Origin of the sequence: Streptomyces rimosus subsp. rimosus (assembly GCF_000720725.1) — a bacterium.
GTDB classification, from domain to species: domain Bacteria; phylum Actinomycetota; class Actinomycetes; order Streptomycetales; family Streptomycetaceae; genus Streptomyces; species Streptomyces rimosus_A.
The window spans coordinates 1-56,470 of the sequence record NZ_JOCQ01000021.1; the positions used below are offsets into that span (position 1 = coordinate 1).

Genomic DNA, 56,470 nt, shown 5'->3' on the forward strand with positions numbered 1-56,470 from the left:
CTCTACCTCCCCCCTTCCCACCTCCCCCTCCCCTGACCAGCAACAACTCTCCGGAATGATCAACTCCGCCCGGTTTGCGCAAGCGACGCTCCGCGTCACTTTGCATCAGCTCTGCAACAGCGACGGCCCGATCGTGTACCTGGGCTGTATGGGGGAGCAGTAGGACAGGCAGACTTCCCTCATGAACGAGTGGCCTGGGTCCGACAACAGAGACCGGTACGGACGTGGCAGCGGCGCCGAACCGGAGGGCGCGCGCGCCATGCCGCACGTGCGGCGCGGTGGTCCGCACGGCCCCGGCGGGCCCGGTCACGGGCCGGGGCAGCAGCCGCCCGAGCCGCCGCTGCCGCCGCACCTCTCGCCGCGCCGCGGCCCCAACGTCCCCCAGCAGAGCCAGGGCTACGACCAGTACGGCGACGGCCCCGGCCACGGTCCCGGCCACGACGACGGCTACAACACCGGCCAGGTCTACGGCGGCGGCGGAGGGCGCGGCGGGCGCGGCGGCGACCGCGCTCAGCGCCCCGCCCCCAACTGGGGCCGCCGCATCAAGTGGACCGTCCTGACACTCGTCGCCGTGCTCCTCGTCACCTCCGTCGCCACGTACTTCTGGGCCGACGGCAAGCTGCGCCGCGAGGTGGACCTGAGCAAGGTCATCGACCGGCCGGAGGCGGGCGACGGCACGAACTACCTGATCGTCGGCTCGGACAGCCGCGAGGGCATGTCCGACGAGGACAAGAAGAAGCTGCACACCGGCTCCGCCGAGGGCAAGCGCACCGACTCGATGATGATCCTGCACGACGGCAGCAACGGCCCGACGCTGATCTCGCTGCCGCGGGACTCGGACGTCGAGATCCCCTCGTTCGTCGGCTCCAAGTCCGGCAAGAAGTACGCGGCCAAGGGCCGCCACACCAAGCTGAACGCGGCCTACGCCGAGGACGGCCCCGAACTGCTGGTGCGCACCGTCGAGCACAACACCGGCCTGCGCATCGACCACTACGTCGAGATCGGCTTCGCCGGCTTCGCGGGCATCGTGGACGCGATCGGCGGCGTGGAGATGGACATCCCCAAGGCGTTCAAGGACAAGAAGTCCGGCGCCGACTTCCAGGCCGGCAAGCAGACCCTCAACGGCGAGCAGGCCCTGGCCTTCGTCCGCACCCGCTACGCCTTCGCGGGCAGCGACCTGGACCGTACGAAGAACCAGCAGAAGTTCCTCGCCGCCCTCGCCAACCAGACGGCCACCCCCGGCACGATCCTGAACCCCTTCAAGCTCTACCCGACCCTGGGCGCGGGCCTGGACACCCTGGTCGTCGACAAGGACATGGGCCTGTTCGACCTGGGCTCCATGTTCTTCGCGATGAAGGGCGTCACCGGCGGCGACGGCAAGTCGATGAACATGCCCATCGCGGGCACCGTCGGCGGCAACCTCCGCTGGGACAAGGCCAAGGTCGCCAAGCTCGTCGAACAGCTGAAGAAGGACGAGCCGGTGACGGTGAGCGGGAACGAGTAGGCAGGACGGAACGGGCCCCGGTCACGGCGCGGACGTGCTGCCGGCCGCGGCCCTCCCGCACCGCCCGGGCCGAGCCCGCGGGCCTTTCGCCGGCGCCGATCTTTCAGCAACAGAAGCCCCGGCTTCGGGGCACGACCGCGGCGCCTGCCCTCAACTACTACTCGGACAAGAGGATCAGCACGCCCAAGCCCGCCACCAGGACCAGCGCGAACGCAATCACGTACAACGCCTCCAGCATGTCTTCCCGCTCCAGCTTCTCGATCCGCTGCCGCAGTGCCTCGCTGCCCTCCTCCGTGTCCCTGCGCCAAAGAGGCTGGAGTACGGCTGTGCCATCGGCGATCGCGTCGGCGACCCGCTGCGCGTCGCCGGGGTGGAAAACGGGGCAATGATAGGTGCGGCCCCACGTGCCCGACACGGACTCGGTCGCGGTCCGGACCTCGTTGGCTTTGACGACCGCTTCAACGTCCGCGACGACCGGCCAGGCGCGTACGAGCTCTTCCAGACGGAGGTAACCGTCACAGGGGTAGGTGCGCCATTCCTCCCGCTGCGCGATCAACTCCGCGACCGGGACGGGAGCAGGAATGTCCTGGGTCATGAGGCACCTCCGACCAGGCTGCCCGCCCATCACTCTGCCGCGCGACCGCTGCTCCCACAAGGGCCGCCCGGGCCGGCGGACCGGCGTTGCGGCACGCGGATCGGCTTGTGGGCCGACGGCGACGACCAGCGGGTGTGGCTGGACGGCCCACGCAGTGCCGTGGGCCGTCCGCAGTCCGGAGAACGAGAGGCCCCCGTCTCCCGGCGGGGGCCTCCACGGGCAGGCGTTACGGCAGATTCCGAGCCATGACGATCCGCTGCACCTGATTCGTCCCCTCGTAAATCTGGGTGATCTTGGCGTCGCGCATCATGCGCTCCAGCGGGTAGTCGCGGGTGTAGCCGTAGCCGCCGAGGAGCTGGACCGCGTCGGTGGTGATTTCCATGGCGGCGTCGGAGGCGTAGCACTTGGCGGCGGCGCCGAAGAAGGTGAGGTCCTCGGGCTTGCCGCCGGCGGAGATGCGCTCGGACTTGGCGGCCGCTGCGTAGGTGAGCTGGCGGGCGGCCTCCAGCTTCATGGCCATGTCGGCGAGCATGAACTGCACGCCCTGGAAGTCGCCGATCGGCTTGCCGAACTGCTTGCGCTCCTGGACGTAGCCCTTGGCGTAGTCCAGGGCGCCCTGGGCGATGCCGAGGGCCTGGGCCGCGATGGTGATGCGGGTGTGGTCCAGGGTCTTCATGGCCGTGGCGAAGCCGGTGCCCTCGGCTCCGATGAGGCGGTCCGCGGGGATGCGGACGTTGTCGAGGTAGACCTCGCGGGTCGGGGAGCCCTTGATGCCGAGCTTCTTCTCCGGGGCGCCGAAGGAAACGCCCTCGTCGTCCTTCTCCACGACGAAGGCGCTGATGCCCTTGGAGCGCTTCTCGGGGTCGGTGACGGCCATGACCGTGTAGTACTCGCTGACGCCGGCGTTGGTGATCCAGCGCTTGACGCCGTTGAGGACGTAGTGGTCGCCGTCCCGTACGGCCTTGGTCTTCATGCCGGCGGCGTCGGAGCCCGCGTCCGGCTCGCTCAGGCAGTACGAGAACATCGCGTCGCCCTTGGCGAGCGGGCCCAGGTACGTCTTCTTCAGCTCCTCGGAGCCGGAGAGGATGACCGGCAGGGAGCCGAGCTTGTTGACGGCCGGGATCAGGGAGGACGAGGCGCAGACGCGGGCGACCTCCTCGATGACGATGACCGTGGCCAGCGCGTCCGCGCCGGCGCCGCCGTACGCCTCCGGTACGTGCACGGCGTGCAGGTCGTTGAGGGTCAGCGCGTCCCGGGCCTCCTGCGGGAAGCGGGCCTGCTCGTCCACCTCGGCGGCGAACGGGGCGATCTTCGCCTCGGCGAGCGAGCGCACCGACTCGCGGAGCATGTCGTGCTCCTCGGACGTCCGGTACAGATCGAAATCAGCGGTTCCCGCCAAGGTTTCTCACTCCCCTGAGAGCTGACTGGCTGCTAACTACCGTTAAGTAACTCTATGAGTCTCCCGAATTCTAGGGGCGCCGGGAGACGCGGGATACGTGAGTTTGCCGACAGCCGGACGCAAGATCCCGGCCACCGGGCCAAGAGCCCCGGAGACCGGCCGGACTATGCTCGGGCTGCTCAGACCTCCCCGTACGCACCTGGAGCACCCATGGCCCTGAAGATCACCGTGATCGGCACCGGCTACCTCGGCGCGACGCATGCCGCGGCCATGGCGGAGCTGGGATTCGAGGTGATGGGCCTGGACATCGATCCGGCGAAGATCGAGATGCTGGAGCGGGGCGAGACCCCGATGTTCGAGCCGGGCCTGGAGCAGCTGCTGCGGGCGCACGTCGCGGGCATCGAGGGAGCGAGCGGCCGGCTGCGCTTCACGACGTCCTGGGAAGAGCTGGCGGACTTCGGCGACGTGCACTTCCTGTGCGTCAACACCCCGCAGAAGCACGGCGAGTACGCCTGCGACATGTCGTACGTCGAGTCGGCCGTCGAGTCGCTGGCCCCGCTGCTGCGCCGCCCCGCGCTGGTGGTCGGCAAGTCGACGGTCCCGGTGGGCAGCGCGGCACGGCTGGCCAGGCGGGTCGCCGAGCTGGCGCCGGCCGGCGAGGACGTGGAGCTGGCCTGGAACCCGGAGTTCCTGCGCGAGGGCTTCGCCGTACAGGACACCCTGCACCCGGACCGGATCGTGATCGGTGTCGACGGCGGGCGGGCCGAGGAGGTGCTGCGGGAGGTGTACGCCAGGCCCGTGGCCGAGGGCTCGCCGTTCGTCGTGGCCGACTTCCCCACCGCGGAGCTGGTCAAGACCTCCGCCAACTCCTTCCTGGCCACGAAGATCTCGTTCATCAACGCGATGGCGGAGGTGTGCGAGGCGGCCGGCGGCGACGTGGTGAAGCTGGCCGAGGCGATCGGCCACGACGAGCGGATCGGCAAGAAGTTCCTGCGGGCCGGCATCGGCTTCGGCGGCGGCTGCCTGCCCAAGGACATCCGGGCGTTCATGGCGCGCGCCGGTGAGCTGGGCGCCGACCAGGCGCTGACGTTCCTGCGCGAGGTCGACTCGATCAACATGCGGCGCCGCGGCCACATGGTCGAGCTGACCCGGGAGGCGGTCGGCGGCTCCTTCCTCGGCACCCGGGTCGCCGTCCTCGGCGCCACGTTCAAGCCGGATTCGGACGACGTACGGGACTCCCCCGCGCTCAACGTCGCCGGGCAGATCCACCTCCAGGGCGCCCAGGTGACGGTGTACGACCCCAAGGGCATGGCGAACGCCGCGCGCGTGTTCCCGACGCTCGGGTACGCGGACACGGCGCTGGAGGCGGTGCGCGGCGCCGACGTGGTGCTGCATCTGACCGAGTGGCGGGAGTTCCGGGAGCTGGATCCGGCCGCGCTGGCCGAGGTGGTGTCCACCCCACGCATCCTGGACGGGCGCAACGCTCTCGACCCGGACGTATGGCGCAAGGCGGGCTGGACGTACCGGGCGCTGGGCCGTCCGCAGGCGTAACACGTACGAACAGCCACGAGGCCGGAACTCCGCGGAGTTCCGGCCTCGTGGCGCAGCAGTGGCGCCCTGCGCATCCTCAGCCGTCGAGCTGATCGATCGTCGCGTTCGACGGCCCGCGCCCGGCCCGCAGCCCCCGCGCGGCATCCTCCGCCCCGCGCAGCGTACGGACCGCGTTCTGCCAGGTCAGCTTGGCCACGTCGGCCGTGGACCACTTGCGGTCGAGGAGTTCGGCGATCAGGTTCGGATAGCCGGACACATCGGCCAGGTCCGCGGGGGTGAAGGCGGTGCCGTCGAAGTCGCCGCCGATGCCGACGTGGTCGACGCCGGCGACCTCGCGCATGTGGTCGAGATGGTCGGCGACGGTGGCGGCGGTGGCGAGCGGGCGCGGGTGCGCCGCCTCGAAGTCGCGGTGCACGGCCATCGCCTCGGCGGTGGTCTCCAGGTGGTGGAAGCCGTGCGCGCGCAGGTTCTCGTCCGCGCGCAGCGTCCACTCGACGGCCGCGGGCAGGACGAATTTCGGTACGAAGGTGGCCATCGCGACGCTGCCGTTGGCGGGCAGCCGCTCCAGCACGTCGTCCGGGATGTTGCGCGGGTGGTCGCAGACCGCGCGGGCGGAGGAGTGCGAGAAGACGACCGGTGCGGTGCTGGTGTCCAGCGCGTCGCGCATGGTGTCGGCGGAGACGTGCGAGAGGTCGACGAGCATGCCGAGGCGGTTCATCTCGCGGACGACTTCGCGGCCGAAGGCGGTCAGGCCGTGCGCGCGCGGCTCGTCGGTGGCCGAGTCCGCCCAGTCGATGTTGTCGTTGTGGGTGAGCGTCATGTAGCGCACGCCCAGCTCGTACAGCGCGCGCAGGGTGGCCAGCGAGTTGTTGATCGAGTGGCCGCCCTCGGCGCCCATCAGGGACGCGATCCGGCCGTCCGCGCGGGCCGCTTCCATGTCGTCGGCGGTGTAGGCCAGGCGCAGGTCGTCGGGGTAGCGCGCGGCGAGCCGGCGCACCACGTCGATCTGTTCGAGGGTTGCGGTGACCGCCCGGTCCCCGGCGTAGTCGGACTGTACGTACACCGACCAGAACTGCGCGCCGACGCCGCCGGCCCGCAGCCGGGGGATGTCGGTGTGCAGGTGCTCGGTCTGGTCGGCGGCGATGTCGCGCTGGTCCAGGTCGTAGCGGACCTGCTCGCGCAGGGCCCAGGGCAGGTCGTTGTGGCCGTCGACGACGGGGTGCTCGGCGAGCAGCGCGCGGGCCGCTTCCAGGGACGCGCTCACTTGCCGCTCCCGAAGCCGAAGCCGGCCGGGGAGGCGACCTTGTTGCGCAGCCGCTTGCCCTTCTCGGTGGCCTGCTCGTTCAGGTGCTGCTGGAACTCGCGCATCCGGGCCTGCAGCTCCGGGTCGTGGGCGGCGAGCATCCGGGCGGCGAGCAGTCCGGCGTTACGGGCGCCGCCGACCGAGACGGTGGCGACCGGCACGCCGGCCGGCATCTGCACGATGGACAGCAGCGAGTCCATGCCGTCCAGGTACTTCAGCGGTACGGGCACGCCGATGACCGGCAGCGGCGTGACCGACGCGAGCATCCCCGGCAGGTGGGCCGCTCCCCCGGCGCCCGCGATGATCGTCTTCAGGCCCCGCCCGGCGGCCTGCTCGCCGTACGCGATCATCTCGTGCGGCATGCGGTGGGCGGAGACGACGTCGACCTCGTAGGGGATCTCGAATTCGTCCAGGGCCTTGGCCGCGGCCTCCATGACGGGCCAGTCGGAGTCGGAGCCCATGACGATGCCGACCGTGGGGGAAGAGTCAGAGGGGCGCGCGTCAGCACTCGTTGAGGGGCGGTGGTCGGGCGACGGGCGGGCATTCATTCGGTGATGGTTCCTCGCAGATAACCGGCGGCGTGCGCGGCGCGCTCGCGCACGTCGGCCAGGTCGTCGCCGTAGGTGTTGACGTGTCCGACCTTGCGGCCGGGCTTCACGTCCTTTCCGTACATATGGATCTTCAGCTGCGGGTCCCGTGCCATGCAATGGAGGTACGCGGAATACATGTCGGGATAGTCGCCGCCGAGGACGTTGGCCATCACCGTCCACCTGGCGCGCGGGCGCGGGTCGCCGAGCGGGAGGTCGAGGACGGCGCGGACGTGGTTGGCGAACTGCGAGGTGATCGCGCCGTCCTGGGTCCAGTGTCCGGAGTTGTGCGGGCGCATGGCCAGCTCGTTGACCAGGACGCGGCCGTCGGCGGTCTCGAACAGCTCGACCGCGAGGTGGCCCACCACGTCCAGCTCCCGCGCGATGCGCAGCGCCAGCTCCTGCGCCTGTCCGGACAGTTCCTCGGACAGGTCGGGGGCCGGTGCGATCACCGTGTCGCAGACGCCGTCGACCTGGACGGATTCCACGACCGGGTACGCGACGGCCTGGCCGTGCGGCGAGCGGACGATGTTGGCGGCCAGTTCCCGTACGAAGGAGACCTTCTCCTCGGCCAGAACCGGCACTCCGGCACGGAACGGCTCGGCGGCTTCGTTGGAGGATCGTACGACCCACACGCCCTTGCCGTCGTACCCCCCACGGACCGTCTTCAGGACGACCGGGAAGCCCCCAACTTCCTCCGCGAACCGCTCCACATCCGCCGGATCGGCGACGATGCGGTGCCGGGGGCAGGGCGCCCCGATCTCGGTCAGCTTCGCGCGCATCACCCCCTTGTCCTGGGCGTGCACCAGCGCGTCGGGGCCGGGCCGGACGGGGATGCCGTCGGCCTCCAGTGCCCTCAAGTGCTCGGTGGGAACGTGCTCGTGATCGAAAGTGATCACATCACAGCCACGGGCGAAGGCGCGCAGCGTGTCCAGGTCACGGTAATCGCCGATCACGACGTCACCGACCACCTGGGCCGCCGAATCCTGCGGGGTATCGCTGAGGAGCTTGAATCTGATGCCGAGGGGGATGCCCGCCTCGTGGGTCATACGGGCGAGCTGGCCGCCGCCGACCATGCCGACTACCGGGAACGTCACGCCCCCAGGGTATCCGCACGGTCATGAAGCGCCGCAGCCACCCTTGGATGAACGTACGAACGCAAGTGCGCCACCCTTGCCGTTCCCCGTGTGCGGAGATCACCCGGGGAGTAGGCTCGCCGCCGCCGTGGAGGGGGAGGACTCATGGGCGACGGGGACGACGGAGGCATACCCAGGCGCACCAGGACCGCGGGGATCGTCTTCGCCGTGGCGGCCCTGCTCGCCGCCGTCTACGCGGTGGTCACCCAGCTGACGGGGCCGGTCGTCTTCGACGAGGGCGACCGTGAGATCTCGGTCACCTCCGGCACCCGCTTCTCCATCCGCCTCAAGGAGAACCCCGCCAGCGGCTTCCGGTGGGTCCTCGCCGCACCACGGCCGGACCCGGCCGTACTGCAAGGAGCCGTCGGGCACTACGACGCCGACGAGCCGGCCGGCCCGGGTTCGGGCGGCATCCGCTACGCCGATTTCACGGCCCGCGGGACCGGACATACCGAGGTGACTCTCAGGTACTGCTACCGCTGCGGCACCCCGCAGGCCGACGAGCAGGACGAGAACGCCCGGACGCGGCGGTTCCGGGTGACCGTGGACTGACATAACCCGGGCGCCCCTCCGGTCACGGGTGGCAGGCAGCACACAGGCCGCCTGGTTAGCATGAGCGGGCAGGATGCAGGTTGACGACCGCACCGAACGCCCACGAACGCCCACCACCAGGAGCTGAACGATCACTATGAGTGAACGGAGCGCACTGCGGGCCCGACTGGACGCACTGGCCCGCGAACTCATGAAGTTCGGCGCCGTCGGAGGCGCGGGGGTCCTCGTCAACTTCGTGGTGTTCAACCTCGTACGGCACCTGACCGAGCTGCCCGTCGTCCGGGCCAGCATCGTCGCCACCGTGGTGGCCACCGGCACGAACTACCTCGGTTACCGCTACTTCACCTACCGGGACCGGGACAAGAGCGGCCGCACCAAGGAGCTGACGCTCTTCCTGCTGTTCAGCGTCGTCGGCCTGGTGATCGAGAACGGCGTCCTGTACGTGGCGACGTACGGGTTCGGCTGGGACACCTCGCTGCAGAGCAACGTCTTCAAGTTCCTCGGCATCGGCCTGGCCACGCTCTTCCGCTTCTGGTCGTACCGCACCTGGGTGTTCCGGGCGCTGCCCGCGCGCAAGGCCGTGGAGACGGCGGAGGCCTTCCTGGCCGAGGCCGAGGGCGCGCAGGAACGGCGGGCGGCGGGCGCGGCGGCGGCGAAGCGCCCGCGCGACTAGCGCGGGTACGGGCGCGAGGTACGGGCCAAGGTACGGGCGCGAGTACAAGAACGCCCGCCGGCCCTCACTCCCCGGCGCTCACTCCCCCGACGACGGCTCCGCCTCGCGGGCCAGGAACAGGGCGAACACCGGCGGATGCTGCTGGAGCAGTTCCAGCCGGCCGCCGTCCGCCTCCGCCAGGTCGCGGGCCACGGCCAGCCCCAGCCCCGTCGAATTCCGGCCACTGACCGTGCGCTCGAAGACCCGCGAGCCGAGGTCGGGCGGTACGCCCCGGCCGGCGTCGGTCACCTCCACGACCGCCTGGTTGCCGGTGACGCGGGTACGCAGCGCCACCGTCCCGTCCCCGTGCATCAGCGAGTTCTCGATCAGGGTGGCGAGCACCTGCGCCACCGCGCCGGGCGTGCCGACCGCGCGCAGCCCCTTCTTTCCGGAGCGCACGATGGCCCGGCCGGCGCTGCGGTAGGCCGGGCGCCACTCCTCGACCTGCTGCTTGACGACCTCGTCGAGGTCGAAGGCGACGGCGGAGCCGGAGCGCGGGTCGCGGGAGTTGGTCAGCAGCCGCTGGACGACATCGGTCAGCCGCTCGACCTGGCCCAGCGCGATGGTGGCCTCCTCCTTCACCGTGTCCGGGTCGTCGGTGACGGTGATCTCCTCCAGCCGCATGGACAGCGCGGTCAGCGGCGTCCGCAGCTGGTGGGAGGCGTCGGCGGCGAGCCGGCGCTCGGCGGTGAGCATCCGCGCGATGCGCTCGGCGCTGGCGTCCAGCACGTCCGCGACCCGGTCCAGCTCCTGCACGCCGTAGCGGCGGTGGCGCGGGCGGGGATCGCCGGAGCCGAGCCGCTCGGCGGTCTCGGCGAGGTCGGTCAGCGGCGCGGTCAGCCGGCGGGCCTGGCGTACGGCGAGCACCACGGCGGCCAGGATCGCCAGGATGGCGACGGCCAGGATGACCAGCAGCGTACGGCCGATCTCGGCGCTGACCGTGGAGCGCGGCTCCTGGACGGTGACCGTCTCGCCGCGGTCGCCGTGCTGCGTGGACTCGATGACGTCGCCGGCCGGCCGGGAGCCGATCTCGATGCGCGGCCGGCCGGGCACCCCGATCTCGGCGTACCGCTTCGCGGTGATCTGCTCCGAGAGGATCTCGGGCGTCAGTTTCTCGCCGCTGCCCAGCCGGCTCTCGACGATGCCGACGAGCCGTACGGCCTCGGAGGCGACGCTCTCCTGCGCCCCCGACTGGATGGTGCGGGTCTCCACGATGACCAGCGACACGCCGAAGACGGCGATCACGACGAGCACCACGGCGAGGGTGGAGTTGATCAGACGGCGGCGCACGGTGTCCTCCGGGCGGGATGCGTTCGTTCTTCTACTTCTTCCCGCCCGGCGGCGGGCCTTAGAGCCTGTTTCCGGGCCCCGGCCGGGACACCCGGCTCTCAGCTCTTCTCGAAGCGGAAGCCGACGCCGCGGACGGTGGCGATGTAACGCGGGTTGGCCGCGTCGTCGCCGAGCTTCTTGCGCAGCCACGAGATGTGCATGTCCAGCGTCTTCGTGGACGACCACCACGTGGTGTCCCAGACCTCGCGCATCAGCTGGTCGCGGGTGACGACCCGGCCCGCGTCCCGCACCAGCACCCGCAGCAGGTCGAACTCCTTCGCCGTGAGCTGCAGTTCCTCGTCGCCCATCCAGGCGCGGTGCGACTCGACGTCGATGCGCACACCGTGGGTCGCGGGCGGCTGCTGCGGCTCGGCGGACGAACCGCGGCGCAGCAGGGCCCGGACGCGGGCGAGCAGTTCGGCGAGCCGGAAGGGCTTGGTGACGTAGTCGTCGGCACCGGCGTCCAGGCCGACGACGGTGTCCACCTCGTCGGCGCGGGCGGTGAGCACGAGGATGGGGAAGGAGTGGCCTTCGTTACGCAGCCGGCGGGCCACCTCCAGGCCGTCCATGCCGGGCAGGCCCAGGTCGAGGACGACCAGGTCGATGTTGCCCTGCAGACCGGCGTCTAGCGCCGTGGGGCCGTCCTCGCGCACCTCGACTTCGTAACCCTCGCGGCGCAGGGCGCGGGCGAGCGGCTCCGAGATGGACGCGTCATCCTCGGCGAGCAGTACACGGGTCATGGGCCGATGGTAGTCCGATGTCTTACCTCCTCGGGCGGGACCCGGTGCGCCCGCGGGTGGCCGGAAAACGACCTCCGGATGGCGCGCCGGAGGCCGCTCCGGGGCGGGATCGCGACCTGCCGGGGCCGACGGGTGATCTTGGGTTGCGCACCCGCGCGCCGCGCCCGCAACCTCCTTCGCGGTTCCCGGTTGCACATGTGACCGTTGTCTCACTGGCCCCAACGGCGCGGTCCCTGGACGTATGGTGTCCCAACGTCCGTAGCACAGCCTCGGGACCAGTGACGATCAAGAGACGTCATCGGTCCCTGTTGTGTGCGGGGCCGGAACCACCGGTCCCGCCTACACAGTGAATGACCTGTCGACCGGGTCCACCGCGCAACGCAGCACGGGGGCGTGGACCCCGGTGTCACGACTGCTCCGCCGATTCCCCTTCCAGTGGCGTCGGCCCCCGGGGACGTAGGGGGCGGCAAGGTGACGCCGGTGCCGGTCAGCCCGACCCGGGCGCTGCGGGCTCCCCCCACGCGTCCCGAGCACACCTAGGAAGCATCCATGGCGTCCAGCCTGACGAAGGACGCCGCCGCGCAGGGGAACCCTGCCAGCGACGGCAAAACCTTCTTCGGCCACCCCCGCGGACTGGCCACCCTCTTCATGACCGAGATGTGGGAGCGGTTCAGCTTCTACGGGATGCGGGCGCTGCTCGTCCTGTATCTGATCTCGGGCGGTCCTGATGCCAAGGACGGCTCCCAGGGCGGCGGTCTGGGCATACCCCAGGGCAGTGCCCTGTCGATCTACGCCGTCTACATGGCGATGGTCTACCTGCTCGCCATGCCCGGCGGCTGGTTCGGCGACCGCGTCTGGGGCCCCCGTAAGACGGTGATCGTCGGCTCGTCCGTGGTCATCGCCGGTCACATCGTCCTCGCGGTCCCCGGCCAGACGTTCTTCGTCGGCCTGGCGATGGTCGCGCTGGGTTCCGGCCTGCTGAAGTCCAACATCTCCACGATGGTGGGCCACCTCTACAACGGCCCCGCGGACAAGCGCCGGGACGGTGGTTTCACCGTCTTCTACATGAGCATCAACATCGGCTCCACGGCCGCGCCGCTGGTCATCGGCGGTATCGGCCAGAGCGTCAACTGGCACCTGGGCTTCGGCATCGCGGCGGTCGGTATGGCGCTGGGCCTGGTCCAGTTCCTGATCGGCACCAAGCACCTGGACCCCAAGAGCAGCCAGGTCCCGACGCCGCTGTCGGCCGACGAGCGCAAGGGCTGGCTGCGCAAGGGCCTGTTCTGGGCCGGCCTCGCCGTGGTCTTCTACGCCGTCATCGGGTTCTCCGGGATCTTCAACGAGAAGTGGCTGCTGATCCCGCTCGGCGTCATCGGCATCCTCGTGCCCTTCGTGGTGCTGCTCCGTATCAAGCGGGACAAGGACCTGTCGACCGACGAGCAGAGCAAGGTCAGCAGCTACGTCTGGTTCTTCGTGGCGGCCGCCGCGTTCTGGATGATCTTCGACCAGGCCGGCTCGACGCTGAACGTCTTCGCCGAGAAGAACACCGCCGAGTCGATCTTCGGGCTGAGCTTCCCCTCCTCGTGGCTGCAGTCGGTCAACCCGATCTGGGTGCTGGCGCTGGCCCCGGTCTTCGCCTCGGTGTGGCTGGCGCTGGCCAACCGCAGCAAGGAGCCGAAGACCACCGCGAAGTTCACCATCGGCATGGTGATGATCGGTGCCTCCTACTTCATCTTCCTGCTCCCGATCACCCTGTCCTCGGACGGGACGAAGGTCACCCCGCTGTGGCTGATCGGCATCTACTGCATGCAGACCATCGGTGAGCTGTGCATCTCCCCGGTCGGCCTGTCGGTGACCACGAAGCTGGCCCCGCCGAAGTACGCCAGCCAGATGATGGGTGTCTGGTTCCTCGCCAACACCGCCGGCGACAGCGTCGTCAACCTGCTGGGGCAGGCCGGGGCCGACCTCACGGGCAAGGGCGTGCTGGTGGGCGAAGCGGTGCTCGCCACCCTGGCCGGCGTGGTCATCTACTTGAACCGCAAGCGGATCAACGGTCAGATGAACGACGTGAACTAGGGCGGCTCACTGCCTCCCCCCACTCCCCGAGGGCCCCGGTGCGGATTCCGCGCCGGGGCCCTCGGGCGTTCCCGCCGTACGGGAAGTCCTCGGGCGTTCCCGCCGTACGGGCCGGTCAGCGGCCCAGGCGCCGCCACGGGGTGAGGGTGAGGACGGCGCCGCCCAGCAGGATCACCGTGCCCGCGACGAGGGCGAGGGCACGGAGGGTGCCGTGGTCTTCGGCGCCGGTCTCCGCCAGGCCGCCGGAGGCGCCGCCCGCGCTCGCCGGGCCCGCCGCGCTGCCGCCGGTGGTACCGCTGGTGCCGCCTGCTGTGGAGCCGCCGGTGCCGCCCTGCTGGGCCGTGGTGTCCAGGGCGAGGGAGACGCCCGGGTCCTTCTCCGGGGTACAGGTCGTGGTCGTGCCCAGGGCCCGTACGGTCAGTACGCCCGGCGTCAGCGTCGCCTTGCCGGTCGCGCCCGGGGTGTAGGTGCCCTTCAGGTCGGGGACCGTGATCGGCTGCCCGGACTTGACGGGCTCCTTGTTCGCCGGGCCCTCGGCCTTGACCGTGCCCTTGTCGGCGCCGCCGACCCGGACGTCCATGGACGGCTTCACCGCGCCCGCGGGGATGTCCGCCGGGCTGTCCATCACCGACTTGGCGAACTTCACCGTCAGGCCGTAGCCGCCGCCCTTCCTGACGGCGTTGATCTGCACCGGCGAGGTGGCCTTCTTGTCGCCGATGGGGGTTTTGCAGGCGTACGGGACCTGGACGACCTTGCCCTCGTAGGACGCGCCGTCGGAGGAGCCACCGCCGGTCGTACCGCTGCTCGTACCGCCACCGCTCGTACCGCCGCCGGCCGTGGAGCCGCCGGAAGAGCCGGAAGAGCCGCCCGTATCGCTGCCGCCCGTGCCACCGCCGGTCGTAGCGCCGCCGCTCGTGCCCCCACCGGTCGTGCCCCCACCGGTCGTACCGCCCGAGCCGCCTCCCCCGTCGGTCACCTTGATCGTGGCGGCGGGCCGGACCTCCTCCTTGGGGGCGCACTTCGTGTCCGTGGAGATCGGCTTGCTGACGTTGATGGTGTAGGCGCCGGGCGTCAGCGTGACCTCGCCGGGCTTCTCCAGCTTCAGGGTGCCCTTCATGTCCGAGAGCTTCATCGGGCTGTTCTTGGGGATCGCCGGGTTCTGCCGCGGTCCCTGGACCTTCAGCTCGCCGCTCTGCGCTCCGCCGACCTTGATCGTTCCGGTGGGCCGCACGGTGTCCTTGTCCAGGTCGAGCACGTCGGGGTTCTTGGACGCGGCCTCGACCGTGCGCCACACGATCTCCACCTCGTCGCCGGCCTTCGCCGTCGCGGGCGCGGTCACCGCCACCTTGGTGGTGCCCTGGACCGCGGGCAGGCCCGAGATCGGCGGTGGTACGCACTCGGTCCGGTACGCCGTCTCCGCGGCCCCGGCCGGGCCCGCGGCCGCCAGGATTCCCGCACCGGCGAGCAGCAGGGCGACCCCGCCCGCGCTCGCTCTCCTGCGTTGCCTCATCACGTGGAACCTCTCGCTCTCGGGGGGTCGGTCGGATCGGACGTGGTGGCGGACGGTGCGGTGTCCGGGGTGAACCACGGCAGGGTGGCGGCGGGGTCCGCCGGGGGCGGCTGCGCGGCGTCGGGTGCGGGGGCGCGCCTTCGCATACGTAACGGCTTACGAGGGGCTCTGTGCGGCGTATGGAGGGCCCGCCCCGGCGCGCTCCCCGGCGTACGGGCGGACCCCTCGCGCGGGCGCACGCGGTCGACGACCGCCATGCCGGTTCGGAAGACCGCGGCCGGTACGACGACGCACAGCAGGATCCAGAACAGCGTCACGCCCCACGGCCGCCCGACGCCCCACGGCTGCTCGGCGAGCACCCTGCCGCCGTACTTGAGCGAGACGAGGTAGTCGCCGTGCGCCCCGGCGGGCAACTCCACCGGCAGCTCGATCCGCTGCCTGCGCCCGGCGGGCACGGTGCCCTGCCACTGCCGCTCCTCCCACTGCGGCGCGTAGACCCCGTGCGAGGCGCCCACCTCGAAGACCGGGTCCTTGGCCGGGCCGGACCCGAGGTTGCCCACGGTGATCACCAGCCGACGCTGCGGCGGCGCGCCGAACCAGGTCAGCAGCCCGCTGGAACCCTCCAGGCGCGGCGGCGCCAGCACGCTCAGCCGTCCGCCGTCGTCCTCCTGCGGCAGCGGCGCGACGGGGTGCCCGGCCACCGTGAACGGGGCATCGGCGGTGGCGGGAGCACCGGTCACCGTGGCGGCGTGCACGACGCACGGGCACGGCTTGGGCGGCTCGGCGACCGGGATGTCCCTGCGGAACGCCCCGTCCGGTCCGGTGGTCACGGCCCGGCCGTCACCGTTGGCACAGGCGTTGGTGCCGCCGATCATGTTCTGCCCGCAGATGAGCAGCGTGAGCAGCGTCCTGGGCCGCCAGCCACGGCCGGTGACGGTGAGAGTGCCGCCTTTGCCCGCTTGCCGGGTGGAGAGGCGGAGGGTGGGGCTGGAGCCGGGAGTGAGGTCGGTTGCGGATACGGGCGTGGCGGAGGCCGGGGGCGCGGCCTGTACGGGCAGCAGGGCGAAGCACAGGAGGGCGAGGAGGGCGAGGCCGGCGGCTCTCATGCGTCCGCCTCTACCCGGGAGGCCACCGCCTGAGGGGCGGCCGCCTGAGAGGCAGCCGTCCGGGAGCCCCCTACCCGCCCCCGCCGCCGTACGCGCCACACGGCCGCGCCCGCCACCAGCCCGGCGGGCAGCAGCGCCGCGGCTCCCCACGGCACCGCCGTGTACGTCGCCCCGGCCGTCCCGCGCGCGCCGCCCCCGGCCGTGACCGTCAGCCGTACGTCCACCGAGTCCAGCGCGGGCGGATCCGGCCACGGCTCGGTCAGGGGCATCCGGCGGCCCGGTGGCAGCGTGACGGTCAGCGCGCGTGCGGCGCGGCGCAGGGCCGGGCCGAAGAGCCCGTCGGCGTGGACGGCGAGACGCGGCGTGAGCGTGGTGTTGCCACGGTTGACCAGCACGTACCGGATGACCGCCGCGCTCCCCCGGCGCTCCACCGCCACGTCCTCGACGCTCAGCGCGGCCAGCGCGGGCCCGGTCACCCTCAGGTGGACCCGGACCGCGGCCTTCCTGCCGTCCCCCTCGGCGACGAGGACGGCCGGGTGGTCGCCCGGAGCCGCGTCCCCGGGGACGGTCACGGTGAAGGGCACGTCCGCCCGGGTCCGCGGCGGCACCCGTACCTCCTTCGACGCCGTCGCGATCCAGCGCCCCGGCCCGGCCGGCACGCCGCCCACCCGGAACGTCACCGCGCTGCCGGTCGGATTGGTGAGCGCGAGGCGGTCCTTCAGGACCGTGCCGGGGGCGCCCTCCAGGTAGAAGTACGGGCGGTCCCGGGCACTCGGCGGAGCGCTGCCGCCCGGCGCGGGCGCGGGCGCGGCGGCCCACCGCGCGCCGTCCGGGGACACGGCATATGCCCCGGCGCTCTGGCTGAGCAACGTGCCGGTGATCGCCAGGGCAGCCCCCGTGATCACCGCGTGGGTACGGAACGGCATCGGCGGCTCCCGGTGCTGGTGCGCTGGCAGTTCCTACGCGCTGTTGTGGTGGCGCCGCGTCAGCCAGAGCACGCCCGCCGCACCGGCGAGGAGCACCGTGCCGCCGAGGGTTCCGAGGGCGACGGCGGAGTCGGCCGGGCCGGTCTGCGGCAGTTGCCCGCCGCCGGAGCCGCCGCCCGTGGCCGACCCTCCGGTGCCACTCCCGGAACCGCTCCCCCCGGAGCCGCCGGTCGTTCCGCCGGCGTCGCTGCCCGCACTGCTGCCAGCCGTGCTGCTGCCAGCCGTACCGCTGCCACTCGTACTGCTGCCGCTACCGCCCGTATCGCCGGAGCCGCCCGTTCCGCCCGTGCCCTTGACGTCCAGGGAGAGCGACGGCTTCGGGCTGTTGGCCGGGGTGCAGGTGGTGGTCGTACCGAGGGCCTTGATGGTGAGCGTGGAAGCGGTGAACGTGACCTTGCCGCTCTGCTTGGGCGTGTACGTTCCGCTCAGGTCGCTGATCTTGATGGGCGTGTTGGCGGGGATCGCCTTGTCGTTGGGCGGCCCGGACACGGGCACGGTGCCGCTCTCCGCGCCGCCCAGCTTGATGAGGGCGCTCGGCTTCATGGCGCCCGCGCCCAGTTCGACGGGGCTGGAGGACACGCCCTTGCGGAAGGACATCACGAGCTTGTACGCGCTGCCGCTGCGGGTGCTTCTGATGTCGATGGGCGAGACCGCGCCCTTGTTCCCGATCGGCGTCCTGCACTGGTAGTTGACGTCCACGACGTCGGCCCGCGCGTCCGGCGCGGCGAGCAGGACCGCGGACCCCGCCACCAGCGCCACGGCCGCGGCCGGTCCGGCCGTGCGGCGGGGGCGGGCGGCGTGCTGTTCGTAGAAGCGGGCCACCTTGAGTTCCCCTTCTCACGGTTGAGCGCCGCCCGATGTTACTGACGGCACATCAGATCGGTGGCTCAAGGTACGCCGGGGACCTTGCAGAGGGAAGTCACAGAACAGGCCGGATTCATACGGCGCGACGGGAACAGCAGCCACGTGGACACCACCACGTAACGCGCTCAACCCCTTACACAGGGCCATGGAGAGGGGGCGCGGCCACCCGAGGCCGGGCCCGTACCGTCCGCGCAGAAGCACCCCAGGGCCACCGCGCACCGCCTTCCAGGCGCGAACGAGGGCCCCGACCAGGGGCCCTTAGGAAGGAGCTGCGAGTTCCGCCCACACGGTCTTGCCCGTGCCGTCGGGGTTCCGGACGACCCCCCAGTCCAGACACAGGCGCTGCACGATGAACATGCCGTGCCCGCCGGGCCGCCCCGCCCGGTGCGGGGTGCGCGGCGCGGGCGAGCCCGCGCCCAGGTCGGTCACTTCGAGGCGCAGCACCTTGGCGTTGCTGCGCAGCCGCAGCTCCTCCGGCCCCTCGGCGTGCAGGCAGGCGTTGGTGACCAGCTCGGACACCACGAGCAGGACGTCCTCGGCGGCGGCCCGCTGGTCAGCGCTGGCGGCCGGGAGCCAGCCCCAGTCGTGGAGTGCCTGCCGGGCGAAGTCACGGGCACGGGCAACGGCTCCCTGCACACCCGCCAGGCGCAGCCTGCGGATCTGGCCGGCCGGGACGGCCGGGGAGGCGGAGGGAGCGCCGGCGTTGCCCGGCTCCGGGCCGAGGTCGCCCGGCGGGTACGGCCGGGTGGTGCTCATCAGCGCTTCACCTCACCGATTCGCCATTTCACGGATAGCGGTTACCTGACAGATTCAACAGATTCAGATGTCTCCTGCCCGACGGGACCGTGAGAACACCCACTTCTTGGGTACGGAAGTTGTGACGCGGGCAACGCGCACGGGGGGAACCCCCGTGATCGCACCGCCGGCGCCGCTTCCGTCAGTCGGCGAGAGCCTTGTCGAGGGAGTCGTGCACGGTGAACACCGCGTCCGCGCCTGTGATCTCGAAGACCCGCGCCACCACCGGTTGCATTCCGGCCAGATGTACCCCGCCGCCCTCGGCCTCCGCCTTCAGGCGGGCGCCGAGCAGTACGTTCAGGCCGGTGGAGTCCATGAACTCCAGCTGTGAGCAGTCGACGACCAGTCGTGTGAAGCCGTCGGTGACGCACCCTTCGAGTGATTCACGCAACAGCTCCGCGGTGTGGTGGTCCAGCTCACCCGCGACGGTCACGATCGCGCTGGCACCTTGATGCCGGATAGCGACATTGAGCCGTCCCCGACTGGCACTGCCGACCGTCCCGCGGTCCATGCGCGTGCACCCCTCTTGCTGTCTCGGCGTCCGATTGCTTACGACTGCGCTGACCGAAGACTACGCCTTCGATACGCGCGGCTGGTAGCCGAACAATACGCAATTACTGTCGAAACCGGACAACACGCACTTGCCATCTTCCGGCAAAGCCAGGTAGGCGTAGTAAGGACACGTTCGAAACGGCCGGCTTTGGAGGCGCCGCACACCGCAGCTTCACGTAGAGGCATCGGCAGCCATATGCCGAGAACGATGGAGGACAACATGTCACCCCGGCTCGACGAATTGCGCACCGAAGACACCACGGAGACCGCGTCGTCGACTCCCTTGTCAGAGACCACCCTCGCCAAGGCCGCTCTCACCGGCGCCGACCTGACCGAGGCCGCCCTGCCCGACCAGTCCCATACTTCTCATTCCCCGCATCTCACAGCTGAATCGTCCGAACCGGACGCGGCGGGAATTCCCGAGATCGACGGACTGCCCGAGATCCCCCCGTACGACGAGGTGGGGCCGCTGGACGCGCGGGCCCTGTCCAAGACCCTCTTCGAGCGCCTGGAATCGCTGGAAGAAGGCACCCACGAATTCGCGTACGTCCGCAACACCCTGGTCGAACTGAACCTCGCGCTCGTGAAGTTCGCGGCCTCCCGGTTCCGCTCCCGCAGCGAGCCCATGGAGGACATCGTCCAGGTCGGCACCATCGGCCTGATCAAGGCGATAGACCGCTTCGAGCTCAGCCGGGGCGTGGAGTTCCCGACGTTCGCCATGCCGACCATCGTCGGCGAGATCAAGCGCTTCTTCCGCGACACCAGCTGGTCCGTGCGGGTGCCCAGGCGCCTGCAGGAACTGCGGCTGGACCTGGCCAAGGCCGGCGACGAGCTCGCGCAGCAGCTGGACCGCTCCCCCACCGTGAGCGAGCTGGCCGAACGCCTCGGCATCACCAATGACGAGGTCGTCGAGGGCATGGCGGCGAGCAACGCGTACACCGCCAGCTCGCTGGACGCCCAGCCGGAGGAGGACGACAACGAGGGCGCGCTGGCCGACCGCATCGGCTACGAGGACCACGGACTCGAAGGCATCGAGTACGTCGAGTCCCTCAAGCCGCTGATCGCCGAGCTGCCGCCGCGCGACCGCAAGATCCTCTCGCTCCGCTTCGTCGCGAACATGACGCAGTCGGAGATCGGCGAGGAACTGAACATCTCCCAGATGCACGTCTCGCGCCTGCTGTCCCGCACGCTGGTGCGGCTCCGCAAGGGGCTGATGGTCGAGGAGTGACGGTCGGGGAGCGACATCCCACGACCACCCCGCGGTCGCGGTCGGCCTGACGGTCCGGCTGACGCCCGCGCAGAGGAGGGCCTGCCCCGGAATCTCGGGACGGGCCCTCCTCTGCTGTGTGGCTGCGCTCGGCTGCGTGGATGCGGCCGCCTCCGCTGTACGGGGGCGTTCGCCTCTGCTGTACGGGTTCTGCTGTACGGGGGCGTTCGCCCCGGCCGTGCGGATGCGCTCGGCTTCTACGGGGCGCGCAGGTGGTGCACGTACGCCGGTGGCAGATTGCGCCATACCGTGCTGCGCCCCTGCCCGTACCGCTGGCCGTACTCGGCCAGCACACCGGCCACGGCGCGGTGCCGGGCCGCCTCGGACCGGCCGGCCAGCAGCGCGCGGGCGGGGGCGGTGCCGAGGTAGGCGAAGTACGTGAGGTGCCCGCCCGGCCGGAGCACGGACAGGTAGCGGTCCAGGATCGTACGGACCTCGCCGGGCTCGAAGTTGGTGAAGGGGAGGCCGGAGACGACCGCGTCGTACCGGCGGTCCAGGGGGACCTCGGTGATCGAGCCGGGGAGGATCCGTATCCGGTCGGCCGCCGCGGCCAGGGTGACGTCCGTGCGCAGCGCGCCCTCCAGGGCCGCCACGAAGCGGGGATTGATCTCGACCACGTCCAGGTGGTCGGCGGGCCGCAGCAGTCCGGCCAGCGCGCGGGTGACGGGGCCGGTGCCCGCGCCCACTTCCAGGACGGCCGCCGGGCGGCCGGAGCGCCGCACTTCCCGGGCGAGCGGCGCGGTCAGCCGGGCGGCCAGCCACGGACTGCTGGCCGCCACGGCACCGGTGGTGTGCGGGGTGCGGGCCGCCTCGCGCAGGAAGCGCACGGGGCCGGTGGCGGTGGAGGTTGCGGGGGCTGCGGGAGGCGCGGGGGTCGGCGTGACGTTCATGCTGGTGACGCTAGGAAGCAGCGGGGCACGGTCCATCGGCCGTTGTGCGAGGGGCACCCCGTACGAAAGTAGGGGGCAGATGCCGCCGCAGGTCGAATGTGCGTGCCCTGCCGCGGCCATATGCTCGTCGCGTGCTGAAGGTGACGAAACGGGCCAGGCCGAAACCGGGGATGACAAACCCGGGCAGGCCGGGCCTGGCGCGGACGGAGCGCGGCTGGCCCTGGTGGGCCGAGGCGCTGCTGCTGGCCGCCGTCGCCCAGGAGGCCGGGCAGGAGGCGTACATCAGCGCGGGCGGGGCCGTGCTGAGCCCGGAGGTCGCCCTGGCCGTCGCCGGGGCCCTGTCGGTGGCGCTGCGATACCGCCGCCCGGCGCTCGCCCTGCTCTGTACGGTCGCGCTGGCCGCCGGGCTGGGCATGGTGCTGCCGCTGCTGGTCGTGCTCTTCCACCTGGTCGCCCACGGGCGCCTGGTCGTCCCCTTCGTGGCCGCAGCCGTGGCCCTGGCGGGGAACGCGCTGGTGCAGCCACCGCAGAGCCTGTGGATGAGCCGTTCGTACGGTCCGCTGATGCCGCTGGGCATCGTGCTCGCGCTGGGGCTCTGGGCGAGCAGCCGGCGCCGTCTGGAGGCCGCCCTCGCCGCGCGCGTCGAGCAGTTGCGGGTGGAGCGCGAACTGCGCTCGGAACAGGCCCGGCTCACCGAACGCGCCCGTATCGCCGCCGAGATGCACGACGTCCTCGCCCACCGGCTGACGGTCCTCGCGCTGCACACCGGCGCCCTGCAAAGGCGCGCCGACAGCCTGCCCGCACCGGTCGCGGACCGGCTCGCGCTGCTGCGCACCACCTCGACCGAGGCGCTCGGCGACCTGCGGGACGTACTGGGCGCGCTGCGCGACACCGAAGGGCGGCCGGAGCAGGCCGCGGCGGACGCCTCCCGGGTGCCGGGGCTGCGGGAACTCCCGGCGCTGCTGGACGAGGCACGCGCCGCCGGCCAGAAGATCGAGGCCGATATCGAGGGCGACGGCCGGAGCCTGCCCGCCGGGCGGCGCCTGGCCGTTCACCGGCTCGTCCAGGAGGCCCTGACCAATGCCCGTAAGCACGCGCCGGACGCCCAGGTACGGGTGACGGTGCGTTACGGGCCGTACGAGACCGCCGTCGAGGTGCGCAACGCACCGGCCCGGGCGGGCGCGGAGCCTCCTGCGCCCGGTCCGGCCAGCGGCTACGGCCTGCTCGGCCTGACGGAACGGATGTCGGCACTGGGCGGCACCCTGGAGTACGGACCGACTGGGGACCGCGGTTGGCGTATCGCCGCCACCCTCCCGGCACACTCCGGTCCGGACGCACCGACGACGGGAGCGACATGATCCGCATGCTGGTCGCCGACGACGACAGTCTGGTCCGGCTCGCGCTGACGGACATCCTCGGCGACGCGCCCGGCATCACCGTCGTGGCCGAGGCGGCGGACGGCGCCGAAGCCGTCGAACTGGCCCGTGCCCACCGGATCGACGTGGCGCTGATGGACATCCGCATGCCCCGCCTGGACGGCATCGCCGCCACCGAGCGGCTGCGCGGGCTGCCGGAGCCGCCGGAGGTCGTGGTGCTGACCACCTTCGACCTCGACCAGTACGTGTACGACGCGCTCACCGCGGGCGCCTCGGGCTTCTTGCTCAAGGACAGCGACCCGGCGGAGATCATCCGCGCCGTACGGGTCGTGGCCGACGGCCAGGCCATGCTGCACCCCACGGCCGCCCGCCGCCTGATCGACCGCTACCACCACACGACCGCCCGCGGCACGCCGGACGCCCGCTCCCGCATCGCACGCCTCACGCCCCGCGAGACCGAGGTGCTGGCCCTCCTCGCCGACGGCGCCTCGAACGCGCAGATCGCGGGCGCGCTGGCGATGCGCGAGAGCACGGTCAAGGCCCATGTCAGCCGCATCCTGGCGACGTTGGAGGTGGGCAACCGGGTGCAGGCGGCGTTGTGTGCCCGGGATGCGGGGGTGGTGGGGTGAGGGGAACGGGAAGGGCCGTGCCCCGGAACCGGTGTGGTTCCGGGGCACGGCCCTGCCATTCAGCGTGTGATCACAGCTTGGTGGAGATCACCGCGATCGGGCGCTCGTCGTCCTTCTCGCCCGGCGCCACGTAGTTGGCGGTGACCTTCACCTGGTCGCCCTTCACGAAGTGCGAGCCCTTGGTCGGCCGCAGCTTCACCGTGAGGACACGGTCGTTGTAGTCGCAGATAATCTTGTCGGCCGCGACGGCACCGGTCGCCACCGACTTGGTGTCCTTGCCCTTCTCCAGCTTGGTCATCTTGGTGACCAGCTGCCACTGGAGGCCGGTGTCGCAGGAGTACTTGACGGTCACGGACAGCGCGCCGCCGCGCAGCTGCGCCCGCTCGATCGAGATCAGGTTGGCCTTCGCCGCCGCGCCCGGCGCCATGGCCAGGGAGGCGCCGCCGAGGACGGCGACGGCGGCCGCGGTGCCCGCGATGCGGGTCTTCAGACGGGTCGACTTCATATGGGTTCCTTCCCCCCGTGCGGTCGCCCTGGTCGTGCACGGGAGGAACATGGAGGAACGCGAGGTTCCTCCAACCGTGCGGGCGACTGCGACAGTTGTTCGTATTGAGGTCTGGAGATTACGTGATCTACGCAATGTCCGGTACCGGAATACGACCACGCCGCTGTGTGATCAGGCGCACACCCCTCGCCGCCAGACCCGGGAGACGAGCGGGACGCCCGGGCGGTAGGCGAGGTGGACGTGGGAGGGGGCGTCGAGGAGGGTGAGATCGGCGCGGGTGCCTGGGGTGAGGCGGCCGATGTCGGTGCGGCGCAGGGCCGCCGCGCCGCCCGCCGTGGCGGACCAGACGGCTTCGTCCGGGGTCATCTTCATGTCCCGTACGGCGAGCGCGATGCAGAACGGCATCGAGCTGGTGAAGGACGAGCCGGGGTTGCAGTCGGTGGACAGCGCGACGGTGGCGCCCGCGTCGAGGAGGGGGCGCGCGTCGGGCCACCGGGCGCGGGTGGAGAACTCGGCGCCGGGCAGCAGCGTGGCGACGGTCGAGCTGTTGGCCAGCGCGTCGATGTCGGCGGCGTCCAGGTGGGTGCAGTGGTCGGCGGAGGCGGCGTCGAGTTCGACGGCGATCTGGACGCCGGGGCCGTGGTGGAGCTGGTTGGCGTGCACGCGCGGGTGCAGGCCCCTGGCCTTGCCCGCGGTGAGGATGGCGCGGGCCTGGTCCCCGTCGAAGGCGCCCTGTTCGCAGAACACGTCGATCCAGCGGGCGTGCGGGGCGCACGCGTCCAGCATGGGGCCGGTGACGAGGTCGACGTAGCCCGCGGGGTCGTCGGCGTAGTCGGGGGAGACGATGTGCGCGCCGAGGAAGGTGACTTCGTCGGTGTGGGCGGCGGCGATGCGCAGGGCGCGGGCCTCGTCCTCGACGTTCAGGCCGTAGCCGGACTTGGTCTCCATCGTCGTGGTGCCCTGGCGCAGCGCCTCGGCCAGGTACTTGGCGACGTTGGCGTGCAGGTCCTCGTCGCTGGCGGCGCGGGTGGCGGCGACGGTGGTGCGGATGCCGCCGGCCGAGTACGCGCGGCCGGACATCCGGGCGTTGAACTCGGCGGTGCGGTCGCCGCCGAAGACCAGGTGGGAGTGGGAGTCGACGAAGCCGGGGAGCCCCGCGCGGCCCTCGGCGTCGACGCGATTGTCAGTGGCGGGTGCTTTGCTTGTCGGACCGACCCAGGCAACGCGGTCGCCGTCGAAGACGACCGCCGCGTCCTGGAGCAGACCGAGGGGGCCTTCACCGAGGGAGGGGTCGTTGGTGACGAGACTGGCGATGTTGGTGATGACGGTGGTGCGGCCGGTGGCGGCGGGCTCCGCGGCCGCGCTGCTGGGGTGGTTCATCGTGGGAGTGCTCTCCTTCGGCCGCGGACTCAGCCGCGTACGGCCGCGATGGCCTCGGCCAGCGCGGCGGGGACATCGGGCACGAGCGTATGGACTCCGTCGCGTACGACCTGGCGGCCGCCCACGACCGTATGGCGCACGTCCGCCCCGGAGGCGGCGAATACCGCCGTCTCGGCGCCCAGCCTGGGCAGCGGGCCCGCGGTGCGTACGGAGTCCAGCGCGATCGTGGTGAGGTCGGCGAGCGCGCCGCGCTCGATGGCGCCGGCCTCGTCCCAGCCCAGCGCGGCGTGGCCGTCGGCGGTGGCGGCGCGCAGCAGGGCGGCGGCCGTCCAGTGGCCGCGGGTGCGGGTGCGCAGCCGTTCGTCCAGCTCCATCGCGCGGGCCTCTTCGAAGAGGTCGATGACGGCGTGGCTGTCGCTGCCGAGCGACAAGGGGCTGCCGGCGGCCTGCAGCTGGACGGCGGGGCCGATGCCGTCGGCGAGGTCGCGCTCGGTGGTGGGGCACATGCACACGCCGGTGGTGGCGGCGCCCAGCAGCCGTACGTCCTCGCCGGTGAGGTGGGTGGCGTGCACGGCCGTGGTGCGGCGGCCCAGGACGCCGTGTTCGGCGAGCAGCTGGGTGGGCGTGCGGCCGTGCGCCTCGCGGCAGGCGTCGTTCTCGGCGGTCTGCTCGGAGAGGTGGACGTGCAGCGGGGCCTGCCGCTGCCCGACCCACTCCGCGACGGTGCTCAGCTGGTCGGCGGGCACCGCGCGTACGGAGTGCACGGCCGCTCCGATGCGGGCGTGCGGCCTGCCCTCCTTCAGGCCGGACGCGCGCTCGGCCCAGGCGTCGGCCGTGCCGTCGGAGAAGCGCAGCTGGTGGTGGTTGGGCGGGGCGCCGAAGCCGGCGGAGAGGTAGGCGGTGTCCAGCAGGGTGATGCGGATGCCGGCCTCGTCGGCGGCGGCGATCAGCGCCTCGCCCATCGCGTTGGGGTCGGCGTAGCGGGTGCCGCCCGGCCCGTGGTGGAGGTAGTGGAATTCGCCGACGCAGGTGATGCCGGTCAGCGCCATCTCCGCGTAGACGGCCCGCGCGAGCGCGTGATAGCTGTCCGGCGTGAGCTGGGAGGCGACCTGGTACATCACCTCGCGCCAGGTCCAGAAGGTGCCGGAGCCGACCTGGACGGTGCCGCGCAGCGCCCGGTGGAAGGCGTGCGAGTGGGCGTTGGCCAGTCCCGGGAGCGTCAGGCCGCGCAGGGCGACGGCGCCGGGCGGCGGGGCCGGGACCTCGGTCCGTACGGCGGTGATCCGCCCCTCGGCCGCATCCACGTCCACGGCCACGCCCGGCTCGACGTGCGTGCCGAGCCAGGCGTGTTCCAGCCAGTACGTCTTCGGGGCGGCCGGCCGCGGCCCGTCGCCGGGTCGCGGGGTCGGCTCGGCTTCCTGCGGCGTCACCTGCACGCCAGGCCCTCCAGTACGTCGGCGAGTGCGGTCACCCCGGCGACGCAGTCGTTCTCGGCCGCGTGTTCGGCGGGCGAGTGCGAGACGCCGGTGGGGTTGCGTACGAACAGCATGGCGGTGGGGACGGTTGCGGACAAAATACCCGCATCGTGTCCGGCGCCGGTGCCGAGGACCGGCACCTCGCGGGCGCCGCCGGTCCGGCCGCCGGCTGCGGGCCTGCTGTCCGCCGCCCGCATGAGGATCTTGGCCAGCTCGTCCCGCAGGGCGTGTCCGAACTCGACGACGGGGGTGAAGGATTCCCGGGTGACGCGGACGTCGACGCCGTCCTGCGCGGCGCGCTCGACGGCTGCCCGTTCGATGGCCGCGACGACGGTGTCCAGCGTCTCCTGGTCGGCGGCGCGGGAGTCCAGCCAGCCGCGGACCAGCGACGGGATGGCGTTCACGCCGTTCGGCTCGACGCTGGTCTTGCCGAAGGTCGCCAGCGCCCCGGCCTGTTCGGCGCGCTCGCGGGCGGCGAGCACGGTCGCCGCGTAGGTGAGCATCGGGTCGCGCCGGTCCGCCAGCCGGGTGGTGCCGGCGTGGTTGGCCTCGCCGTGGAAGTCGAACCGCCAGCGGCCGTGCGGCCAGATGGCGGAGGCGATGCCCACGGGGTCGCCGGACAGGTCGAGCGCCCGGCCCTGCTCGACGTGCAGTTCGACGAACGCGCCGATGCGGGAGAGCCGGTCGGGGTCCGGGCCGATGGCGTCCGGGTCGTATCCGGCCCGCTCCATCGCCCGGGGCAGCGTCGTGCCGTCGGCGTCCCGCAGTTCGCGGGCGCGCTCCACGGTGAGCTGTCCGGCGCTGAGCCGGGAGCCGACGCAGGCCAGACCGAAGCGGGCGCCTTCTTCGTCGCCGAAGTTGACGACGGCCAGCGGCTTGGCGGGCGTGGCGCCCCGGCGGCGGAGTTCGTCGAGCGCGGCGAAGGAGGACACGACGCCGAGCGGCCCGTCGAAGGCGCCGCCGTCCGGGACGGAGTCCAGGTGGGAGCCGGTGACCACGGCATCGCCCGCGGCCACGTCGGCGGCGGACGCCGCGCCGAGCCAGGCCCACTGGTTGCCGTTGCGGTCCACCTCGTAGGCCAGCCCCCGTGCACGGGCCTGGTCCGCGAACCAGGCCCGGCAGTCGGCGTCCGCGCCGGTCCAGGCGTAGCGGCGGTAGCCGCCGGTGCCGGAGTGGCGGCCGATGGCGGCGAGGTCGCGCCACATCTCGTGGAAGGAGGCGCCGCCCGTACCGACGCCACCCGCCGGGCTCCCCGCCTTCGCCGATCCCTCGGCCTCCGCCGAGCCGCCCGTCTCCGCCGAGGTCACTCGCCCTCCCGCATCGGGATGCGCACGCCGCGTTCGGCCGCGACCTCGTCGGCGCGCTCGTAGCCGGCGTCGACGTGGCGGATGACGCCCATGCCCGGGTCGTTGGTCAGCACGCGGCGGATCTTCTCGCCCGCCAGCGGTGTGCCGTCGGCGACCGTGACCTGACCGGCGTGGATGGAGCGACCCATGCCGACGCCGCCGCCGTGGTGCAGCGAGACCCACGAGGCGCCGGAGGCGACGTTGACCATGGCGTTCAGCAGCGGCCAGTCGGCGATCGCGTCGGAGCCGTCGAGCATCGCCTCGGTCTCCCGGTACGGGGACGCCACCGAGCCGCAGTCCAGGTGGTCGCGGCCGATGGCCAGCGGGGCCTGGAGGGTGCCGTCGGCGACCATGTCGTTGAAGCGCTCGCCCGCCTTGTCGCGCTCGCCGTAGCCGAGCCAGCAGATCCGGGCCGGCAGGCCCTGGAAGTGCACCCGCTCGCCCGCCAGCTTGATCCACCGGGCGAGCGACTCGTTCTCCGGGAAGAGGTCGAGGATCGCCCGGTCGGTGGCGGCGATGTCCTTCGGGTCGCCGGACAGCGCGGCCCAGCGGAACGGGCCCTTGCCCTCGGCGAACAGCGGCCGGATGTAGGCGGGCACGAAGCCGGGGAAGGCGAACGCACGCTTGTAACCGGCGAGTTCCGCCTCGCCGCGGATGGAGTTGCCGTAGTCGAAGACCTCGGCCCCGGCGTCCATGAAGCCGACCATGGCCTCCACGTGCCGGGCCATCGACTCGCGGGCCCGGCGGGTGAAGTCGGCGGGCTGCTCGGCCGCGTAGGTGGCCATGTCCGCGAAGTCGATGCCGACCGGGAGGTACGACAGCGGGTCGTGGGCGGAGGTCTGGTCGGTGACGATGTCGATCGGCGCGCCGTCGGCGAGCATCCGCGGCAGCAGGTCCGCGGCGTTGCCGAGCAGACCGATGGACAGCGGTTTGCGCTGGTCGCGGGCCTCGACGGCGAGCTGGAGGGCGTGCTGGAGGCTGTCAGCCTTCACGTCCAGGTAGCGGTGTTCGATGCGCCGCTCGATGGCGCGCGGGTCGCAGTCGATGCAGATCGCGACACCGTCGTTCATCGTGACGGCGAGCGGCTGGGCGCCGCCCATGCCGCCGAGCCCGGCGGTGAGCGTGATCGTCCCGGCGAGCGAGCCGTTGAACTTCTTCGCGGCGACGGCGGCGAACGTCTCGTAGGTGCCCTGGAGGATGCCCTGCGTGCCGATGTAGATCCACGAACCGGCCGTCATCTGGCCGTACATGGTCAGGCCCAGCGCCTCCAGGCGCCGGAACTCCTCCCAGTTGGCCCAGTCGCCCACCAGGTTGGAGTTGGCGATCAGCACCCGCGGCGCCCACTCATGGGTCTGCATGACGCCGACCGGCCGGCCCGACTGGACGAGCATCGTCTCGTCCTGCTTGAGCGTCGTCAGCGTGCGCACCATCGCGTCGAAGGAGCGCCAGTCGCGGGCGGCCTTGCCGGTGCCGCCGTAGACGACGAGCTTGTCCGGGTGCTCGGCGACCTCCGGGTCGAGGTTGTTCTGCAGCATGCGCAGCGCGGCTTCCTGCTGCCATCCTCGCGCGCTCAGTTCCGTACCGCGCGGTGCCCGCACGGGTCGCGGTCCTGACATGGGCCGTGCCTCCCTGACGTCGATGCGAATGGATCGAGCTATTCACATCTTGAGGTGTTGAATATGGCTAGTCAACAGGTCGGGGCGGGGCGCGCGCCGCCCCGCCCCGTCGGCCAGGGCCTCAGCGCACCGTCTGATCACCGTCCGGTACGTCCGTCACCGACACCTTCGCCCGCGGCTGCCCCAGGCCGTCCGCCACCGCCGCCGCCAGACCGTCCGGATCGGGACGCGTCGGGTACGGCACGGCCTCCCCGTCCCCGTAACTCTCCACGGCCTTCGTGAAGTAGCCGGGATGCCAGGCGCCGACCGCGCCCCTGACCTCGACGGCGGTCACGGGCCGGTCGCCGACCCGTGACCGCAGGGCGCCGAGGATGCGGTCGGAGCGGTACTCCCCCGGCACCTGGAACAAACTGGCGTGCGCGCCCACCAGACCGCCGTCCGCGAGGCGGACCGTCACGGTCAGGCAGCTGGTCACGCTCGGGTAGAGCAGCGCGCCGCCGGGGCCGGCCTCCCGGACCTGGCCCTCGGTGATGCGGACGGCCGGAGCGGCAGCCGGGGCCGTGGTGCTGGCTGCCGGGCTTCCGTCGAGGCGGGACTGCGCCACGGCCGGCCCCGTACCGGCGTACAACGCCAGAACCGCGGCCGGTACGGCCAGCAGCCGCAGGCCGCGTTTCCGGTGCCCGTGCCGCAGGCCGCGAACACGGAGCCCGCGCCGCAGACCACGATCCCGAAGCCCGCGTCCCCGCCCCCAACCCCGACCTGCTATTTCCCTGATGAACAACGCGTTCCGCTTTCTCTTCTCGGTATGTGACCTCCCACCTCTACAGCACGAACCCCTGCGGAAACGGATCGGACGGATCGAGCACATACCGGGCCGTGCCCGTGATCCAGGCCCGGCCGGTCACCGTGGGGACGACGGCCGGCCGTCCGCCGACCCGGTCCGTGCCCACCAGGCGGCCCGTGAAGCAGGTGCCGATCAGGGACTCGTTGACGAAGGGCCGGTCGAGGGGGAGTTCGCCGCGCGCGTGCAGCTGGGCCATGCGGGCGCTGGTGCCGGTGCCGCAGGGCGAGCGGTCGAGCCAGCCGGGGTGGATGACCATGGCGTTACGGGAATCCGAGCCGTCCGGGCCCGGCGTGCCGGCAGCCGTGAACTGGACGTGGTGGCAGCCGGAGATGGCCGGGTCGGCGGGGTGGACGGGCCGGTCCCGTTCGTCGACCGCGGCCATCACGGCCAGGCCCGCCGCGATGATCTCGTCCAGGTGGGCGGAGTCGAACGGGATGCCCAGCGCGGCGAGCGGCGTGATCGCGTAGAAGTTGCCGCCGTACGCCAGGTCGTAGCGGACCTCGCCGAAGCCGGGCACCTTCACCACGGCGTCCAGTTCGTGCGCGTACGAGGGCACGTTGCGGATCGTGACGTGCTCGGCCCGCCCGTCGCGCACCGCGACCCGGGCCGCGACCAGCCCGGCCGGGGTGTCCAGCCGTACGGTGGTGACCGGCTCGGTGACCTCCACCAGGCCCGTCTCCACCAGCACCGTCGCGACGCCGATGGTGCCGTGCCCGCACATCGGCAGGCAGCCGGACACCTCGATGTAGACGACGCCCCAGTCGGCGTCCGGCCGGGTCGGCGGTTGCAGGATCGCCCCGCTCATCGCGGCGTGCCCGCGCGGTTCGTTCACCAGCAGCCGGCGGATGGAGTCCAGGTGCTCGACGAAGTACCGGCGGCGTTCGGCCATGGTCGCGCCGGGGATGGTGCCGACGCCGTCCGTGATGACGCGCGTCGGCATGCCCTCGGTGTGCGAGTCCACGGCGCTGAAGGTGCGCACGCTGCGCGCGGCGAAAGCGGCCTTCGTGCCGTCGGCCGTCACCGCCCCTCCGCTTTCGCCCAGATCTCCAGCGCCTGGACGGCGCCGCGCATGTCCGCGTCCAGTTGCCGCCGTTGTTCCGGGAGCAGCGGCCCGCGCGGCGGCCGGCAGGGCCCGCCGTAGCGCCCCACGAGGTCCATCCCGCGCTTGATGGCCTGGACGAACTCGGTGCGCGAGTCCCACCGGAACGCGGCGACCAGCGGCTCGTACAGCTCCCGCGCCTCGCTGACGCGCCCCTCCAGGGCCAGCTCGTAGAGGCGTACGGACTCGGCGGGGAAGACGTTGGGAAAGCCGGCGAACCAGCCGGTGGCGCCCATGAGCAGCGCCTCCAGCACCAGGTCGTCCGCGCCCGCGACCACCTCCAGGCCGGGGGCCTGCTCCTTGATGTGCAGCACCCGGCGGATGTCGCCGGAGAACTCCTTGACGGCCACCACACCGTCGATCGCGGCGACCTCCCGCAGCACCTCCGGCGTGAGGTCGATCTTGGTGTCGAGCGGGTTGTTGTACGCCATGACCGGCAGCCCGACGGCCGCGACCTCCTCGAAGTGCCGCACGATCTCAGCGGTGTTGGCCCGGTAGAGGGTGGGCGGCAGGCACAGCACGCCGTCCGCGCCGTCCTCGGCCGCCAGCTCCGCCCAGTACCGCGCCTGGTGCGCACCGGCCCCGTGCACCCCGACCACGACCAGCGCGTCGCGCCCCACCGCCGAGACGGCCGTACGGGCCACGGCGCGCCGTTCGCCGTCGGTGAGGGAGGAGTACTCGCCGAGCGAACCGTTCGGTCCGACACCGTGACAGCCGTTGTCGACGAGCCAGCGGCAGTGGTCGGCGTACCGGTCGAGGTCGGGCCGCAGCCCGGCGGGCGCGGCCCGGTCCTCGGCGTACGGGAGGGCGGTGGCGACGATGACGCCGGTCAGGGACGTACGGGAGGCGGCATGGGGCGTACGGGACTGCGGCGTGGCGTGGTCCGTCATGGCGGGTCCTCTCGTTACGGCGGGTGGTGCGGGAGTTCAGGATTCGGTCGGTGTGCGGCCGGAAGGGGATTCGTGAACGGGGTCGGGTACGGGCTCGGGTTCAGGTCCGGGCCCGGACGCGTCCGTACTCCCGGATACCGGCCCATCCGTACTCCCCGATATGGGCGCGCCCGTCCCCGCAGCGGCCAGATCCGCGAGCCGTACCGGCTGGGCGATCGGGCGCCGGTCGGCCGTCTGCGGGTCGGGCAGGGCGTCCGGGCCGCAGAGGCCGGCCGCGTTGCGGGCGCAGATCCGGCCCTGGCAGGGGCCCAGTCCGACGCGCGTGGCGAGCTTGAACGTGCGCATGCCGTCGGCAGACGAGGCCTCTGAACGCACCTGCCCGTACGGCACCTCCTCGCAGCGGCAGACGAGCGTGTCCTCGTCGGGCCAGGTGCGCCAGCCGGGGCGTACGGGGTGGGTCGCGGCGAGCAGCCGGGCGAAGCGGCGGCCCGCGAGCACCCGCCGCCGGACGGCCGGGGCGCGTCGCACCGTCTCGGACAGCGCACCGGCCCACCGCGCCGCCGCCAGCCCCGCCAGCTCGCCTTCGGCCGCCGCGAGCGCCGCGCCGCCGATGCCGGTGGGCTCGCCCGCCGCGTACACGCCGGGTACGGAGGTCTGCTGCGCGGGTCCGACGGCGACCCAGGTGCCGTCGCGCAGCGTGCATCCGGCGGCGAGGGCGAGTTCGAGCTGCGGCGTGAAGCCGTAGCCGACGCAGAGGGCGTCCACGTCCTCGATGCGGTGTTCGGTACCGGGCACGACGCTCCAGTCCGGTGCGAGGCGGGCCACCGTCACCGCCTCGACGCGGTCCCGTCCGTGTGCGGCGACGACCGCCCGGCGGGGCCGGTAGGGGACGCGGTGCCGCGCCATCGCCGTGGCGTACGCGAGGAGTTCGGGGACCTTGCCGCCGCCGTCCCGGAGCGCGGCCACGGGGGCGCGCAGCCAGGCGGCGGGCGTACCCGCCTCGTACACGCCCAGGACGCGCGCCCCCACGGTGAGCAGCGACGAGGTGACCGGCAGCAGGAACGGGCCGGTGCCGGAGACCACCACCCGGCGGCCGATCGCCGTCCGCTGCCCCTTGGCGAGCGCCTGCGCCGCGCCTGCCGTGACGACACCCGGCAGGTCCCAGCCGGGGAACGGCAGCGCCCGGTCGTACGCGCCGGTGCACAGGACGAGCGCGTCGGCGTGCAGGGTGTACGGGGTACGGGCGGGGGCGTCGGCGGGGCCTTGCAGGACGTGGACGGTCCAGTTGGAGACAGCCGGGCGAGAACCGTGAGCGGCCCCGGTTTCATCCCCGCTCCCTGTCACGCCGCCTTCTCCCCCACCCCCGCGCTCCCCGGCCTCCACTCCCCACACCGTCGCCCCCGCCAGCCACTCGACCCGCGGATGCTCCCGTACGGCCCGCACCGCCGCGCCCCGCGCCGGGCCGTCCGCGGCCTGCCGGTGGTACTGCCCGCCCGGCCGCTCCCCGTCGTCCACCAGCACCACCCGCACCCCGGTCCCGGCCGCCGCCAGCGCCGCCGCCATGCCCGCGGGCCCGGCCCCGACGACGACCACCGGCACCGACACGGCCTTCGCCACCACGGGAAGCCCACCCTGGGTGCCAGGCTCCGGCGCGGGCTCCGGCAACCGCGCCCCCACCTGCGTCTCGATGCGGTCCCCCGCCACCACCACCCGCCGGCAGGCCCGTACATCAGGTACGCCGTTCACCACCACCAGGCAGTCGTGGCAGACGCCGATCCCGCAGAACACGCCACGCGGACGGCCGCCGCGCGTGGTCCGCCAGGAGAGGCGCCCCGCGGCCAGCAGCACCGAGGCGGCCGTCTGCCCGGGCCGCGCCCACTGTTCGTCACCGTCCACCGTCACGCGGAACACCGCGCCGCCCCCCTTCCCGGCCCCGGCCGTCACGCGGTCCACCGCGCTTCCTCCCCCAGCCCCGGCCGCCCCACCCGGTAGGGCTCCGGATCGATCCGGGTGCGCTCGCCCGCGTACAGCTGTGCGAGGAGTTCGCCGGTGGCCGGGGCGAGTCCGATGCCCGCGCCCTCGTGCCCGGTCGCGTGCCACAGGCCGGGCAGCCGCGGGTCGGGGCCGATGACCGGGAGGTGGTCGGGGGTGTACGGGCGGAAGCCGCCGTACGCGCGGATCACCGGGACCCGGCCCAGCACCGGGAACAATGCGGTGGCCTTGCGGGCGAGTTCGGCGAGGACGACGGCGCGGAAACGTTCCTGGAAACCGGTCCGCTCCCGGCTCGACCCGATCAGCACCGTCCCGCCCCGCGTCGCCTCGACGACCGTCGAGGTCCGCAGGTCGGCGTCGCCGCTGCCGACGGCGCCCACGTAGTCGGCGTCGTACACCTTGTGCCGGACCGTGCCCGGCGGCAGCGGCGCGGTGACCAGCACCAGGCCCCGGCGCGGCTGTACGGGCAGCGGCGCGCCCGCCGCCCGCGCGAAGCGGCCCGCCCAGGGGCCGCAGGCGTTGACGACCGCGCCGCACGGCAGCGTCCCGGCCGAGGTGCGCAGCGCCGTCACCCGCCCGTCCGCACCGCGCTCCACGCCGAGCGCCCGCACCCCGGAACGCAGCGTCCCGCCGCGCCCGCGGACGGCGGCGAGCAGCGCGGTGGCCGCCGCGACCGGCTGGATCTGGGCGTCCTGCGGGTAGTGGACGGCGGCGCGGACGCCGGGGGCGAGGTGGGGTTCGCGGGCGCGCGCCTCGTCGGGGCCGAGGTCGTACGCGGTGACGCCGGCGGCCCGTTGCGCTGCGGCGAAACCGGCCAGGGCTCGGGCACCCGGTTCCCCGAGGGCTACGACCAGCCCGCCCTTCGCCTCGTACTCGCACCGCTCCGCGAGAGCGGGCCCGCCGGGATCGCGCCCCTCGGCGTCCAGTTCCTCCAGCAACCGCGGCCAGCGCTCCGACGAGTCCAGCGCCAGGTCGAGTTCGGGTCCCGGCGGCTTGTCGGAGACCAGGAGGTTGCCCTCGCCGCGGGCCGTGGTGCCGGAGGTGAGCGGCGCGTGGTCCAGGACGGTGACCCGGACGCCGCGCCGGGTGAGCGCCTCGGCGCAGGCGGCGCCGACGATGCCGCTGCCGATCACCACCACGTCGGGGTGCGGGGGCCGGAACGGGAGCGGGGGCCGGGGCGGCTGCGGGAGGTCCCGCCGCGCCGCCGGTCTCGCCTGGACGTGCCGGTATCGCATGTACCGCACCACCGTTCCGGGAAAGGGGGCCCTGGTAAGAGCGCCGCGACGTTATTGCCGTGTGCCGAAGAGGTCAACACCGCGCGCGGGCGGGCCGGCCGATGGCGGCCACGGCGGACAGGTGGTGGAGTGGTGCCATGAGCGCTGCTCCCGCCGAACCCCCCACCGGTCCGCCCGCCGAATCCCCCACCGGTCAGCCCTTCGATCCCCCCGCCGGTCAGCCCTTCGCCCCGCCCGCCGGTCAGCCCTCCGACCCGACCACCGGTCCACCCTTCGATCCGCCCTTGGGCCCGCCCTTCGACCCGCCCGCCCTGCGCCACCGCGCCGTCGCCGCGGCCGTCGCCCGGGGCCTGGTCAGCCCCGGCTCCCCCGTCGCCGGCCTGCTGGACATCGCCGGAATCCGCCGTTCCGCCGCCGAACTGCGGGCCGGGTTCGAGGAGTTCACCGAGCCGGGTACGCCGGTCCTGCACGCCTTCGCCGTCAAGGCCGCCTCGCTCGTGCCCGTACTGCGCCTGCTCTCGCAGGAGGGGCTGGGCTGCGAGGTCGCCAGTCCCGGGGAGCTGGCCCTGGCGCGCGCGGCCGGGGTGCCGCCGTCCCGCACGGTGCTGGACTCGCCCGCCAAGACACCCGCCGAGCTGCGCGAGGCGCTCGCCCTCGGCATCGCCGTCAACGCCGACAGCTTCGCCGAACTCGCCCGGCTGGACGCCCTGACCGGCTCCGCGCCGACCGGCTCGCCACTGGGCCTGCGGGTCAATCCGCAGCTCGGCGGCGGCAGCATCGGCGCGATGAGCACCGCGACCGACAGCTCGAAGTTCGGGGTGCCGCTACGCGACGAGGACGCCCGCGACCAGGTCGTGAAAGCCTTTCTGGACCGCCCGTGGCTGACGCGCCTGCACGTCCACGTCGGCTCCCAGGGCATGCCGCTGGAGCTGATGGCGGTCGGTGTGCGGGTGCTGTACGAGCTGGCCGAGGAGATCAACGAGAAGGCCGGGCGTGCCCGGGTCACCACCCTGGACATCGGCGGCGGGCTGCCGGTGAACTTCACGTCCGACGAGGTCTCGCCGACGTACCGCGGATACGCCCGGCTGCTGCACGCCACCGTGCCGGGGATGTTCGACGGCCGCTACGGGCTGGTCACCGAGTTCGGCCGGTCGCTGCTCGCCAAGCACGGCGTCGTGCTGGCGCGCGTCGAGTACACCAAGTCGGCCGGCGGGCGGCGGATCGCGGTGACTCACGCGGGCGCCCAGGTGGCCACCCGTACGGTGTTCGCGCCGGACTCCTGGCCGGTACGGGTCGCCGCCTACGACGCGCAGGGCCGCCCCAAGACCGGCGATCCCATCGCCCAGGACGTGGCCGGACCGTGCTGCTTCGCGGGCGACCTGGTCGCGCGGGACCGGCCGCTGCCGCTCCTGGAGCCGGGCGACCACGTGGCCCTCCTGGACACCGGCGCGTACTACTTCTCCACCCACTTCGCGTACAACTCGCTCCCCCGGCCCGGGGTGTACGGGTACGCGCCGGGCCCGGACGGCGAGCCCCGCTGGGCCACCGTGCGCGCCGCGCAGGAGATGGACGAACTGGTCGCGGAGAGCGGCGGCGCCCACGCGGACGCACTCACCCGGCTCCGGGACCCCGGCGGCCGCGAGCGCTAAAAATCTTGCGGTCCGGGCATGTCCCGCTCATGCGGACCCCCTCCACGGACCCGGACACCGCCGGACGCACCGGCGAAACCACCTCACTGCGCCGCGCCATCGGTCCCAAACTGCTGGTTCTGCTGGTGGTCGGGGACATCCTCGGCACCGGCGTCTACGCCGTCACCGGCAAGGTCGCGGGCAAGGTGGGCGGCGCCCTGTGGCTGCCCTTCGTGATCGGCTTCGGCATCGCCGTGCTGACCGCCGCCTCGTACGTGGAGCTCGTCGGCAAGTACCCGAAGGCGGCGGGCGCCGCGCTCTACACCCAGAAGGCGTTCCGGGTCCCCTTCCTGACCTTCCTCGTCGCCTTCATGGTGGTGTGCTCGGGCCTGTCCTCGGCGAGCGCCGCGGCCCGCGCCTTCAGCGGCGACTACCTGCGCACCTTCGCCGATCTGCCGCCGACCGCGGTGGCGGTGGTGTTCGTGCTGGCGCTGGCCGCGCTGAACCTGCGGGGCGTGGCGGAGTCGGTGAAGGCGAACGTGGTGCTGACCCTGGTCGAGGTGTCCGGGCTGCTGATCATCATCGGGCTGGGGGTGTACGCGGTCCTGACGGGCGGCGGGGAACCGGCGCGGCTGGCCGCCCTCGACACCGGCGGTTCCGGCTTCGCCGTGCTCACCGGCGTGCTGGGCGCCACCGGCCTGGCGTTCTTCGCCTTCGTCGGGTTCGAGGACTCGGTGAACATGGCGGAGGAGGCCCGGGACCCCGGCCGGAACTTCCCGCGCGCGATCTTCCTCGGCGTGGGGATCACCGGCACGGTCTACGTCCTGGTGGCCCTGGTCTCGTCGCTGCTGGTCGATCACCGGCGGCTCCAGGGGTCGTCGGCGCCGCTGCTGGAGGTGGTGCACGCGGGCGGGGCGACGTTCCCGCCCACGGTGTTCGCGCTGATGGCGCTGTGCGCGGTCACCAACTCCGCGCTGATCAACATGATGATGGCCTCGCGGCTGTGCTACGGGATGGCCAACGAGCGCATCCTGCCGCGCGCCGTCGGCCGCGTCCTGCCGGGCCGCCGTACGCCCGTCGTCGGCATCGCCCTGACCACGCTGCTGGCCCTGGGCCTGGTCCTGACCGGCGAGATCGAGGGCCTCGGCGACACCACGGCCTTCCTGCTGCTGTGCGTCTTCGCGGTGGTCAACGTGGCGGTGCTGGTGCTGCGCCGCGACCGCGTGCCGCACCGCCACTTCCGTACGCCGACGGTCTTCCCGGTCCTGGGCGCCGCCGGTGCCCTCGTCCTGGCCAGTCCGCTGGCCGACCGGTCGGCGGAGGTGTACGTACGGGCCGCCGTGCTCATCGCGATCGGCGTCGTCCTGTGGGGCGTGAACCGGCTGGTGCTGCGGGCGCGGGGCGAGTAGGCCCGCGCCGGGGCCGTGGGTCCGGGCCAGGGCGCGCCCTTCAGGCTTTCGCGGCCTTCGGCCGGCCCGCCTTCGCCCCTCCCGGGCGCGCGTCCTTCGCCGCCACGCCGGTCGTCAGGTAGCCGCGTACGTCCCGGCCCGCCGGTCCGCCCCGTACAGCCGCTTCCGTACGGACCCACAGCAGTACGTCGTGGTCGTGCTCCCAGCGGCCCAGCCACAGCGCCTTGGCCCACAGCCCGAGCCCGGCCCCGGCCAGCAGCAGCCCACCGGCCGCGGGCAGCACGAACGAGGAACCGACCGCCGCCAGGAAGGCGAGCAGCAGCCACCAGCGGTGCGCCCGCCGCCAGACCCGCAGCGTCACGGCGCGGTCCTGGAGGATCGCCGACTTCCCGGCCCGGGACGCGGCCTTCGCCAGGTGCGCGTACCGCTTGCGGCGCACCGCGAAGACCGTGCAGGCCGCGACGAGGAACAGCGCCGCCCCGGCGTACACCCCGATCCGCCGCCCGGTCAGCCCGGGCACCAGTACGCCGGTCCCGGCGGCCAGCACGCCCGGCCACCACAGCCAACCGGCCGGCGCCCGTACCAGCACCGCCACCCGCGCCAGCGCAACAGCCCCGCGACCCACGACAACCTCCTCGCTCCACGATCCGGCTACGGATCCACGTCACGGCGGCGGATCGTAGCCAGCCCGTCTGAGAATTCCGTGAAGCCGCGGAAGGCAGGGCGGGGCCGGGCGGGCCCGGCCGCTCACTCCACGAACAGTCCCCGTTCCGCAGCCTTCGCGTCGAACTCCTCCAGCCGCGCCTGCGCGTCCGGCAGCGCGTCGCACATCGCCTCCAGCAGGACGCGGCCGAGCAGCATCGGCGCGCAGGCCGTGTCGAAGGCGAGACCGGTGCCGACCGCGGCGGGCAGCAGCAGGTCCGTGTGGCGGGCGACCGGCGCGAAGGCGCTGTCGGCGACGGTGACGACGGTCAGCCCGGCCTCGTGCGCGTACTCCAGGGCGTCCACGACCTCGCGCGGGTGGCGCGGCAGCGCAAAGCACAGCAGGGTGCTCGCGCCCGCCTGCACCGCCGCGTCGATGCGGTCGGTGAGCATCGTGCCGCCCTCGTCGAGCAGCCGGACGTCCGGGTGGACCTTGCGGGCGAAGTACGCGAATCCGGCGGCCTGCGCGGTCGCCGCGCGCAGCCCGAGGACCGGCAGGGGCCGGGAGGCCGCGAAGAGCCGCCCGGCCCGGACCACCGGCCCCGGATCGGCCAGCACCGCCGCGAGGTGGCGCAGGTTGTCGATCTCCGCCTGTACGGCCTGCTGGTACTCGTTGTACGTGCCGGTGCCGCGCGCGGACGCGGCGGGCGCCACCTCGCGCAGGTGCTTGCGCAGCGCCGGGTAGCCGTCGAAGCCGAGCGCGACCGCGAAGCGGGTCACGGACGGCTGGCTGACCCCGGCCAGTTCGGCGAGCTCGACGCTGGAGAGGAACGGCGCGTCGGCGGCCCGGCGCACCATGCAGTGGGCGATGCGCCGCTGGGTCGGGGTCAGGCGGTGCCCCTCGAAGAGTTTCTGGAGGCGGGCCGCGGTGCCGGTGGCCTCGGCGGGGCCGGGCGGGGGCGCGCCCGTGTCCGCCGCGGCCCGTGCGTCCGCCGCTTTCCTGCCGCGGTCCTCGCCGCCGTCCCCGATCATCGCTGCCTCCCGGCCGTGTCCGCGGCCGTGCTCCCGGCCTTCGTGTCGTTGCTGGTCGTGCGGGGCGGCGCGCCGTGCGCCCGCCGTCCCGCCGCCCGACTGTACGTAATCCGGGCCCCCGCCCGGCGGCTTCCGGCCCCGGATCACAGCGCGGCCAGCCCGTCCAGCAGGGTTTCCGCCACCGCCACGTCCGCCGTCAGCGGCCGGTCGGCCATCCGCGCGTCCAGCGCCCCGGCGGCCAGGGCGAACGCGCGCGCCGCCGGTACGTCCGGCTCGGGCTCCAGCGAGCGCATCCGCAACGCCCGTACCGCGGCGACGAGTTCGCAGGCGAGCACCCGCCGGTACGCGACGGCGGCGCGCAGCGCCTGGCGCGCGCCGAGCGACGCGAAGCTGGCCTGTTCCTCGACGCCGCGGGAGAGGACCGCGTGCCCCAAGGAGGCGGGCTGCGAGGCGGCCCGCAGTTCGCCGAGGGCGGCCCCGGCCGCGTATTCGAGGATCATCACGCCGGAGCTGGCCGGCGCGTGGTCCCCGAGGAACGGGCGCAGCCGGGTGAAGTCCGGCTCGGAGAGCGCGGCGAGGCGGGCCGTGGACAGCAGCGCGGTCTGGAGCACGGCGAGCCGGAAGCCGTCCAGGGCGAGGGCCGGGTGCGCGGCGTAGAAGTTGCCGTGGTGGTACGCCGCCTGGTCCGCCACGCTGATGAGCGGGTTCTCGGCCGCCGCGTTGACCTCGACGGCGAGGACCCGTTCGAGGGCGTCGGCGGCGTCCAGCGCGGGCCCGTGGATCTGCGGGACGCAGCGGAAGCCGTACGGGTCCTGGATGCGGCCCAGCGGCGGCGCGGGCCGGGCCGGTGCCCCGGTCAGCTCCCGCATCCGGGCCGCGACGGCGGCCGTTCCGGGGTGCGGGCGGGCCTGGACGACCGGCTCGGCGAAGGGTTCGTACGAGCCGCCGACCGCCAGCAGGGAGAGCGCGGCCACCGGCAGCGCCGCGTCCAGCAGGCGCCGTGTCCCGTCCAGCGCGAGCGCGGCCTGGCCGAGGGTGAGGGCGTTGCTGCTGATGAGGGCGAGCGCGTCATTGCCGTCCAGGGCGAGCGGGGCGGGCGCCGGGCCACCGGCCCAGGGGTGTTCGCCCACGAGGGCCAGCCCGGTCTGGGCGAGCGCTGCGAGGTCCCCGGTGCCGACCGCGCCGTACTCGTTCACGACCGGATACGCGCCGCTCTCCAGCGCCCCGGCCAGCGCCGTGATCACCTCGGGCCGCAGCCCGGCGCCGCCCGCCAGCAGCTGGTTGGCGCGGACGGCCAGCATGGCGCGCACCTCCCGCGCGGGCAGCGGGTCCCCGATCGCCCCGGCGTGACTGCGCAGCAGCCGCAGCCCGTGCCCGTCGTCGGCGGCGACCACGTCCTCCGTACGGTTGGCGCCGACGCCGGTGCTGCGCCCGTAGACCCGGCCGGTGGCGGCGAGCCGGCGGGCGGTCTCCCAGGACTCCCGCGCGTACGCCAGGCCCTTGGGGTCGAGCACCGCGGGCCGGGCCGTACGTTCGGCGAGGCCGACGATCCCGCCCACGCCGAGACTGCGCCCGTCCAGCACCACCGTGGACAGGGGCGGCGACGGGACGACGCCCGCGCCCCCGGACGTACGACCGCCCCGCCTGCCCTGATCCAGAGACCGGGACTCCATGGCGCCGCCCCCTCTCGGCATCTATTCACTCACCCTGACTCTGCATGACGATATACAGGACGGACAAGAGGCAGGCCGCCGCCAACCGGCAGATCACCCTCCGGTACGGCGGGGGGGTGGGGCACACCCCCGCCCCGATCCTGGTGCTGCCCCGCTGGGCGTCCGGCGCCCGCCCGGACAGGCTGTTCCCATGCGAAACTCCAAACGCCGCCGCCCCGTTGGGGCCCCCGTTCTGGCCGCCGCCGCGGCTCTCGCCACGGTCCTGCCGTTCCTCGCGCCACCCGACGCCGCCGCTTCGGCGCCCCCGGCCCGGCCCCGGACCTCACTCGACTGGCAGCCGTGCCGCTCGGCGACTGCCGGGGCCGCGCAGCAGTGCGCGACGCTGAAGGTCCCCCTGGACTACAAGGACCCGGGCGGCAGACAGATAGATCTCGCGGTCTCCCGCATCCCGGCCAAGGACCCGGCCGCGCGCCGCGGGGCACTGCTGCTGATCCCCGGCGGGCCGGGCAATACGGGGCTGGACCGGCCCACCACCGCGAAGCTCTCGGAACGCCTGCGCGCCGCCTACGACATCATCGGCTTCGATCCGCGCGGCGTGGGCCACAGCTCGCCCGTGAGCTGCGGACTTCCGTACGCCGACCTGTCCGTGACCACCCTGCGCCCGTGGCCCGCGCCGGACGGCTCCATCACCGGCAACATCGCCACCGCCCGCCGGCTGGCCACCGCCTGTGCCCGTAACGGCGGGCCGGTGCTGCGCAGCATCAGCACCGCCAACGAGGCCCGGGACATCGACCGCATCCGGCAGGCCCTGGGCGAGCGCCGACTGTCCGGCCTGGGCCTCTCGTACGGGGCGTACGCCGGCGCGGTGTACGCGCAGCTCTTTCCGGACCGTACGGCCCACTGGGTGCTGGACAGCAACGGCGACCCCGACCCGGCCCGGGTGGAGCGCGGCTGGGCGGCGAACGCCGCCGTCGGCGCCGAGGACCGCTTCCCCGACTTCGCGGCGCGGGCCGCCGACCCGGCACGCGCCGACCGGCTCGCCGACCGCCCGGAGGACGTCCGTCCGCTGTTCCTGGACCTCGCGGCCCGCCTCGACCGCACCCCGCTGCCCTGGCCGAACGCCAACCCCGCCGAGCTGAACGGCAACGTCCTGCGCCAGCACCTGCTGGCGAGCCTCTACTCCGACGGCCGGATGGACGGCCTGATCACGCTGATGCGCGCCGCCCGCGCCAAGCTGGACGACCCGAACGCCGCGGACCTGCCCGCGCAGCCGGTGCCGTCCTCGCCGGACATCGAGACCCAGCAGCACACCGCCGCCGCCTCGGTCGCCACCCTCTGCAACGACGTGGCCTGGCCCCGTTCCCCGGAGGCGTACGCCCGTGACGTGGCCGCCGACCGTGTCCGCCACCCGCTGACGGCCGGCATGCCGGTCAACATCATGCCCTGTTCCTTCTGGCCGTCGCCGCCCGCCGAGCAGCCGGTACGCATCACTTCGCACGGCCCGTCGAACGTCCTGCTCATCCAGAACCGCCGCGACCCGGCCACCCCGCTCGCCGGTGCCCGCGCCATGCGCCGGGCCTTCGGCGACCGCGCCCGGATGATCACCGTCGAGGCCGGTGGCCACGGCGCCTACCAGGGCGACGACCGCACCTGCGGGGACGCGCGGACCACTGCGTTCCTGCTCACCGGCGCCCGCCCGGCCACCGACATCACCTGTCCCGGCGCAGCACCGTCGAGTCACCGGGACGGGCCCGTCCGTGCCGCGCGCTAGTGCCGGATGACCGAACGGATCCAGGCCAGTTGCTGGGAGATCTCTCCCGCCTGGGCGACCGTCTCCCGGTCCGAGCCGTTGAAGACGCCGAGGAGGGTTTCGGCGCCGTGCGGGGCGACGCTCATCACCGGGCCGCCGGAGTCGCCGCCGGCCGGAATGCCGGACACCTTCTCCATGCAGAAGTCCGGGCCGCCCGGTGCGGTGTAGCCCTTGCACCGGGGGTCGTCCGGCCGTACGACCCGCAGGTTCGACTGCTTGAGCACCGGGGACTGGCAGGCGTTCTCGTCCTCGGTGCAGGTGGCGCCCCATCCGTACTGCCGCACGGTCTGGCCGACGTGGACCGGGGCGGTGGCCAGGCGCGCCGTGGGGATCTTCATCGGCGGGACCTTGATGAGCATCATGTCGGCCGTGCTGCCCACGCGCTTGCCGGGCAGCGGGCGGACCGTGGTGCCCTTGCGCATGTCGAGGTTGCCGATCCGGAAGGAGATCCGCTTGTCGGCGATCGGCTCCGCCTGCTCGTAGAAGCAGTGCGAGGCGCTGAGTATCCACTGGGGCGCGACCGCGGTGCCCGTGCACGCCGGTTTGCCGTCGACGAGCATGCGCACCGCCCACGGGCCGTAGGTGCTCTTCGACCCGCCGATGACGGCGGAGGCGGGCGCGGACCACACCACCGAACCCGTCACCAGCAGTAAAGCGGTCAGCAAGAGCACACGAACGCGACGCACCATCCGGAACAACTCCTTTGTCGGGTTTGGGCCGTACCGATGGTGAGACAGCCCGCCGGGCCGAAAGGTTCCGGATTATCCGAACAACGGCCCTTTCGCATACGCGTGGGCGTGCGGGTTCCGGTGGAGCCCCGGGCGGCGGGCCCGCCGCCCGCCATGACATTTGTCCCGCCCAGCCAGGGACGCTTGATGCTGCCGCGCAGCCCGGCGGCTCAGCAGGATGGAGACATCACAGAGCAGCGGTACTTCACCACCAAGGGGCGGACATGAAGATCTTCACGAAGGCGCGGAAGAACGCGGGGCGGCAGGTTTCCGCGGAGGAGCTGGCGAACGTGAAGCCGCTGCCGGTGTGGTTCTTCGCGTTCGAGGGGGTGCTGGGGGCCGCTTACGACCTGTGCCACGCGTGGTCCGGCGCCTGGACGGTGATCCTCGCCTTCGCGGCGGTCAACATCGTCGTCGGGCTGACCGTGCTGCGCCGCCGGATCAAGCTGGTGAAGGCGCTGCTGAAGAACTCCCGCACGCGGTTCATCGCCTTCGGCCTGATCGCCTTCCGGATGGGTGCGCACGCGCTGCTGGGGGCGGTCGGCGCCCAGGTCGCGTCCGCGGCCGGGCACCTGCTGTTCGCGGTGGTCATGGGCGGCACGACGGTCGCGCTGCTGTGGTTCGACCAGCGCGTCACCTTCCGCGCCCTGGGGCTGGCTCCCGGCACCGCCCGGACCCCGCAGACCGCCCTCCCCGCCTGACGCACCCGGCCCGGGGACTTCAGACCCGTACGGCCGACCCCCGCTCGCTCAGCCGTGGCGCGCACAGCATGCGCTTGCGCCGTACCCGCCGCCCCTCGATCGCCGCGACGGCCAGCCGCGCCGCCTCCTCGGCGATACCGGTGAGGCCCCAGTCCAGCGTCGTCAGGGGCGGGGTGAGCACCTGGGAGACGGGGTGGTCGTCGAAGCCGACCACCGAGATGTCCCGGCCGACCTTCAGCGACGCCTCGGCCGCCGCCGCGTAGACCCCGTACGCGATCGAGTCGGAGAAGCAGAACACCGCCGTCGAACGGGCCCCGTCCGCGCCGCCGTCGCGCAGCACGCGCCGCGCCACCGCCGTCGCCTCGCCCAGTTCCTGGGCGCACGGGAGCACTTCGGCCGCGATGCCGAGCCGCCCGGCGGCTTCCCGTACGTACACGTCGGCGGGCCGGTCCGGGGTGGAGGGGCCGGTCGGGGTCAGGACCGTGATCCGCCGGTGGCCCAGTCCGGTCAGGTATTCCAGTACGGCGTCGATCCCCGCGCGGTTGTCGAACAGCACTTCTCCCGCCGTACGGGCGCGGCGCAGCGAGTCGCCGATGGACACCACCGGCACCGCCTCGGCGATCTGCGCCCAGCCCGCCGCCGAGGGATCGACCGGGGACACCAGCAGGCCGTCCACCCGCTGGTCACGGAGCTGTTTGGCCAGGGCGAGCTCGCGTTGCGGGTCGCCGCCCGCGTCCAGGATGAGGGCGTAGCGGTCGCCCGCGAGGAGTTCCCGCCCTATCGCCGCCATCAGGTGCTGCTGCCACAGGTCCTGGAGGTCGCCGGCCAGCACACCGACCATGCTCGTCCGGCCGCTGGCCAGGGCGCGGGCGATCGGGTCGGCCTCGTAACCGAGTTCGGCGGCGGCCTTGCGCACCCGTTCCTCGGTCTCCTTGGAGACGTGCGTGCCGCGCAGCGCGTAGGAGACGGCGGCGGTGGAGAGCCCGGTGGCCTCGGCCACCTCGCGGAGAGTGGTGCGCTTACGGGGCCTGGCCATGCCGGAAGCCTACCCAAGGGGCCGCCCCGTCCCGCGTGTTGCACCGCGCGGACGCCGTGCCGTGCGCGTGCCCGCCCCCGCCGTTCCCTTGACACGGATTCGGGTTAATCGCTTCACTTAATCGCGTAACTGAAGCGGTTAACTTCCCTGGTTCCGGACCGCTTCGAGGCGCACCACCCGACCGGTCCCCCTCCCGGAGGGAGCCCGTGCCCACCGATGTCCACCAGCACCTCTGGCCGCCGCGGTTCCGCGCGCTGCTGCGTGCGCGCACCACGCCGCCCCGCCTCGACGGCCGGACGCTGCACCTGCCCGGCGAGCCCCCGTACGCCGTCGACCCCGCCGAACACGACCCCGCCGCCCGTACGGAACGCGCCCGCGCCGACGGCCTCGACCGGGCCCTGCTCTCGCTCTCCAGCCCCCTCGGCATCGAATTCCTGCAGCCCGCCGAAGCAGCCCCGCTCCTCGACGCCTTCCACGACGAAGCCCTCGCCCTGCCCGCCCCGTTCGGCGTCTGGGCCTCCCCCTGCCTGTCCGTTCCCGTCCCCGACCCCGGACCCGTCGTACGCCTGCTGCGCCGCGGCTGCGCCGGCCTCCAGCTCCCCGCCACGGCCTTGACGGACGCCGCCGGGTGGAGGCGCTGCGGGCCGCTGCTCGACGGCGTGGCCCGTCTCGGGCGGCCGCTGTTCGTCCACCCCGGAGCCGCGCCGCCGGCCCCGCCCGGCAGCCCGCCGTGGTGGCCCGCCCTCGTCCCCTACCTCCAGCAGCTGCACGCCGCCTGGTTCGCCTTCCGCGCCTTCGGCCGTCCCCACCACCCGCACCTGCGCGTCTGCTTCGCCGCCCTCGCGGGCCTCGCCCCGCTGCACGGCGAGCGGCTGGCGGCACGCGGCGGCCGGGACCGCGGGCGCGTCGACCCCGGCGTCTTCTACGAGACCTCCTCGTACGGCACGCGTGCCGTGGACACGGTCGTCCGCGCCGTCGGCATCGACGCCGTGGTCTTCGGCAGCGACCGCCCGTACGCCGTGCCGGACGTGCCCGACCTCGGCGCCGCCGCCGTACACGCCCTGTACACCGCCAACCCGGCCCGCCTCCTCGGCCCGGCGAAGGGAGCCCGCCCGTAATGCCCGAGCCCCGTACGCACCACTGCCCGGACCCGCCCGCCGCCTCTCCCCGCACCCCCGGCCTCTTCACCGCCCTTCCCGCCCGCAATCTCGACAAGCGGGAACTGCGCTCCCTCGTCGAGCGGCTGGCCGGCCTGCCCGGCCTGTGGCGCGGCGAGGTCGCCTTCTCCGACACCGAGCGGCACTACGCCTCCCTGCACCGCGACACGTACGTCGACGTCTGGCTGCTGTGCTGGACCCGGCGCAGCGACACCGGCTGGCACGACCACGACCTCTCGTCCGGCGCGGTGCGCGTGGTGCAGGGCGTGCTGACCGAGTCCAATCCGCGCATCGGCGGCGCCCATCTGGCCACCGCCGTCGGCTCAGGCGCCTCCTTCTGCTTCGGCCCGGACCACATCCACCGCCTCACCGGCGCCACCGACGACACGGTCTCGCTGCACGCCTACTCGCCGCCGCTGTGGCGGCTCGGCCAGTACGCCATCACCGAGGACGGCCTGATGCGCCGCCTCTCCGTCTCGTACGCGGACGAACTCCGCCCCCTGTAGGCCCGCGGCCGCCCGGAGCCCCCGTACGGCCGGGCCGGCGTCCGTAGGGCCCCGCGCGCCATCTTTTCCTGTCCGGGGTATTGATTTATTCATTCACCCGCATCGATCCTGCATGAACTCATACAGCCGGGACGAGGAGGCGGCCGATGGCGGCAGTGGTGGAACGGCATTCGATCGACGTCGTACCGGACGCCGAACGCCACGGCTCGCCGGTCAGCCAGTTCACCCTGTGGCTCGGCGCCAACCTCCAGATCACCGCCGTGGTCACCGGCGCGCTGGCCGTCGTCTTCGGCGCCCGGGCGTTCTGGGCCGTGCTCGGGCTGCTGCTCGGCAACGTCCTCGGCGGCGCGGTCATGGCCCTGCACTCCGCGCAGGGGCCACGGCTGGGCCTGCCGCAGATGATCTCCTCACGGGCCCAGTTCGGGGTGCGCGGCGCGGTGGTGCCGCTGGCGCTCGTGATCGTCATGTACATCGGCTTCTTCGCCAGCGGCACGGTGCTGGCCGGGCAGGCGGTCGGCGAGCTGACGCATCTCGGCGACACCCCCGGCATCCTCGTCTTCGCCGCGGTCACCGCCGTCGCCGCGGCGGTCGGCTACCGGCTCATCCACCTGCTGGGCCGGGTCGCGAGCGTGGTCTGCGCGCTGGCCTTCCTCTACCTCGGCGCCCGACTGCTGGAGCGCGCCGACCTGGCCACGCTGCTGCACGACCGGTCCTTCTCCTTCCCGCTGTTCCTGCTCGCCGTCTCACTGTCCGCGTCCTGGCAGCTGGCCTTCGGCCCGTACGTCGCCGACTACTCCCGCTACCTGCCCCGGCACACCTCCACCCGCGCCACCTTCTGGTGGACGCTGTCCGGCTCGGTCCTCGGATCGCAGTGGTCGATGACCTTCGGGGCGCTGGCCGCCGCCGCGGCGCCCACCGCCTTCACCGGCCACGAGGTCTCCTACGTGGTCTCCCTCGGCGGCACCGGCCTGGCGGCCTCGGCGCTGTACTTCGTCATCGCCCTCGGCAAGCTGACCATCAACGTCCTGAACACCTACGGCGGCTTCATGTCGCTGGTCACCAGCGTCAGCGGCTTCCGCGGCCGCGCCACCCTGTCACCGCGCGGCCGCACCGCCTACATCACCGGCATCATGCTCGCGGGCACCGCCGTCGCCCTCCTCGGCAAGGACTCCTTCCTCACCTCGTTCAAGGACTTCCTGCTGTTCCTGCTGACCTTCTTCACCCCGTGGTCGGCGATCAACCTGGTCGACTACTACCTGATCTCCAAGGAGCGCTACGACATCCCGGCGCTCAGCGACCCGTCCGGCCGCTACGGCGCCTGGAACGGCGGGGCGCTGGCGGTGTACGGCGCCGGCGTACTGGCCCAGCTCCCGTTCCTGTCCACGCACTTCTACACCGGCCCGCTGGTCGCCCCGCTCGGCGGCGCCGACGTGTCCTGGCTCGTCGGGCTGGCCGTACCCGCCGTCCTGTACTGGGCGGTCGCCCGCCGCGACACCGGCCGCGTGCCGTCCGCCGCGCCGGACGATCCGGCCGCCACCCCCACGGATACGGGGGACAGCCCTACCGCGCCGTCCCCCTCCCGCCCGTAATCTCAGCAGCATGGCTACCCATGACCCCGAGCTGAGGAAAGAACTCGACGCGACCCTGCAGACGCGCAAGGAGCTGGGGCCGGAGTACGAGTCCGAGCTGGTCGAGTCGTTCCTGGAGAAGCTCGACACGACGGTCGACCAGCGGGTGCGCCGGCAGTTCGCCGAGCAGCAGATGCAGGTCGCGCGCGGTGCGCAGCCGCCCCGGCCGCGCGCTTCCGGCGGTGGCGGCAGCGGCTACGCGGAGCGCTTCGGCTTCGCCACGGTCTCGCTGGTCCTCGCGATCCCGCTGTCCGCGATCGGCGCCGCCCACGCGGACCTGGTGGGGCTGCTCGTCAGCTGGGCCGGCATCGTCGGCGTGAACGCGGTGCACGCGTCCGGCTTCTTCAAGCGCTCCCGCCAGGACCACAAGCAGGACGAGGACGGCTGGGAGTAGACCGGCAGCCGCTCGTACGGGCCTGGTGGTGGCGCGGGGACCGCCGCACCCCGGCCGGAGCCGGGGGCGGGACGACGGCGGTCCCCGCGGGGGACGCGGGCCGGGTCAGGGCCGGCCGTGCGCGTCCGGGCGATCTGCGGAAGGTCCGGGAGCCGCTCCGGAAGTCCGTATCGCCACCGTCACCACTGTGCCGGGCCAGTGTTAAGCCCGTGCTGCGGGCGCGTGACGCATACGTACACCTTGCGGTGCCCGCACGTTTCCTGACGGTCGCTTGACACCGGCTGTCCTCGGTGCAGAGCAACCTCGGAAACGAACCCCAACCCCATCCGAATCACTACCCCTGCTTCGCCTCCCGCGCCAGGAACGCCAGCAGGTCCTGCCGGCTGACCACGCCCTTCGGCTTGCCCTCCACGAGCACGATCGCCGCGTCCGCCTTCTCCAGGACCGTCATCAGGTCACCGACCGGCTCGCCCGAGCCGACCTGCGGCAGCGGCGGGCACATGTGCTTCTCCAGCGGGTCGGCGAGCGACGCGCGCTGCGCGAACAGCGCGTCCAGCAGCTCCCGCTCCACCACCGAGCCGACGACCTCCGCCGCCATCACGTCCGGGTGCCCGGCGCCCGGCTTGACGATCGGCATCTGCGAGACGCCGTACTCGCGCAGCACGTCGATGGCCTCGCCGACCGTCTCCTCCGGGTGCATGTGCACCAGCGAGGGCAGCGCCCCCTCCTTGTGCCGCAGCACGTCGCCGACCCGGGCCGCGGGACCGGCGTCCTCCAGGAAGCCGTAGTCCGCCATCCACTCGTCGTTGAAGATCTTGCTGAGGTAGCCGCGGCCGCTGTCCGGCAGCAGGACGACGACCACGTCGTCCGGGCCGAGCCGCTCGGCGACCTCCAGGCCCGCCACGACCGCCATGCCGCAGGAGCCGCCGACCAGCAGGCCCTCCTCCTTGGCCAGCCGCCGGGTCATCTGGAAGGCGTCCTTGTCCGAGACCGCCACGATCTCGTCCGCGACCGTACGGTCGTAGGCGCTCGGCCAGAAGTCCTCACCGACGCCCTCGATCAGGTACGGGCGGCCCGAGCCGCCGCTGTAGACGGAGCCCTCCGGGTCGGCGCCGACGACCTTGACCCGGCCCTCGCTGGCCTCCTTCAGGTACCGGCCGGTGCCGCTGATGGTGCCGCCGGTGCCGACGCCCGCGACGAAGTGAGTGATTTTCCCCTCGGTCTGTTCCCACAGCTCGGGACCGGTCGTCTCGTAGTGCGAACGCGGGTTGTTCGGGTTGCTGTACTGGTCCGGCTTCCAGGCGCCCGGCGTCTCGCGGACCAGCCGGTCCGAGACGTTGTAGTACGAGTCCGGGTGCTCCGGGTCCACCGCGGTCGGGCAGACCACGACCTCGGCGCCGTACGCCCGCAGCACATTGATCTTGTCGGTGGACACCTTGTCCGGGCACACGAAGATGCACTTGTAGCCCTTCTGCTGGGCCACGATCGCCAGGCCCACCCCGGTGTTCCCCGAGGTCGGCTCGACAATGGTGCCGCCCGGCTTCAGCTCGCCGGACTGCTCGGCGGCCTCGATCATCCGCACCGCGATCCGGTCCTTCACGGACCCGCCCGGGTTGAAGTACTCGACCTTCACCAGGACGGTGGCCTGGATTCCTCGGGTGACGTTGTTGAGCTTCACCAGCGGTGTGTCGCCGACGAGCTCGATCATGGATTCGTAAAACTGCACGGTGGTCTCCGCTGTCGGGGGCGCGCTGTCCTGCGCCCATCCGACCAGCCTATTGCCCGCTCCCGGGACGGCGCCGTGCGTTGCGCGGCCCGCCCGACGGGGCACCACCTTGATGTACCGCTTCTCGTTCCGGCCGCTTCGGCATCCCGAACCGGGTCCCTCGGCCGGCTCCGACCGTCCACCGCCACACCCATTCACCGCCACACCCATCCACCAGCCACCACATGTTCCGAACGCACTGCACGGGGAGGTGCCCGGCCTTATGCCGATGACGATGTCCAGGGCGAGGGTGGCACGGCGGATCGCCGCCGCCGCCGCGGTGGGCGGCGGCGGGATCGGTCTGCTCGGCGTGGCCGGTGTCGGCCTGCTGCTGACCGAGGTCCGCCTCGCCCGCCGTACGGTCGGCGGCTCCAGCGCCGTTCCGCCCAGCGCCGACGGCCGCTACGGATCCGCCTTCGCCCACCGCACCGACCGGCCGCCGCTGCGGCTGGCCTTCCTCGGCGACTCCACGGCCGCGGGCCAGGGCGTGCACCGCCCCCGCCAGACGCCGGGCGCCCTGCTCGCCTCCGGCCTCGCCGCGGTCGCCGAGCTCCCGGTCGACCTGCGCAACGTGGCACTGCCCGGCGCCCAGTCCGACGACCTCGACCGGCAGGTCACGCTCGTCCTGGCGGAGCCGGGGCCCGCGCCCGACGTCGCCGTCATCATGATCGGCGCCAACGACGTCACCCACCGCATGCCGCTCGCCCGCTCCGTGCGCCTGCTGTCCGAGGCGGTGCGCCGGCTGCGCGAGGCCGGCTGCGCCGTGATCGTCGGCACCTGTCCCGACCTGGGCACCATCGAGCCGGTCTACCAGCCGCTGCGCTGGGTCGCGCGCCGCCTGTCCCGGCAGCTCGCCGCCGCGCAGACCATCGGCGTGGTGGCGCACGGCGCCCGTACGGTCTCCCTCGGCGACCTGCTGGGCCCCGAGTTCGAGGCCCACCCGCGCGAGCTGTTCGGCCCCGACAACTACCACCCGTCCGCCGAGGGCTACGCCACCGCCGCGATGGCCGTGCTGCCCACCCTCTGCGCCGCGCTCGGCCTGTGGCCCGAAGAGGAGCGCGTCGAGCCGTACCGCCGCGAGGGCATCCTCCCGGTCGCCGAGGCCGCCGCCCAGGCCGCCGACGAGGGCGGTACGGAGGTCACCCCGACCCGCACGCCGTGGGCCCTGCTCAAGCACCGGCGCCGGCGGCAGATCCCCACGCCGGAGCCGACGGAGGAGGCGGACGCGGCGGGCCGGGCGCGAGGGGCCGACTGATCCGGGCCGTTGCGAGATACGGCGGCGACGGCGCCCCCGGAGTACGGCGGCGGCCGGCGGGCCCGTACCGCGATAAGCATGCGCTTAGAAAAGAGCCCGACATCACAACGCCGACTGCGTGACCTCCGCCTTACGGGCGGGTAACTTCCCCCACAGTTCTGCCCGTCCGCCGTCTTCCTCCTGGAGCCGTCATGCCCGAAGCCGTGATCGTGTCCGCCGCCCGTTCCCCGATCGGCCGCGCCTTCAAGGGCTCCCTGAAGGACGTGCGCCCGGACGACCTGACCGCCGAGATCATCAAGGCGGCGCTCGCCAAGGTCCCCGCGCTGGACCCGAAGGACATCGACGACCTGATGCTCGGCTGCGGTCTGCCGGGCGGCGAACAGGGCCACAACCTGGGCCGCATCGTCGCCGTGCAGATGGGCATGGACCACCTGCCGGGCTGTACGGTCACCCGCTACTGCTCGTCCTCCCTCCAGACGACCCGGATGGCGCTGCACGCCATCAAGGCCGGCGAGGGCGACGTGTTCATCTCGGCCGGCGTCGAGACCGTCTCGCGCTCCGTGAAGGGCACCTCGGACGGGCTGCCCGAGACCCACAACCCGCTGTTCGCCGACGCGGAGGCGCGCACCGCCGCCCGCGCCGAGCAGGAGGGCGCCGACTGGCACGACCCTCGCGAGGACGGCCTGCTGCCCGACCCGTACATCGCGATGGGACAGACCGCCGAGAACCTGGCCCGCGCCAAGGGCGTCACCCGCCAGGACATGGACGAGTTCGGCGTACGGTCCCAGAACCTCGCCGAGCAGGCGATCAAGAACGGGTTCTGGGAGCGCGAGATCACGCCGGTGACCACCCCGGACGGCACGGTCGTCAGCAAGGACGACGGTCCGCGCGCGGGCGTCACCCTCGAAGGCGTGCAGGGCCTCAAGCCGGTCTTCCGCCCCGACGGCCTGGTGACGGCCGGCAACTGCTGCCCGCTCAACGACGGCGCCGCCGCCCTCGTCATCATGTCCGACACCAAGGCCCGCGAGCTGGGCCTGACCCCGCTCGCCCGGATCGTCTCCACCGGCGTCAGCGGCCTGTCGCCGGAGATCATGGGGCTCGGCCCGGTCGAGGCGTCCAAGCAGGCCCTGAAGCGCGCGGGCCTGGGGATCTCCGACATCGACCTGGTGGAGATCAACGAGGCGTTCGCCGCCCAGGTGATCCCCTCGTACCGGGACCTCGGCATCGACCTGGACCGGCTGAACGTCAACGGCGGCGCGATCGCCGTCGGCCACCCCTTCGGCATGACCGGCGCCCGCATCACCACCACGCTGATCAACTCCCTCCAGTGGCACGACAAGCAGTTCGGCCTGGAGACGATGTGCGTGGGCGGCGGCCAGGGCATGGCGATGGTCATCGAGCGCCTGAGCTGACCTTTGCCGCCCGTCGGCGTACGGGACGGGTGCCGCCCCGCGCGGCACCCGTCCCGCCCCGCCCGCCGCACCCGCCCCTCCGGTGCGCCTCACCCGCACCCTGCGTCCCAACTGACGTACCCAGAGCGACCATCGGTGATCTGGCTCACCGGTTGATGAGATCGCGATCAAATCCCCCCATGGATTGTGACCAAACCCCCCAAGGCGGGGTGTCCCCGCAGGTCAGCGCGGTGTCACTCGAACGCACCAGGTCCAAATCCCCGTCCGACCCGGGTCCTCGGCCACTGGGAACGGTCGCCGACGACCGGCAGCCTGATGTAGGAAGTCGGGGGACATTCTGCTAATGGGAGTACGTCAGTGAGCGCCATCACTCTTGCCCTGCTGCTGGCCGCGGCCGTCGCCGTGGCCCTGGGAGCGGCCGCCCTGCACACCGCCCACGCGCTGCGCCGCCAGGTCGCCGGGCTGCGCGCCGAACTGCTCGCCGCGCACGCCGAGACCCGCGCCGAGGCCCGGGCGCAGGCCGCCGCCGCGAGCATCCCCGCCGCCCGCCCGGCCCCGGCCGCCGAGTACGCGCTCGCCGACATACGGGCCGCCGTCGCCGACGCGCTGGCCGAGGAGCGGGAGCGCGAACTGGCCGAGGCCCGCGCCTTCTGGGCCGCCCAGGAGGCCCGGGACGCCGCCGACGCCCCGTCCCTGCTGGGCCCGCTGGACGGCAGCACCGACCACCTCGACCCGCACGAGCGGCTGGACGACCCGTTCTTCCTGCCCCGGCAGGCGGACCTGGCCGGGCTGGAGCCGCTGCTCGGCCCGGACGCGCTGCACACCGCGGACGGCCCGGGCGCCCTGGAGCCGGTGGACGCGCTGGAGAACGAGGCGGTCGAGGAGGCCGAGTCCGCCGAGCTGGCCGCCGCGCGCCGGCGCCACCCCTCGCACCCGGACTTCACCCCGTCCCCCGCCATCGGCGACCACGAGCGCACCGTCAACCGCCTGGAGGAGCTGGCCCGCGACCGCACCCCGCTCGCGGACGTCCGCCCCGGCCCGCTGGGCACCCTCGACGTGTACGTCTTCGCCGACGGCACCACGGTCTGCATGACGCCCGGCCACCGGGAGACCGCCGAGCGCGTCGCCGACGCCCTGCGCGAGGGCAGCACCCCGGTCCTGCTGGGCGGCTCCGGTGTCTCCGGCGCCTACGCCCTGACCTTCTCCTGGGGCCCCGCCACCACCGACAGCGTCTACATCCTCGCGGACCGCGTCATCGCGTCCCTCTGAGATCCCTCTGAGAGCCGCCGCGGGCTCGCGGGAATCCTCGCCTCCCGCCGGGAATCCGGCCGGAAGCGGCCCTTGCCCGGGGCCTTCAGCAGCGCACCGCGGCCTCCCGCACCAGCTCCACCGCCGACGACAGCGCCCGCTCGTCCCCCGCGGCGCGCACCGCCTCCACCAAGTCGTGTCCGGCCACCGCCACTTGGTCGCCGACCGCGAACATGCCCGCGTCCGGGAGCTCGTACGGTTCCCGCCGGGGGTTTTCCAGGCGCTGCGCCCGGTCCGCCAACTCGCGGGCGAGGGCGAGCGCTTCGGCTGCCGCACCCCGCGCCAAGGTGCTCTGCGGCAGCGCCCGCAGGCGGTCGGCGAGGGCGTCCACAGCGGTCTGCAAAGGCGTCACGTCAAGCACAGCCCGAGCTTATGCGCCACTCCCGGGTGGTTGCCAACACCCGAACGGTCAGGCACGGTGGGCTGAAGGACCAGCATCGAACGCGTCCGGAGGCGCCGATGTCTCAACTCTTCTCCGAAGAGACCCACCGGAACCTGCTCTCCCGCATCCCCCACTGCACCGGCCGCGAAGTCTCCGACTGGCT

The 56,470-nt window shown here is 73.0% G+C and carries 51 protein-coding genes (1 of these 51 cut by a window edge); 20 read left to right on the top strand and 31 right to left on the bottom strand.

Features of this window, described 5'->3' with window-relative positions; translation table 11 throughout:
* Positions 1–181 precede the first annotated feature (181 nt).
* A complete protein-coding gene (locus tag IH45_RS0113425) occupies positions 182–1,504 on the top strand; it encodes an LCP family protein (protein WP_030666535.1) in 1,323 nt (440 codons plus the stop codon).
* A gap of 157 nt (positions 1,505–1,661) precedes the next feature.
* Here the strand turns inward: IH45_RS0113425 and IH45_RS0113430 are convergent, their stop codons facing one another.
* Positions 1,662–2,099: a hypothetical protein gene (locus IH45_RS0113430; RefSeq protein ID WP_030666537.1), complete on the bottom strand. Its 438-nt coding sequence runs from the start codon at positions 2,097–2,099 to the stop codon at positions 1,662–1,664.
* Between the two features lie 226 nt (positions 2,100–2,325).
* On the bottom strand, positions 2,326–3,498 hold the full coding sequence (locus IH45_RS0113435; RefSeq protein WP_030666540.1) for an acyl-CoA dehydrogenase family protein: 1,173 nt from the start codon (positions 3,496–3,498) through the stop codon (positions 2,326–2,328).
* Positions 3,499–3,708: 210 nt separating this feature from the next.
* On the opposite strand from IH45_RS0113435, the gene IH45_RS0113440 reads away from it, so the two are divergent.
* The gene (locus tag IH45_RS0113440; protein ID WP_030666541.1) at positions 3,709–5,049 is read left to right on the top strand and encodes a UDP-glucose dehydrogenase family protein; all 1,341 of its coding nucleotides are present in this window, start codon (positions 3,709–3,711) and stop codon (positions 5,047–5,049) included.
* Positions 5,050–5,125: 76 nt separating this feature from the next.
* Here IH45_RS0113440 and IH45_RS0113445 read toward each other — a convergent pair whose 3' ends face one another.
* The 3 genes from IH45_RS0113445 to IH45_RS0113455 form a co-directional block, all read right to left on the bottom strand.
* Positions 5,126–6,313 (bottom strand): dipeptidase, encoded by a 1,188-nt coding sequence (locus IH45_RS0113445; protein WP_030666544.1) that lies wholly within the window; start codon positions 6,311–6,313, stop codon positions 5,126–5,128.
* Complete coding sequence (gene purE / locus IH45_RS0113450) at positions 6,310–6,813, bottom strand: 5-(carboxyamino)imidazole ribonucleotide mutase (protein ID WP_050514806.1); 504 nt, start codon at positions 6,811–6,813, stop codon at positions 6,310–6,312. The genes IH45_RS0113445 and purE overlap by 4 nt, the downstream gene beginning before the upstream one ends.
* 83 nt (positions 6,814–6,896) lie before the next feature.
* Complete coding sequence (locus IH45_RS0113455; protein ID WP_078897508.1) at positions 6,897–8,036, bottom strand: 5-(carboxyamino)imidazole ribonucleotide synthase; 1,140 nt, start codon at positions 8,034–8,036, stop codon at positions 6,897–6,899.
* 144 nt (positions 8,037–8,180) lie between these two features.
* Between IH45_RS0113455 and IH45_RS0113460 the strand changes: the two genes are divergently transcribed.
* Both IH45_RS0113460 and IH45_RS0113465 read left to right on the top strand, forming a co-directional pair.
* Entirely contained in the window at positions 8,181–8,627 is a 447-nt protein-coding gene (locus IH45_RS0113460; protein WP_050514807.1) for a protease inhibitor I42 family protein, read from the top strand.
* 136 nt (positions 8,628–8,763) lie between these two features.
* Positions 8,764–9,300, top strand: coding sequence for a GtrA family protein (locus IH45_RS0113465; RefSeq protein ID WP_030666554.1), 537 nt, complete (start codon positions 8,764–8,766; stop codon positions 9,298–9,300).
* Between the two features lie 78 nt (positions 9,301–9,378).
* On the opposite strand, the gene IH45_RS0113470 is transcribed toward IH45_RS0113465, so the two are convergent.
* On the bottom strand, positions 9,379–10,629 hold the full coding sequence (locus tag IH45_RS0113470) for an ATP-binding protein (RefSeq protein WP_030666556.1): 1,251 nt from the start codon (positions 10,627–10,629) through the stop codon (positions 9,379–9,381).
* Between the two features lie 98 nt (positions 10,630–10,727).
* Positions 10,728–11,408, bottom strand: coding sequence for a response regulator transcription factor (locus tag IH45_RS0113475; RefSeq protein WP_003984832.1), 681 nt, complete (start codon positions 11,406–11,408; stop codon positions 10,728–10,730).
* A 549-nt stretch (positions 11,409–11,957) separates the two neighbouring features.
* On the opposite strand from IH45_RS0113475, the gene IH45_RS0113480 reads away from it, so the two are divergent.
* Positions 11,958–13,484, top strand: coding sequence for a peptide MFS transporter (locus IH45_RS0113480; RefSeq protein ID WP_030666557.1), 1,527 nt, complete (start codon positions 11,958–11,960; stop codon positions 13,482–13,484).
* A 115-nt stretch (positions 13,485–13,599) separates the two neighbouring features.
* Here the strand turns inward: IH45_RS0113480 and IH45_RS0113485 are convergent, their stop codons facing one another.
* The 6 genes from IH45_RS0113485 to IH45_RS0113510 form a co-directional block, all read right to left on the bottom strand.
* On the bottom strand, positions 13,600–14,994 hold the full coding sequence (locus tag IH45_RS0113485) for a hypothetical protein (RefSeq protein ID WP_030666559.1): 1,395 nt from the start codon (positions 14,992–14,994) through the stop codon (positions 13,600–13,602).
* A complete protein-coding gene (locus IH45_RS0113490) occupies positions 14,994–16,100 on the bottom strand; it encodes a hypothetical protein (protein WP_032917388.1) in 1,107 nt (368 codons plus the stop codon). The genes IH45_RS0113485 and IH45_RS0113490 overlap by 1 nt, the downstream gene beginning before the upstream one ends.
* The gene (locus IH45_RS0113495) at positions 16,097–17,026 is read right to left on the bottom strand and encodes a COG1470 family protein (RefSeq protein ID WP_030666561.1); all 930 of its coding nucleotides are present in this window, start codon (positions 17,024–17,026) and stop codon (positions 16,097–16,099) included. The genes IH45_RS0113490 and IH45_RS0113495 overlap by 4 nt, the downstream gene beginning before the upstream one ends.
* 33 nt (positions 17,027–17,059) lie before the next feature.
* Complete coding sequence (locus IH45_RS0113500; protein WP_030666562.1) at positions 17,060–17,908, bottom strand: LPXTG cell wall anchor domain-containing protein; 849 nt, start codon at positions 17,906–17,908, stop codon at positions 17,060–17,062.
* A 300-nt stretch (positions 17,909–18,208) separates the two neighbouring features.
* Positions 18,209–18,706 (bottom strand): ATP-binding protein, encoded by a 498-nt coding sequence (locus IH45_RS0113505; RefSeq protein WP_030594971.1) that lies wholly within the window; start codon positions 18,704–18,706, stop codon positions 18,209–18,211.
* A 181-nt stretch (positions 18,707–18,887) separates the two neighbouring features.
* Positions 18,888–19,256, bottom strand: coding sequence for an STAS domain-containing protein (locus tag IH45_RS0113510; protein ID WP_030666564.1), 369 nt, complete (start codon positions 19,254–19,256; stop codon positions 18,888–18,890).
* A gap of 261 nt (positions 19,257–19,517) precedes the next feature.
* On the opposite strand from IH45_RS0113510, the gene IH45_RS0113515 reads away from it, so the two are divergent.
* Complete coding sequence (locus tag IH45_RS0113515; RefSeq protein ID WP_030666567.1) at positions 19,518–20,525, top strand: RNA polymerase sigma factor SigF; 1,008 nt, start codon at positions 19,518–19,520, stop codon at positions 20,523–20,525.
* 236 nt (positions 20,526–20,761) lie between these two features.
* Here the strand turns inward: IH45_RS0113515 and IH45_RS0113520 are convergent, their stop codons facing one another.
* Positions 20,762–21,454 carry a class I SAM-dependent methyltransferase gene (locus tag IH45_RS0113520; RefSeq protein WP_030666569.1) on the bottom strand — a complete coding sequence of 231 codons (693 nt, stop codon included), beginning with the start codon at positions 21,452–21,454 and terminating at the stop codon, positions 20,762–20,764.
* Positions 21,455–21,624: 170 nt separating this feature from the next.
* On the opposite strand from IH45_RS0113520, the gene IH45_RS0113525 reads away from it, so the two are divergent.
* Together IH45_RS0113525 and IH45_RS0113530 are read left to right on the top strand one after the other, a co-directional pair.
* Positions 21,625–22,812, top strand: coding sequence for a sensor histidine kinase (locus IH45_RS0113525; protein WP_030666571.1), 1,188 nt, complete (start codon positions 21,625–21,627; stop codon positions 22,810–22,812).
* Positions 22,809–23,459, top strand: a complete 651-nt coding sequence (locus IH45_RS0113530; protein ID WP_030666573.1) for a response regulator transcription factor — start codon at positions 22,809–22,811, stop codon at positions 23,457–23,459. Before IH45_RS0113525 ends, IH45_RS0113530 begins: the two co-directional genes overlap by 4 nt.
* 70 nt (positions 23,460–23,529) lie before the next feature.
* Here IH45_RS0113530 and IH45_RS0113535 read toward each other — a convergent pair whose 3' ends face one another.
* The 10 genes from IH45_RS0113535 to IH45_RS0113580 all read right to left on the bottom strand — a co-directional run bounded on the left by IH45_RS0113535 (position 23,530) and on the right by IH45_RS0113580 (position 35,841).
* Positions 23,530–23,964: a hypothetical protein gene (locus tag IH45_RS0113535; protein WP_030666574.1), complete on the bottom strand. Its 435-nt coding sequence runs from the start codon at positions 23,962–23,964 to the stop codon at positions 23,530–23,532.
* 171 nt (positions 23,965–24,135) lie between these two features.
* The gene (gene hutI, locus IH45_RS0113540) at positions 24,136–25,344 is read right to left on the bottom strand and encodes an imidazolonepropionase (protein ID WP_050514808.1); all 1,209 of its coding nucleotides are present in this window, start codon (positions 25,342–25,344) and stop codon (positions 24,136–24,138) included.
* Positions 25,345–25,373: 29 nt separating this feature from the next.
* Complete coding sequence (locus IH45_RS0113545) at positions 25,374–26,774, bottom strand: formimidoylglutamate deiminase (RefSeq protein ID WP_394298676.1); 1,401 nt, start codon at positions 26,772–26,774, stop codon at positions 25,374–25,376.
* Positions 26,771–28,024 (bottom strand): allantoate amidohydrolase, encoded by a 1,254-nt coding sequence (locus IH45_RS0113550; RefSeq protein WP_030666582.1) that lies wholly within the window; start codon positions 28,022–28,024, stop codon positions 26,771–26,773. Before IH45_RS0113550 ends, IH45_RS0113545 begins: the two co-directional genes overlap by 4 nt.
* 98 nt (positions 28,025–28,122) lie before the next feature.
* Positions 28,123–29,781, bottom strand: a complete 1,659-nt coding sequence (gene hutU / locus IH45_RS0113555; RefSeq protein ID WP_030666584.1) for a urocanate hydratase — start codon at positions 29,779–29,781, stop codon at positions 28,123–28,125.
* A gap of 121 nt (positions 29,782–29,902) precedes the next feature.
* Positions 29,903–30,385, bottom strand: a complete 483-nt coding sequence (locus IH45_RS0113560) for a hypothetical protein (RefSeq protein ID WP_234440531.1) — start codon at positions 30,383–30,385, stop codon at positions 29,903–29,905.
* Positions 30,386–30,602: 217 nt separating this feature from the next.
* A complete protein-coding gene (locus IH45_RS0113565; RefSeq protein ID WP_078897512.1) occupies positions 30,603–31,646 on the bottom strand; it encodes a proline racemase family protein in 1,044 nt (347 codons plus the stop codon).
* On the bottom strand, positions 31,643–32,614 hold the full coding sequence (locus IH45_RS0113570) for a dihydrodipicolinate synthase family protein (protein WP_050514809.1): 972 nt from the start codon (positions 32,612–32,614) through the stop codon (positions 31,643–31,645). Before IH45_RS0113570 ends, IH45_RS0113565 begins: the two co-directional genes overlap by 4 nt.
* Before the next feature lie 36 nt (positions 32,615–32,650).
* Positions 32,651–34,567: an FAD-dependent oxidoreductase gene (locus IH45_RS0113575; protein WP_063762987.1), complete on the bottom strand. Its 1,917-nt coding sequence runs from the start codon at positions 34,565–34,567 to the stop codon at positions 32,651–32,653.
* Complete coding sequence (locus IH45_RS0113580; RefSeq protein WP_078897520.1) at positions 34,555–35,841, bottom strand: NAD(P)/FAD-dependent oxidoreductase; 1,287 nt, start codon at positions 35,839–35,841, stop codon at positions 34,555–34,557. The genes IH45_RS0113575 and IH45_RS0113580 overlap by 13 nt, the downstream gene beginning before the upstream one ends.
* A 137-nt stretch (positions 35,842–35,978) precedes the next feature.
* Between IH45_RS0113580 and IH45_RS0113585 the strand changes: the two genes are divergently transcribed.
* The gene (locus IH45_RS0113585) at positions 35,979–37,490 is read left to right on the top strand and encodes a diaminopimelate decarboxylase (RefSeq protein ID WP_234440532.1); all 1,512 of its coding nucleotides are present in this window, start codon (positions 35,979–35,981) and stop codon (positions 37,488–37,490) included.
* Between the two features lie 29 nt (positions 37,491–37,519).
* Positions 37,520–38,878, top strand: a complete 1,359-nt coding sequence (locus IH45_RS0113590; RefSeq protein ID WP_030666600.1) for an APC family permease — start codon at positions 37,520–37,522, stop codon at positions 38,876–38,878.
* A gap of 40 nt (positions 38,879–38,918) precedes the next feature.
* Here IH45_RS0113590 and IH45_RS0113595 read toward each other — a convergent pair whose 3' ends face one another.
* The 3 genes from IH45_RS0113595 to IH45_RS0113605 all read right to left on the bottom strand — a co-directional run bounded on the left by IH45_RS0113595 (position 38,919) and on the right by IH45_RS0113605 (position 42,225).
* Positions 38,919–39,503, bottom strand: coding sequence for a hypothetical protein (locus IH45_RS0113595; RefSeq protein ID WP_030666603.1), 585 nt, complete (start codon positions 39,501–39,503; stop codon positions 38,919–38,921).
* A 122-nt stretch (positions 39,504–39,625) separates the two neighbouring features.
* Complete coding sequence (locus IH45_RS0113600; protein ID WP_030666605.1) at positions 39,626–40,552, bottom strand: MurR/RpiR family transcriptional regulator; 927 nt, start codon at positions 40,550–40,552, stop codon at positions 39,626–39,628.
* 143 nt (positions 40,553–40,695) lie between these two features.
* Positions 40,696–42,225 (bottom strand): aromatic amino acid ammonia-lyase, encoded by a 1,530-nt coding sequence (locus IH45_RS0113605; RefSeq protein ID WP_030666608.1) that lies wholly within the window; start codon positions 42,223–42,225, stop codon positions 40,696–40,698.
* A gap of 190 nt (positions 42,226–42,415) precedes the next feature.
* Here IH45_RS0113605 and IH45_RS0113615 point away from each other — a divergent pair, with 190 nt between their 5' ends.
* Positions 42,416–43,996, top strand: coding sequence for an alpha/beta hydrolase (locus IH45_RS0113615; protein WP_050514810.1), 1,581 nt, complete (start codon positions 42,416–42,418; stop codon positions 43,994–43,996).
* Here the strand turns inward: IH45_RS0113615 and IH45_RS0113620 are convergent.
* The gene (locus IH45_RS0113620) at positions 43,993–44,724 is read right to left on the bottom strand and encodes a S1 family peptidase (protein ID WP_030666612.1); all 732 of its coding nucleotides are present in this window, start codon (positions 44,722–44,724) and stop codon (positions 43,993–43,995) included. The genes IH45_RS0113615 and IH45_RS0113620 overlap by 4 nt on opposite strands.
* Positions 44,725–44,987: 263 nt before the next feature.
* Here IH45_RS0113620 and IH45_RS0113625 point away from each other — a divergent pair, with 263 nt between their 5' ends.
* Complete coding sequence (locus IH45_RS0113625) at positions 44,988–45,464, top strand: hypothetical protein (protein WP_078897514.1); 477 nt, start codon at positions 44,988–44,990, stop codon at positions 45,462–45,464.
* 19 nt (positions 45,465–45,483) lie between these two features.
* Here IH45_RS0113625 and IH45_RS0113630 read toward each other — a convergent pair whose 3' ends face one another.
* A complete protein-coding gene (locus tag IH45_RS0113630) occupies positions 45,484–46,500 on the bottom strand; it encodes a LacI family DNA-binding transcriptional regulator (protein ID WP_030666624.1) in 1,017 nt (338 codons plus the stop codon).
* Positions 46,501–46,706: 206 nt separating this feature from the next.
* Here IH45_RS0113630 and IH45_RS0113635 point away from each other — a divergent pair, with 206 nt between their 5' ends.
* The 4 genes from IH45_RS0113635 to IH45_RS0113650 all read left to right on the top strand — a co-directional run bounded on the left by IH45_RS0113635 (position 46,707) and on the right by IH45_RS0113650 (position 50,185).
* Positions 46,707–47,618, top strand: coding sequence for an amidohydrolase family protein (locus IH45_RS0113635; RefSeq protein WP_030666626.1), 912 nt, complete (start codon positions 46,707–46,709; stop codon positions 47,616–47,618).
* Positions 47,618–48,163: a cysteine dioxygenase gene (locus tag IH45_RS0113640; RefSeq protein ID WP_030666628.1), complete on the top strand. Its 546-nt coding sequence runs from the start codon at positions 47,618–47,620 to the stop codon at positions 48,161–48,163. The genes IH45_RS0113635 and IH45_RS0113640 overlap by 1 nt, the downstream gene beginning before the upstream one ends.
* Before the next feature lie 146 nt (positions 48,164–48,309).
* Entirely contained in the window at positions 48,310–49,752 is a 1,443-nt protein-coding gene (locus IH45_RS0113645; protein ID WP_030666630.1) for a purine-cytosine permease family protein, read from the top strand.
* Positions 49,753–49,762: 10 nt separating this feature from the next.
* Entirely contained in the window at positions 49,763–50,185 is a 423-nt protein-coding gene (locus IH45_RS0113650; RefSeq protein WP_030666632.1) for a hypothetical protein, read from the top strand.
* 334 nt (positions 50,186–50,519) lie between these two features.
* On the opposite strand, the gene IH45_RS0113655 is transcribed toward IH45_RS0113650, so the two are convergent.
* On the bottom strand, positions 50,520–51,911 hold the full coding sequence (locus IH45_RS0113655; RefSeq protein WP_030666634.1) for a cystathionine beta-synthase: 1,392 nt from the start codon (positions 51,909–51,911) through the stop codon (positions 50,520–50,522).
* 262 nt (positions 51,912–52,173) lie between these two features.
* Between IH45_RS0113655 and IH45_RS0113660 the strand changes: the two genes are divergently transcribed.
* The 3 genes from IH45_RS0113660 to IH45_RS0113670 all read left to right on the top strand — a co-directional run bounded on the left by IH45_RS0113660 (position 52,174) and on the right by IH45_RS0113670 (position 55,886).
* Positions 52,174–53,205 (top strand): SGNH/GDSL hydrolase family protein, encoded by a 1,032-nt coding sequence (locus IH45_RS0113660; RefSeq protein WP_030666636.1) that lies wholly within the window; start codon positions 52,174–52,176, stop codon positions 53,203–53,205.
* A 191-nt stretch (positions 53,206–53,396) separates the two neighbouring features.
* Entirely contained in the window at positions 53,397–54,617 is a 1,221-nt protein-coding gene (locus tag IH45_RS0113665; RefSeq protein WP_030666638.1) for an acetyl-CoA C-acetyltransferase, read from the top strand.
* A gap of 357 nt (positions 54,618–54,974) precedes the next feature.
* Positions 54,975–55,886, top strand: coding sequence for a hypothetical protein (locus tag IH45_RS0113670; protein ID WP_030666640.1), 912 nt, complete (start codon positions 54,975–54,977; stop codon positions 55,884–55,886).
* Positions 55,887–55,971: 85 nt separating this feature from the next.
* Here IH45_RS0113670 and IH45_RS0113675 read toward each other — a convergent pair whose 3' ends face one another.
* Positions 55,972–56,286 carry a hypothetical protein gene (locus IH45_RS0113675; protein ID WP_030666643.1) on the bottom strand — a complete coding sequence of 105 codons (315 nt, stop codon included), beginning with the start codon at positions 56,284–56,286 and terminating at the stop codon, positions 55,972–55,974.
* Positions 56,287–56,384: 98 nt separating this feature from the next.
* On the opposite strand from IH45_RS0113675, the gene IH45_RS0113680 reads away from it, so the two are divergent.
* Positions 56,385–56,470: the 5' portion of a DUF4287 domain-containing protein gene (locus tag IH45_RS0113680; RefSeq protein WP_003984087.1), read on the top strand. 142 nt of this gene lie beyond the right edge of the window; the window shows 86 of its 228 coding nt (coding positions 1–86); it begins with the start codon at positions 56,385–56,387; the stop codon falls past the right edge of the window.

Coding starts and splice junctions, on each gene's coding strand:
- IH45_RS0113425 (WP_030666535.1), top strand. CDS start 182: ATGAACGAGTGGCCTGGGTCCGACAACAGAGACCGGTACGGACGTGGC.
- IH45_RS0113430 (WP_030666537.1), bottom strand. CDS start 2,099: ATGACCCAGGACATTCCTGCTCCCGTCCCGGTCGCGGAGTTGATCGCG.
- IH45_RS0113440 (WP_030666541.1), top strand. CDS start 3,709: ATGGCCCTGAAGATCACCGTGATCGGCACCGGCTACCTCGGCGCGACG.
- purE (WP_050514806.1), bottom strand. CDS start 6,813: ATGGGCTCCGACTCCGACTGGCCCGTCATGGAGGCCGCGGCCAAGGCC.
- IH45_RS0113460 (WP_050514807.1), top strand. CDS start 8,181: ATGGGCGACGGGGACGACGGAGGCATACCCAGGCGCACCAGGACCGCG.
- IH45_RS0113465 (WP_030666554.1), top strand. CDS start 8,764: ATGAGTGAACGGAGCGCACTGCGGGCCCGACTGGACGCACTGGCCCGC.
- IH45_RS0113475 (WP_003984832.1), bottom strand. CDS start 11,408: ATGACCCGTGTACTGCTCGCCGAGGATGACGCGTCCATCTCGGAGCCG.
- IH45_RS0113480 (WP_030666557.1), top strand. CDS start 11,958: ATGGCGTCCAGCCTGACGAAGGACGCCGCCGCGCAGGGGAACCCTGCC.
- IH45_RS0113485 (WP_030666559.1), bottom strand. CDS start 14,994: ATGAGGCAACGCAGGAGAGCGAGCGCGGGCGGGGTCGCCCTGCTGCTC.
- IH45_RS0113490 (WP_032917388.1), bottom strand. CDS start 16,100: ATGAGAGCCGCCGGCCTCGCCCTCCTCGCCCTCCTGTGCTTCGCCCTG.
- IH45_RS0113495 (WP_030666561.1), bottom strand. CDS start 17,026: ATGCCGTTCCGTACCCACGCGGTGATCACGGGGGCTGCCCTGGCGATC.
- IH45_RS0113505 (WP_030594971.1), bottom strand. CDS start 18,706: ATGAGCACCACCCGGCCGTACCCGCCGGGCGACCTCGGCCCGGAGCCG.
- IH45_RS0113510 (WP_030666564.1), bottom strand. CDS start 19,256: ATGGACCGCGGGACGGTCGGCAGTGCCAGTCGGGGACGGCTCAATGTC.
- IH45_RS0113515 (WP_030666567.1), top strand. CDS start 19,518: ATGTCACCCCGGCTCGACGAATTGCGCACCGAAGACACCACGGAGACC.
- IH45_RS0113520 (WP_030666569.1), bottom strand. CDS start 21,454: ATGAACGTCACGCCGACCCCCGCGCCTCCCGCAGCCCCCGCAACCTCC.
- IH45_RS0113525 (WP_030666571.1), top strand. CDS start 21,625: ATGACAAACCCGGGCAGGCCGGGCCTGGCGCGGACGGAGCGCGGCTGG.
- IH45_RS0113530 (WP_030666573.1), top strand. CDS start 22,809: ATGATCCGCATGCTGGTCGCCGACGACGACAGTCTGGTCCGGCTCGCG.
- IH45_RS0113535 (WP_030666574.1), bottom strand. CDS start 23,964: ATGAAGTCGACCCGTCTGAAGACCCGCATCGCGGGCACCGCGGCCGCC.
- hutI (WP_050514808.1), bottom strand. CDS start 25,344: ATGAACCACCCCAGCAGCGCGGCCGCGGAGCCCGCCGCCACCGGCCGC.
- IH45_RS0113550 (WP_030666582.1), bottom strand. CDS start 28,024: ATGTGGCGCGACCTCGCCGCCATCGGCCGCCACTCCGGCACCGGCGGC.
- hutU (WP_030666584.1), bottom strand. CDS start 29,781: ATGTCAGGACCGCGACCCGTGCGGGCACCGCGCGGTACGGAACTGAGC.
- IH45_RS0113570 (WP_050514809.1), bottom strand. CDS start 32,614: ATGACGGACCACGCCACGCCGCAGTCCCGTACGCCCCATGCCGCCTCC.
- IH45_RS0113580 (WP_078897520.1), bottom strand. CDS start 35,841: ATGCGATACCGGCACGTCCAGGCGAGACCGGCGGCGCGGCGGGACCTC.
- IH45_RS0113585 (WP_234440532.1), top strand. CDS start 35,979: ATGAGCGCTGCTCCCGCCGAACCCCCCACCGGTCCGCCCGCCGAATCC.
- IH45_RS0113590 (WP_030666600.1), top strand. CDS start 37,520: ATGCGGACCCCCTCCACGGACCCGGACACCGCCGGACGCACCGGCGAA.
- IH45_RS0113600 (WP_030666605.1), bottom strand. CDS start 40,552: ATGATCGGGGACGGCGGCGAGGACCGCGGCAGGAAAGCGGCGGACGCA.
- IH45_RS0113605 (WP_030666608.1), bottom strand. CDS start 42,225: ATGGAGTCCCGGTCTCTGGATCAGGGCAGGCGGGGCGGTCGTACGTCC.
- IH45_RS0113615 (WP_050514810.1), top strand. CDS start 42,416: ATGCGAAACTCCAAACGCCGCCGCCCCGTTGGGGCCCCCGTTCTGGCC.
- IH45_RS0113620 (WP_030666612.1), bottom strand. CDS start 44,724: ATGGTGCGTCGCGTTCGTGTGCTCTTGCTGACCGCTTTACTGCTGGTG.
- IH45_RS0113625 (WP_078897514.1), top strand. CDS start 44,988: ATGAAGATCTTCACGAAGGCGCGGAAGAACGCGGGGCGGCAGGTTTCC.
- IH45_RS0113630 (WP_030666624.1), bottom strand. CDS start 46,500: ATGGCCAGGCCCCGTAAGCGCACCACTCTCCGCGAGGTGGCCGAGGCC.
- IH45_RS0113640 (WP_030666628.1), top strand. CDS start 47,618: ATGCCCGAGCCCCGTACGCACCACTGCCCGGACCCGCCCGCCGCCTCT.
- IH45_RS0113645 (WP_030666630.1), top strand. CDS start 48,310: ATGGCGGCAGTGGTGGAACGGCATTCGATCGACGTCGTACCGGACGCC.
- IH45_RS0113650 (WP_030666632.1), top strand. CDS start 49,763: ATGGCTACCCATGACCCCGAGCTGAGGAAAGAACTCGACGCGACCCTG.
- IH45_RS0113660 (WP_030666636.1), top strand. CDS start 52,174: ATGCCGATGACGATGTCCAGGGCGAGGGTGGCACGGCGGATCGCCGCC.
- IH45_RS0113665 (WP_030666638.1), top strand. CDS start 53,397: ATGCCCGAAGCCGTGATCGTGTCCGCCGCCCGTTCCCCGATCGGCCGC.